Below are 54056 nucleotides of genomic sequence, written 5' to 3'. Positions count from 1 at the left end.
ACCACGACGGCCACCCCGGCCTCGGTGAGCCGGCGCACGCCGTCCGAGAGCTGGCGCACCGACTGCGACGGCGGCGTCACGTGGGTGACGTCGTTGGCGCCGACGAGGATCATCGCCACGTCGGGCTCGAAGGGCAGGGCGCGGTCGATCTGGCCGTCGAGGTCGGCCGAGACGGCGCCCACCCGGCACAGCGTGCGCAGGTAGACGCGGCGGTCGCCCTGCTCGGCCACGCCGCTGGCCAGCAGCGCGCCCGGGGTCTGCTCGACGCGGTCGACGCCGTAGCCGACCGCGCTGGAGTCGCCGAGCAGCGCGATCTTCACCGCCGGGCCGCCGCGACCGCGGCCGTACCAGCCCGACGGGTCGGGCACGGGGTCGGGCGAGGTCTCGCCGATGACCCGGCGGGCGAGCCTGGCCTCGGCGGTCAGGACGCCGTAGAGACCGGCGCCCAGCACCGACAGCCCGGCGCCGCCGTAGGCCGCCGCCGAGGCGACGCGGCGCGCCACGGCCGTCCCGCGCGACTCAGCCATCCCACCCGTTCACGGCCACGATCCTACGAATGCGAGGTGGTGGCCGGCGCGTTGGGCCCACGGCGGTCCTCGGTCGTAGGTTGAGCCGGTGGAGTACGTCACCTCGGTCCTCGACCTCATCGGCAACACCCCGCTCGTGCAGCTGCGCCGCACCCTCGACCTGCCGGACGGCGGCCCCCTGGTGCTCGCCAAGGTCGAGTACCTCAACCCCGGCGGGTCGGTGAAGGACCGCATCGCCACCCGCATGATCGACGCCGCGGAGGCCTCGGGCGAGCTGCAGCCCGGCGGCACGATCGTCGAGCCGACGTCCGGCAACACCGGCGTCGGGCTGGCGATGGTGGCCCAGGAGCGCGGCTACTCGTGCGTGTTCGTGTGCCCCGACAAGGTCAGCGAGGACAAGCGCAACGTGCTGCGCGCCTACGGCGCCGAGGTCGTCGTGTGCCCCACCGCCGTCGCGCCGGAGCACCCCGACTCGTACTACAACGTCTCCGACCGGCTGGCCTCCCAGCCGGGCGCCTGGAAGCCCGACCAGTACTCCAACCCGAACAACCCGCGCTCGCACTACGAGGAGACCGGCCCCGAGATGTGGCGCCAGACCGAGGGCCGCATCACCCACTTCGTCACCGGCATGGGCACCGGCGGCACCATCAGCGGCGTCGGGCGCTACCTGAAGGACCAGAACCCCGACATCCAGGTCATCGGCGCCGACCCCGCCGGCTCGGTCTACTCCGGCGGCAGCGGGCGGCCCTACCTCGTCGAGGGCGTCGGCGAGGACTTCTGGCCCGACACCTACGACCGCAGCGTCGCCGACCGTGTCATCGAGGTCTCCGACGCCGACTCCTTCGCCCACACGCGGCGGCTGGCCCGCGAGGAGGCGCTGCTGGTCGGCGGGTCCTGCGGCATGGCCGCCTTCGCCGCCCGGCAGCTGGCCCACGAGCTGGCCGCCACCCCCGAGGGCCGCGACGCCGTCGTCGTGGTGCTGCTGCCCGACTCCGGGCGCGGCTACCTCGGCAAGATCTTCAACGACGACTGGCTCGCCCAGTACGGCTTCTCCTCCGGCGGACCGGTCGCCAGCCGCACCGTCGGCCAGGTGCTGCGCGGCAAGTCGGGCCAGCTGCCCGACCTGGTGCACACCCACCCCAGCGAGACCGTCGCCGAGGCCGTCGCCATCCTGCAGGAGTACGGCGTCTCGCAGATGCCGGTCGTGCGCGCCGAGCCGCCGATCGTGGCGGCCGAGGTGGCCGGCTCGGTCTCCGACCGCGACCTGCTCGACGCCCTGTACGCGGGCAAGGCGCGCCTGACCGACCCCGTCGAGCAGCACATGTCGCAGCCGCTGCCGACCATCGGCGCCACCGAGGACGCCGCCGACGCCGTCGCCCTGCTCGAGACCGCCGACGCGGTGCTGGTGCAGGAGGACGGCAAGCCCGTCGGCGTCCTGACCCGGCAGGACCTGCTGGGCTTCCTCGCCCGTCCCTGACGGGGTCCGTAGCACGCCTGGTGCGGCGCCGAGGCGGCGCCCCGGACCCTCCGCGCGCTCATCCTGAGGGGTGGGCTGGCCTCGTGTGACCTGTGTTGAGGTTGGGGCGCTCGCGCCAGGGCGGGCCGGAAGGCGGGTGCTGGGAACGCGTGTGGGACTTCATCGACGAACGCAAGAGCCAGATCGCCTTCAACACCTACCAGCACGCCAGCCTGGTCATCCAGTCCGTGCTGGTGGCCACGGTCATCGCCGTCGGCATCGCGGTGCTGCTGGTGAGGGCGCCGCGGCTGCAGGGCGTGGCGAACATCGTCAGCGCGATCGGGCTCACGCTCCCGTCGTTCGCGCTGATCGGCATCCTGCTGCCACTCACCTCGATCGGACCGACGACGGCCTTCATCGCCGTCACCTTCTACGCCGTGCTGCCGATCCTGCGCAACGCGGTGGTCGGACTGCGCGGCGTCGACGCGACGCTGCTGGAGTCGGCGCGCGGCATGGGGATGAGCGAGCTCACCTCGCTGTGGCGCGTGCGGCTGCCGCTGGCCTGGCCGGTGATCTTCGCCGGCGTGCGGGTCTCGACCCAGATGGCGATGGGCATCGCGGCCATCGCCGCCTACGTCAAGGGCCCCGGCCTCGGTGAGTACATCTTCACCGGCCTGACCCAGATCGGCGGGGCCAACGCGATCAACTACGCCGTGGTCGGCACCGTCGGCATCATCCTCGTCGCGCTGGTCGCCGACGCGCTGCTGCTGCTGCTCGGCCGCTTCACCATCTCGAAGGGAATCCGTGCCTGACATGACCACCGCACCCGACCTGACCAAGGACGAGCAGGGCGAGCCCTCGAGCACCGGCGGAGGCGAGGTCAGCGGCGCCGAGATCGTGCTGCGCGACGTCGTCAAGCAGTACCCGGGGCAGAAGACCCCGGCCGTGCAGTCGCTGTCGCTGACCATCCCGGCCGGCGAGATCGTGATGTTCGTCGGCCCGTCCGGCTGCGGCAAGACGACGTCGCTGAAGATGATCAACCGGCTCATCGAGCCGACGTCCGGCACCATCCTCATCGACGGCCAGGACGTCAAGCAGCAGAGCCAGACCGAGCTGCGCCGCCGCGTGGGCTACGTCATCCAGGGCGGCAGCCTGTTCCCGCACATGACGGTGACCAAGAACATCGCGATCGTGCCCAAGCTGCTCGGCTGGGACGCCGACCGCATCAGCACCCGCGTCGACGAGCTGCTCGACCTCGTGGGCCTCGACCCCGAGCGCTACCGCGACCGCTACCCGCGCGAGCTCTCCGGCGGCCAGCAGCAGCGCGTCGGCGTCGCCCGCGGCCTGGCCGCCGACCCGCCCGTCATCCTCATGGACGAGCCGTTCGGCGCCGTCGACCCGATCACCCGCCAGCGGCTGCAGGACGAGCTGCTCAGCATCCAGCGCGAGCTGCGCAAGACGATCGTGTGCGTCACCCACGACATCGACGAGGCGATCAAGCTCGGCGACCGCATCCTGATCCTGCAGGAGGGTGCGCAGGTCGCGCAGTACGACACCCCCGAGGTGGTGCTCAGCGCACCCGCCAACGACTTCGTGGCCGACTTCGTGGGCGCCGGCTCCTCGCTCAAGGCGCTCAGCCTGGCCCGGGTCAACGAGGTCGAGCTGCGCCAGGAGGTCACCGCCACCATCGGCGAGTCGACCGCCGAGGTGCGCAAGCGCGTCGAGGACGCCGGCTCGCGCAGCGTCGTGGTGCTCGACGGCCGGGGCCGCCCCCGCGGCTGGCCCTGGCTGCGCCAGCTCAAGGGCGAGACGATCGTCGAGCCGACCGAGGACCTCGTCAACCTCGACCAGCGCGCCACGCTCAACGACGCGCTCGACACCATGCTCTCCAGCAGCCACGGTGGCGCCGTCGTCACCGGCGACCGCGACCAGTACCTCGGCGTCGTCGACTTCGACGCGGTGACCGCCTACATCCGCAACCTCGAGGCCGAGCATGAGTGAGGCCGCCGTCGGCCGGCCGAGCGGCGTCGCCGTCCGCGGGCCCCGCCGCATCGACCGCGAGACGCTGCTCATGCTCGTCGTGCCGCCGGTGCTGGTGCTGCTGGTCTTCGGCGGCTACGTGCTGTGGCGCGAGACCGCCGACCTCGACCCCACCGAGCTGCGGCAGCTGGCGTGGCCGACGATCCTCGACCAGATCTGGGACCACACCAAGCTGACCCTCGTCACCTCGGCGCTGGTCGTGGTCGTCGCCGTGCCGCTCGGCGTGCTGCTGACCCGCGGCCGCGTGGGCCGCGCCGTGGCGCCGGTCGTCGTCGGCATCGCCAACGTGGGCCAGGCGGCGCCGTCCATCGGCTTGCTGGTGCTGCTGGCCATCTGGATCGGCTTCGGCTTCTGGACCGCCGTGCTCGCCCTGACGCTCTACGGCCTGCTGCCGGTGCTGCGCAACACCATCACCGGCCTGCAGGGCGTCGACCCCACGCTGGTCGAGGCCGGACGCGGGCTCGGGATGTCGAGCGGCTCGGTGCTGCTGCGCATCGAGCTGCCGCTCGCCCTGCCGGTGATCATGACCGGCGTCCGCACCGCCCTGGTGCTCGTCGTCGGCACCGCGACCCTCGCCACCTTCATCAACGGCGGCGGGCTCGGGGCCACCATCAACTCCGGCATCACGCTGTTCCGCTTCTCGGTGATGATCGCCGGGGCCGTGCTCGTGGCGCTGCTCGCGCTGACCATCGAGTGGCTCGGGCGACTGCTCGAGCTGGTCGCCAAGCCGAAGGGGATCTGATGACGCGCCGGGGATCGTGGAGGTCCGTGCGGACCTGGGTGGCCGGGCTGGCCGCCGCCGCCGTGCTGACGCCGGCCCTCACCGGGTGCGGCCTGGCCACCGCCGGCGGCAACGTGCCGTCGGGCACGCTGGCCGGCCCGCTCGCCGACGCCCCGAGCCTCGACGGCGTCGAGATCGCCGTGGGGTCGAAGAACTTCTCCGAGAACATCCTGCTCGGCAAGATCGCGCTGATCCTGCTCAAGTCGGCCGGGGCCGACGTCACCGACCTCACCAACATCCCCGGCAGCGCCTCGGCGCGGCAGGCGCAGATCTCCGGCGACATCAACGCCATGTGGGAGTACACCGGCACCGGCTGGCTGGTCTACCTGCAGGAGCCCAAGCCGATCCCCGACGAGGAGAAGCAGTACGAGGCGGTGCGCGACGCCGACCTCGAGAAGAACGACCTGGTGTGGCTGCCGCCGGCGCCGATGAACAACACCTACGCCTTCGCCATCACCCAGGAGAGCCAGCAGAAGTACGGCATCACGAAGTCCTCGGAGATCAAGAAGGTGCCGGTCGCCGAGCGCACGTTCTGCGTCGAGTCGGAGTTCCAGAACCGCGCCGACGGCCTCGAGGGCTTCCTGAAGGCCTACGACGTCCCGCTCGGCGGGTCGAACGGCGTCCCCGGCGGCAACATCCAGACCTACCAGACCGGCGCCATCTACGACGCGACCGCGAAGGGGGAGTGCACCTTCGGCGAGGTCTTCACCACCGACGGCCGCATCCTCGCGCTCGACCTCGCCGTGCTCGAGGACGACCGCAAGTACTTCCCCAACTACAACGTCTCGCTCGTGCTGCGCGACGAGCTCTACGAGGCCCACCCCGAGATCGAGGAGCTCATGGCCCCGGTCACCGAGAAGCTGACCAGCGAGGTGCTGCTCGAGCTCAACGCCCGCATCGACGTCGACGGCGACGAGCCCACCAACGTCGCCCTCGAGTGGCTGGAGTCGGAGGGGTTCTTGGAGTCCTGAGGGCGCCGGACCACGACGCAACGCAGCGATCAGGGGGTCGGGACCACACGGACGACGACGCAACGGAGCGTCCACGGGGTCGGGATCACACGGACCCTGAGCTTGTCGAAGGGCTACTCCAGGTCAACCGGGCGACCCGACCACCCAGCCGCCACTCCGCACCTGATCGAGCGCCAGCGCGTTCGACCGCAGCGGAGCAGCGCCAGCCCGCGTGAGAGCGGGACGTCCCGAGCGGGGCTGGTGGCGGTGCTGGGCATCAAGGCAGCGGAGAACACGCGCCAAAGCGACGAAGGAGCGGAGGCGCGATCAAACACAGCGGTCGATATCTGCCACCACGCCGGCCCCGTTGACCGTCAGGTGCCCTTCGACAAGCTCAGGGTCCGTGTGGTGCCGACCCCGAGAGTGCTCTGTTGCGTGACCGCCCGTGTGGTCCCGACCCCGTGGACCCTGCGCGGTCTCGAGGCTCGTCGCCAGGGCTCCTCGCACCTCGACCATCGTGTGGGCGCCCGGCACCTAGACCACGGGTCGGGGCATGAGGGCGAAGACGCCCCAGCCGAGATGGGTGCGCTGGTAGGTGGCGTGGTCGACGGGGGCGGTGTCGAGCTCGGTGCGCATCTCGGCCCACAGCTCGTGGGGCGGGTCGTCGTCGGCGTGGGCGTCGAGCCAGCGGCGGGTGCTCAGCCACTGGGCGGCGACGTAGACGTCCCAGTCGTCGCGGTCGGCCAGCACCATCTGGACGACGTCCAGGCCGTGCTCGGCGAACGCGGCGAGCAGGCCCGACAGGGTCTGCCACGTCGTGCGGTCCTCGGCGTGGCAGCGGCGCGCGACGTCGTCGGTCTCGGGCACCCGCTCCCAGAACGGATGGCCCACGAGCAGCAGCCCGCCCGGGCGCAGCACGCTCGCGAGCAGGTCGACGGTGCCGAACAGGTCGCCGCCGATCCAGGTGGCGCCGAGGCAGGCGACGACGTCGAACGGCTCGCCGCCCGCCGCGAGGCGGGCCGCCACCCACGCCGCGCCCTCGGCGTGCTCGAAGCGGACGGCGTCGCTGACGCCCACCTCGAGCGAGCGGGACACGGCCGCCTCGGTGAACGCGCTGCTGAGGTCGACCCCGACACCGCGGACGCCGTGGTCGCGCGCCCACGTGCAGAGCATCTCGCCCGACCCGGAGCCGAGGTCGAGCACCGTCGCCCCGGGCGGTAGCCGCAGCGCCTCACCGAGCCGGCCCAGCTTGGCCGCCGAGAGCGGGTCATGGATGCGGTGGTCGGACTCGCGGACGACGTACTGCGGCGGGATGTCGGACGGCACACCCCGACCCCACCCCACCCGGCCACCGGCCGTCACCTGGATTACGGTCGCCCCGTGACGCCGTCGTCCCGGGTGCTCGACCTGTTCGCCGTGCCCGACGCGGTCGAGCCGCTGCCGGGCGGGCAGGGCCGGTCGGTGCGCGCCGGCGACCTCGTGCTCTCACCCGGCCGCGACGCCGACGTCGCCGGATGGCTGAACCCGGTGCTGGCCCGGCTCGCCGTCGCGCTCGACGAGGCCCCGGCACGCCGGGCCCTCGACCTGCGGGTGGCGATGCCGGTGCCGGCCCGCGACGGCTCCTGGGTCGTCGACGGCTGGGGCGCCTCGCGCTACGAGCCCGGCACCGTCGCCTGCCGCGACCTCGACGTCACGCTCGCCGCCGGGCGAGTGCTGCACGCGCGGTTGGCCGTCGCCGTCCGCGAGCGGCCGGCAGGGCTCGACGCGCGCGCCGACCGCTGGGCGGTCGCCGAGCGGCTGGCGTTCGCGCCGGCGTCGGCGCTGGCGCGCAGCGACGTGAAGGCCGCCCAGCGGGTGGCCGGCCTGCTGGAGGAGACCTCGCTGGGCGAGGAGCAGCTGGTGCACGCCGACCTCGCGGGCAACGTGCTGCTCGACGCGGCCGGCGCGGCGGTGGTCATCGACGTCGCGCCGTCGTGGCGGCCGGTCCTGTGGGCCGAGGCGGTGTGCGTCGTCGACTCGGTGATGTGGCTCGACGCCCCCGGGTCGGCCCTGGCGGCGTGGACGACGGGCGCCCGCCGCCAGGCCGCCCTGCGGGCGATCGCCTTCCGCGCGCTGGCCGACGAGCCCGGCCACGAGGCCGACTACGACGACGTGATCGCGTCGGTCGCCTCGAGGTAGAACCACCGACCGGCCCGTCGCGCGAAGCGGCTGCGCTCGTGCAGTCGGCCCTCGGTGTGGGTGGCGGTGAACTCCACCTCGTCGCCGACCGCCTCGTGCACGACCAGGCCGAACCAGTGCAGCGACGGGCCGCGCACCTCGAGCGGCCGGGTGCGCGGGTGCCAGGTGCGCCAGACGTAGTCGTGCTCGCCGAGCGCGTAGGCGGCGTAGCGCGAGCGCATCAGCCGCTCGGGGGTCTCGGCCTGCGCCGACCCGCGGTGCAGCCGCCCGCAGCACGCGTCGTAGGCGACGCCCGTGCCACACGGACAGGGCGAGGACGCCGTGCCGGGGCGGCCGAGGCCGCCGAGTCCGCCGACGCCGCTCACCGGGCCTGCACCTGCCAGACCCGGTGGCTGCCCGGCAGGCCCTTCAGCTCGACCTCGCCGGCCTCGACCAGCGCGACGGCGGCGTCGTCGTCGAGCGCGTCGTGCACGGCGTCGCTGGTGAGCACCTGGCCGCCCGCCGCCAGCGCACCCAGCCGCGCCGCGACCACCACGTTGCGGCCGAAGAAGTCGCCGTCGCGGCTGACGACCGCGCCGGTGTGCACGCCGATGCGCACCCGCACCGCGGCGGTGCGCGGACGACGTCGCAGCTCGCGGTGCACGCCGAGCGCGGCCCGGCAGGCCGCCTCGACGTCGCGGAAGGCCACCATGAACCCGTCGCCCGCGGTCTTGACCACCTGACCCCGGTAGCGCTCGACCTGCCCGCGGACGACGGCGTCGTGGGCGGCGAGCAACCGCACCCAGCGGCGGTCGCCCAGCTCGTGGTTGAGCACGGTGGAGTCCTCGATGTCGCTGAACAGGAGCGTGACCCGGCCCTCGGCGTCGGCGACGTTCACGATCTCCTGGCGCCGGGTGTCGGCCCAGGCCTGCAGCTCGTCGATGGAGGTCTGCACCAGGCCCGCGAGCCCGCGCTCACGCACCGTGCCGGCCGTGCGGCTGGCGGTGCGGACGACGCGGGCCACCGCCTTCTCGGCCGGGGTGGCGGCGGGCCGGGGCTTGAGCGCGGCGGTGAGGTCGGCCTCCAGCTCGTCGACCCGGGCCCGGGTGCGGGCCAGCTCGGCGCGCTGCGCGGACAGGGCCCGCAGCGCGACCGCGAGCGCGACGAGGGCGGCCAGGGCCACCACCCCGGCCGCCAGCGCCGCCACCGTCGCCACGCCCGTGCCGCTCACGGCGACGAGCGTAGTGACGTGGCGGCGTCCGGCGTCGGGATCAGCCGATGGTGGAGGCGTCGATGACCGCGCGGTAGCGCACGTCGCCGTCGACGACCTTGTCGTAGTAGTCGTCGACCTGGCCGGCCTCGATGACCTCGACGGTGGCGGTGATGCCGTGCTCGGCGCAGAAGTCGAGCATCTCCTGGGTCTCGGGCAGGCCGCCGACCATCGAGCCGGCGAGCGCGCGGCGCATCGTGAGCAGCGAGAAGGCCGCGATGTCGAGGGAGTCGCTGGGGGCGCCCAGGTTGACCATGGTGCCGCCGCGGCCGAGCGTGGCGGCGAACGCGTCGAGGTCGATGCCGTCGCCGACGGTGTTGAGCAGCAGGTCGAAGCGGCCCTGCAGGTCGTCGAGGACGCCGTCCTCGCCGGTGGCGTAGTAGGCGGTGGCGCCGAACGCCTGGCCGTCGTCGGCCTTGGCGTCGGTGCGGCTGAGCACGCTGACCTCGGCGCCCATCGCGGCGGCGATCTTGACCGCCACGTGGCCGAGGCCGCCGAGGCCGATGACGCCGACCTTGGTGCCCTCGCCGGCGCCGTAGCGCTTGAGCGGGCTGTAGGTGGTGATGCCGGCGCACAGCAGCGGCGCGACGCCCGGCAGGTCGTCCTCGGAGAAGGCGTCGGGGACCTTCACGACGAAGTGGTCGCGCACGACGACCTCGCGGCTGTAGCCGCCGTAGGTGACCTCGCCGTGGTAGTCCTCCGCCGAGTAGGTCTGCACGACGCCCTTCTGGCAGAACATCTCCTCGCCGTCGCGGCAGGCGTCGCACTCCAGGCAGGAGTCGACGAAGCAACCGACGCCGACGAGGTCGCCGACCTGGTGCGTGGTCACCTCGGAGCCGAGCTCGGCGACGGTGCCGAGGATCTCGTGGCCGGGGGTCATCGGGTAGATGCCGCCGCCCCACTCGTCGCGGGCCTGGTGGATGTCGGAGTGGCAGATGCCGGCCCAGCGGATCTCGATGCGGACGTCGTCGGGGCGCAGGTCGCGGCGCTCGATCTCGACGGTCTCGAAGGACGCCTTGGCCTCGGGCACGGACAGGGCGTGAACGGAGGTGGTCATGTCTTCAACCAAACCCGACGGGAGTCCGCGATCCGCTCACCCCTCGGGAGAGCGGCCGGGTGGCATTGCGCACGTCGGGCCGGCTCGCGTCACCGCCGTCCGCTTGGTGTGCGTGGTTGTCTGGACCGTGTGAGTGCTGCCCCCTCCATCGCCACCGTCGGCCAGCTGCGCGAGTCGGGCCATGTCGCCCGGCCGCTGCGTGTCGAGCTGCGCGAGAACCTGCTGGCCCGCCTGGCGTCGGGCGAGGACCCGTGGCCGGGTCTCCACGGCTTCGAGAACACCGTCATCCCCCAGCTCGAGCGCGCCCTGATCGCCGGGCACGACGTCGTCCTGCTCGGCGAGCGCGGGCAGGGCAAGACCCGCCTGCTGCGCACCCTGGTGGGCCTGCTCGACGAGTGGTCGCCGGTGATCGCGGGGTCCGAGCTCGGCGAGCACCCCTACGAGCCCATCACCCACGAGTCGCGCCGTCGCGCGCTCGAGGACGGCGACCGCCTCGCCGTCGAGTGGCGCCACCGCGACGAGCGCTACGCCGAGAAGCTCGCCACGCCCGACACCTCGGTGGCCGACCTGATCGGCGACGTCGACCCGATGAAGGTGGCCGAGGGTCGCTCGCTCGGCGACCCCGAGACCATCCACTTCGGCCTCATCCCGCGCAGCCACCGCGGCATCGTGGCCATCAACGAGCTGCCCGACCTCGCCGAGCGCATCCAGGTCGCGATGCTCAACGTGATGGAGGAGCGCGACATCCAGATCCGCGGCTACGTGCTGCGGCTGCCGCTCGACGTCCTCGTGGTCGCCTCGGCCAACCCCGAGGACTACACCAACCGCGGGCGCATCATCACCCCGCTCAAGGACCGCTTCGGCGCCGAGATCCGCACGCACTACCCGACCGACCTCGCCTCGGAGGTGGCCGTCATCCGGCAGGAGGCCGACCTCGTCGCCGACGTGCCCGACCACCTCGTCGAGATCCTGGCCCGCTTCACCCGCCACCTGCGCGAGTCGTCGTCGGTCGACCAGCGCTCCGGCGTCTCGGCGCGGTTCGCGATCGCCGGGGCCGAGACGATCGCCGCGGCCGCGCTGCACCGCGCCACCGTGCAGGGCGAGGACGAGGCCGTCGCCCGCGTCGTCGACCTCGAGACCGCCGTCGACGTGCTCGGCGGCAAGATCGAGTTCGAGAGCGGTGAGGAGGGGCGCGAGGAGGAGGTGCTGACCCACCTGCTGCGCACCGCCACCGCCGAGGCCGTGCGCACCCACCTGCGCGGCGTCGACCTCGGGCTGCTCGTCGAGGCCATCGAGTCGGGCGCCATGGTCACCACCGGCGAGCAGGTCGGGGCGCGCGACTTCCTCACCGGCTTGCCGGTGCTCGGCGAGTCAGACCTCTACGACCAGGTCTGCGACCGGCTCGGCGCCACCAACGACGGGCAGCGCGCCGGCGCGATCGAGCTGGCCCTCGAGGGTCTCTACCTGGCCCGCCGCGTCGGCAAGGACACCGACGGGGCCGAGACGGTCTACGGGTCGTGACGTCGTGACCGCCGGTGCGACGGTGCGCGAGGCGACGGCGGACGACGTCGCCGGCGTCGTCGCGCTCGGCGAGGCGGTCGTGCCGCCGACCTACGGGCCGATCAGCGACGAGCTGGCCGCGAGCCAGCTGAGCCGCTGGTGGTCGCCCGAGGCGGTCGCCGACTCGATGGGCCGGCTGCCCCACTGGGTGGCCGTCGACGCTGACGACGCGACCGTCGTGGGCGTGGCGAACCTGGGCGAGAGCGACGGCGTCCCCACGATGTGGAAGCTCTACGTGCACCCCGAGTGCCACGGCACCGGCCTCGGCTCGGCGCTGCTCGACCGCGTGGTCGACGCCGCACGCGGGCGGGGCGCCGACGTCCTGCAGCTGGAGCACGTCGCCGGCAACGACCCGGCTGCCCGCTTCTACGCCCGCCGCGGCTTCGTCGAGACCGGCCGCACCCCGCTTGCCGGGGTGCCCGGCGTCCCCGGCCTCGAGCAGGTCTGGATGACGCTCGACCTCACCGGGAGCCCGTCGTGACCCGCGCGCCCCGTCCCACCGACCTTCTCGGCCTTTCCCTGACCTTCTCGGCCGGTGCAACGCCCGAGAACGTCAGGAACACCCGGTCCACCGGGTATCCCTGCCACCGGAGCGAAACCACATGAGCAACGACAGCACCACCCGCCACACACGGTTCAAGCGCTACGACGGCGGCGACCCGCTGGCGCCGCCGGTCGACCTCGGCGAGGCGCTCGACGCCATCGGCGAGGACGTGATGGCCGGCTACAGCCCCGAGCGGGCCATGCGGGAGTACCTGCGGCGCGGCAGCCGCGACCAGGCGGGCCTCGACGAGCTGGCCCGGCGCGTGGCCGAGCGGCGCCGCGAGCTGACCCGCGAGCACCACCTCGACGGCACCCTCGAGCAGGTGCGCGAGCTGCTCGACCGCGCCGTCCTCGAGGAGCGCAAGCAGCTCGCCCGCGACATAGCGATGGACGACGGCGACCGCGCCCTGCGCGAGATGCAGCTGGAGAACCTCTCGCCCAACACCGCCGCCGCGGTGAGCGAGCTGTCGGCCTACGACTGGAAGAGCCGCGAGGCCCGCGAGGCCTACGACGAGATCAAGGACCTGCTCGGGCGCGAGCTGCTCGACCAGCGCTTCGCCGGCATGAAGGACGCGCTCGAGAACGCCACCGACGCCGACCGCGCCGCCGTCGCCGAGATGCTCGGCGACCTCAACGAGCTGCTCGACAAGCACGGCAGCGGCGAGGACGTCGACGACGACTTCCGCGCCTTCATGGACAAGCACGGCCAGTTCTTCCCCGAGGACCCGCAGAACATCGACGAGCTGCTCGACGCCCTCGCCCAGCGTGCCGCGGCCGCCCAGCGGATGCTCAACTCGATGAGCGCCGAGCAGCGCCAGCAGCTGATGGAGCTCTCGGCGCAGGCCTTCGGCTCGCCCGAGCTGATGGAGCAGCTGGCCCAGCTCGACGCCAACCTGCAGGCCCTGCGGCCCGGCGAGGACTGGGGCGGCTCGGAGGGCTTCGAGGGCGAGCAGGGGCTCGGGCTCGGCGACGGCACCGGCGTCCTGCAGGACCTCGCCGAGCTCGACGAGCTGGCCGACCAGCTCGCCCAGAGCCACCCGGGCGCCCGCATGGACGACGTCGACCTCGACGCCCTGGCCCGCCAGCTCGGCGACGAGGCCGCCGTCGACGCCCGCACGCTGCAGCGGCTCGAGCAGGCGCTGCGCGACGGCGGCACCCTGCGCCGCGGCTCCGACGGCACCCTGCAGCTGACCCCGAAGGCGATGCGTCAGCTCGGCAAGGCGCTGCTGCGCGACGTCGCCCAGCGGATGTCGGGCCGCCAGGGGGCCCGCGAGATGCACAAGGCCGGGGCGGCGGGGGAGCGGTCGGGCGCCACCCGGCCCTGGGCCTTCGGCGACACCGAGCCGTGGGACGTGCCCCGCACCGTGCTCAACGGCATCGTGCGCCGCGCCGGCGACGCGCCCGGCGTCACCGGGCCGTTCCTGACCATCGACGACGTCGAGGTGCAGGAGACCGAGGCCCGCACCCAGGCCGCGGTCGCGCTCTGCGTCGACACCTCGTTCTCCATGGCGATGGACGGCCGCTGGGTGCCGATGAAGCGCACCGCGCTGGCGCTGCACACGCTGATCCGCAGCCGCTTCCGCGGCGACGCGCTGCAGCTGATCACCTTCGGCCGCCACGCCGAGGTGATGGACATCGAGCAGCTCACCGCGCTCGACGCGCGCTGGGACAAGGGCACCAACCTGCACCACGCGCTGCTGCTCGCCAACCGTCACTTCCGGCGTCATCCCACGGCGCAGCCGGTGCTGCTGGTGGTCACCGACGGCGAGCCGACCTCGCACCTGGAGTCGAGCGGCGAGGTCTACTTCAGCTACCCGCCGCACCCGGCGACCATCGCGCACGCCGTCCGCGAGCTCGACAACTCGCGCCGCCTGGGCGCGCAGACGACGTTCTTCCGCCTCGGCGACGACCCGGGCCTGGCCCGCTTCATCGACCAGATGGCCCACCGGGTCGACGGGCGCACCGTCAGCCCCGAGCTCGACGACCTCGGCGCCGCCGTGGTCGGGTCCTACCTCGGCTCGCGGGACGCCGGCCGGCCCGGCGGGCCGGGCGGGCTCGGCGGCATGACCGGGTGGCGCAGCGGCTACGGCGACTGGTTCGGCGAGCGGGGCTTCTGGGCCGACCGCTGAGGCTCAGCCGCGACGACCGCCGGTCTTCTTCGCGGTCGACTTCCTCGCGGTCGTCTTCCTCGCCTCGGCCTCGGCCGGCTTCGGCTCGAGGCGCACCCGGGTCACGTTGCCGCCCGACTGCTCGACGTCGAGGTAGTCCTGCGCGCGGGCGAGCGCGATGAGCTTGCCGAAGCCGTAGTTGCGGGGATCGAAGGAGGCGTCACGCTTCTGCAGGTGGTTGCCGACCGCACCGAGGTGCGCCCAGCCGTCCTCGAGCGAGGCGGCGTCGACCGCCGCGGTGAGGATCGTGCGCAGGTCGGGCAGCGGCGTCACCTCGTCGGCGTCGTCGGGCGCGACGTCGTCGTCCGCGTGCGAGGCCCCGGTGCCACCGGAGGTGAGCACCTCGAGGAAGACGAACCGGTCGCAGGCCGCGATCAGCGCGGCCGGCGTGGTGCGGCGGCCCAGGCCGATCACCTGCTTGCCCGACTCGCGCAGCCGGGTCGCCAGCCGGGTGAAGTCGCTGTCGCTCGAGACCAGCGCGAACGCGTCGAGGTTGCCGGCGTAGAGCAGGTCCATCGCATCGATGATCAGCGCGGAGTCGGTGGAGTTCTTGCCGCGGGTGTTGGCGAACTGCTGCATCGGCTGGATGGCGTGACGCAGCAGCGGGTCCTTCCACCCGTTGAGGTTCGACGTCGTCCAGTCACCGTAGGCGCGCTTGATGGTCGGCGTCCCGAAGGAGGCGAGCTCCTCCAGGATGGCGGCCGCGTGCGCGCCGGAGGTGTTGTCGGCGTCGATGAGCACCGCGAGCCGCGTGTCGGAGGTCGCCACGACCCCAGGGTAGGGCGCTACGACGCGCGTGCCCCGGCATAGCGGCGGGCCCGGTCGAGCAGGGCGACCTGCAGCGCCCGCACCTGGCGCGGCGGGGGAGCGTGGGCGGCGGCCCGGTGGCGCATGACGAGCGTGACGACGGTGGTGTCGCCGGCGATGGGACGGGTGGTGATGACCCCGGCCTTCTCGAGCGGGTCGCCGACCACGCTGTAGTCGGGCAGCAGCGTGACGCCCATGCCCTCGGCCACCAGCGCCTTGCCCATCTCGGCGCCGTCGGTGAGGTGGCACACGGTGGGCATCTCGGCGCCGAAGACGCGGTGGGCGAAGCGGTGCATGAGGTAGCCGGCCCGCATGGCCACGAACGGCTGGGCGCGCAGCTCGTCGACGTCGACGTGGGTGCGGGCGGCCAGCGGGTGGTCGGCGGGCATCACGACGACCGGGCGACCGTGCACGAGGTCGGTGCCGACGAGGTCGGGCGGCGGGTCGTCGCCGGCCAGCAGGTTGACCAGGCCGAGGTCGAGGGTGCCCTCGAGCAGGCCCTGGTCGATCTCGGCCTGCTGCAGGGTGAGCAGCTCGATGTCGGCCTCGGGCTGCTCGCGCTGCACCTGCGCCACGGCCGGCACCAGCAGCGTGGTGGTGGCGGCGTTCACCGTGCCCACCCGCACCCGGCGCACGTCGGCGCGGTGGTCGCCGGCCGCGGCCCGCAGCCGGTCGACCGCCTCGAGGACGGCGACCATGTGCTGCAGCAGGTCGCGCCCCTCCCGCGAGATGCGCGCCCCCGAGCGCCGGCGGTCGAGCAGCTGGACGCCGAGCTCGCGCTCGAGCTTGCTCACCGCCTCGCTGAGGGCCGGCTGGGAGATGTGGAGCCGCTCGCTGGCGCGGCGCAGCGAGCCGTGCTGCGTGACGGCCGCGAGGTACTCCAGCTGCTCGATGCGCACGGGGTCGCTCCTCGGTTCTCTGCCGGGTCTCGCCGGGTGGTTCCCGGCGGGTGGTTCCCGGTGGTGCCAGGCAGGGCCTTGCACCCTCCCGCCGGTTCCGAGCGGCCCGTGATGCGCGTTGCCTTGCATCCGTTCGGTAACTGGATAAAGTCACTATACATAAGTCCCTGACCCCGTGTCGCGCAGGAGTGATCGCATGTCCGTCCCGACCCACGAGCCGCTGAAGTTCGCCTACTGGGTGCCCAACGTCAGCGGCGGCCTGGTCGTCAGCACCATCGAGCAGCGCACCGACTGGACCCTCGACTACAACCTCGAGCTGGCCCGTCTCGCCGAGGCCAACGGCTTCGACTACGCCCTCTCCCAGGTGCGCTACATGGCCGGCTACGGCGCCGCCTACCAGCACGAGTCGACCTCGATCAGCCTCGCCATCGCGCTGGCGACCGAGCGGCTCAAGGTGATCGCCGCCGTCCACCCCGGACTGTGGCAGCCCGGGGTCCTCGCCAAGCTCGTCGCCAGCTCCGACCAGTACACCAAGGGCCGCTTCTGCGTGAACGTGGTCAGCGGCTGGTTCAAGGACGAGTTCACCAAGCTCGGCGAGCCGTGGCTCGAGCACGGCGAGCGCTACCGCCGCTCCGAGGAGTTCATCCGCTACCTGCGCGAGATCTGGACCAGCGACCACGCCGAGCTGCAGGGCGACTTCTACCGGCTGCACGACTTCGACCTCAAGCCCAAGCCGTACGACGTGCCGGGCCGCCCGCACCCCGAGATCTTCATGGGCGGCAACTCCACCGACGCCCGCGGCATGGGCGGCCGCGTCACCGACTGGTACTTCATGAACGGCAACAGCCCCGAGGGCATCGCCGAGCAGGTGCGCGACGTCAGCGACGTCGCCAAAGTGCACGGCCGCGAGGGCCACGTGCGCTTCGGCGTCAACGGCTTCGTCATCGGCCGCGAGACCCAGGCGCAGGCCCACGCCGTCCTCGACGAGATCGTCGCCAAGGCCGACGTCGAGGCCGTCGAGGGCTTCGGCTCCGCCGTGACCCAGGCCGGCCGGTCGACCGGCGACAAGAAGGGCATGTGGCAGGACTCCGACTTCAAGGACCTCGTGCAGTACAACGACGGCTTCCGCACCGGCCTGATCGGCACGCCCGAGCAGATCGCGCACCGGATGCTCGAGTACAAGCGGCAGGGCGTGCACCTGTTCCTGCTCGGCTTCCTGCACTTCCAGGAGGACGTGCAGTACTTCGGCCGCGAGGTGCTGCCGATCGTGCGCGAGCTCGAGGCCGCCGAGCTGGCCCGGGCATGACCGGCCGGGTGCCGGTGCTCGCGCCCGGCGAGGCCGTCGCCGTCGCGGCCGACCTCGCCGAGCGCTTTGCCAAGGGCGCCGCCGACCGCGACGCCGAGCGGGTGCTGCCGCGCGCCGAGCTCGACGCGCTGTCCGACTCCGGCCTGCTCGCGCTCACCGTGCCCGCCGCCCACGGCGGCGCCGGCGCCTCGGTCGCCACCCTCACCGAGGTCGTGCGGCTGCTCGCCGCCGGCGACCCCAACGTCGCGCAGGTGCCGCACAGCCACTTCGTCTACGTCAACGCGCTGCGCCACCACGGCACGCCCGCCCAGCAGTCCAGGCTGTTCGGCGAGGTGCTCGACGGACGCCGCTTCGGCAACGCCCAGTCCGAGCTCGGCACCAAGCACGTGCGCGACTTCCGCACCACGCTCCGCCCGCGCACGGCGTCCGAGGGCGGCGGCTGGCTGCTCGACGGCGAGAAGGCGTACTGCACCGGAGCGCTCTTCGCCGACTGGATCCCGGTGCTGGCCCACCACGGGACCACACCCGCCGGCGAACCCGGCCCCATGGTCGTGGCCTGGGTCGAGCGGCACGCCGAGGGCGTCACCGTCGTCGACGACTGGGACGGCCTCGGCCAGCGGACGACGGCCAGCGGCCGCGTCACGCTCCAGGGCGTCGTCGTCCTTGACGAGCTCGTCACGCCCTGGCACCTGACCTTCGCGGGTCCGCAGACCTACGGCGCCTTCGCCCAGGTGCTGCACGCCGCCATCGACGCCGGCATCGCCCGCGCCGCCCTCACCGAGGCCGCCGCGTTCGTCACCACCAAGAGCCGGCCCTACCCCGACGCCATCGCCACCTACGGCACCGAGCGCCACGCCGACGACCCGCTCGTCGTCCAGGCCTTCGGCGAGATGGAGCTCGCCGTGCGCGGCACCGAGGCGCTGCTCGCCGAGGCCGCCCGCACCGTCGACGCCGCCGACGCCGACCTCACCGCCGAGACCGCCGGCACCGCCAGCCTCGCCGTCGCCGCCGCCCGCGCCAGCACCGCCCAGGTCTCGGTCGAGGTCACCAGCCGGCTCTTCGAGGTGGCCGGCACCCGCTCCGCGCTCGCCTCGCTCAACCTCGACCGGCACTGGCGCAACGCCCGCACCCACACCCTCCACGACCCCGCCGCCTGGAAGGTGCACCACTTGGGCCGCTGGGCACTCGACGGCACCGCTCCGCCGAACCACGGGCAGCTCTGAATGGTCACCCGCTGCGCGGGCCGGGCGGGGATGCTCGCCAGGGCTCGCATGCCCGCCCGGACCGAGCTCGCTCCGCTCGCGCTCATCGATGTTCCGCCGAACCGGGCTCGCTCCGCTCGCGGTTCGGCGGGCTCGCTGCGCAAGCTCGCCTGCACTCACCCCCGTTCCCCTCTCTCCCCGGAGGTTCTTCATGACTGACCAGTCCCAGCTCCGTTTCCACTGGTTCCTGCCGACCAACGGCGGTGACGGCCGGCAGGTGGTCGGTGGGGGCCACGGCGTGGCCGCCGGGTCGTCCGGGCGGCCGGCGTCGGTGTCGTACCTCGGGCAGGTCGCCCGGGCCGCCGAGGACGTCGGGTTCGACGCCGCGCTGACGCCCACCGGCGCGTGGTGCGAGGATGCCTGGCTCTCCACCGCCATGCTCAGCCAGGTCTCGGAGCGGCTGCGGTTCCTGGTCGCGTTCCGGCCCGGCATCGTCTCGCCGTTCCTGGCCGCGCAGATGGCCGCGACGTTCCAGAACATGAGCGGCGGCCGGCTGCTGCTCAACGTCGTCACCGGCGGCGAGAGCCACGAGCAGCGCATGTTCGGCGACTTCCTCGACAAGGACGAGCGCTACGCCCGTTGCGACGAGTTCCTCGAGATCGTGCGCCGGCTGTGGGCCGGCGAGACCGTGACCATGGACGGCGAGCACCTCCGCCTCGAGGACGCCACCCTGCAGCAGCGCCCCGACCCGCTGCCCGAGATCTACTTCGGCGGGTCCTCGCCGGCCGCGGGCACCGTCGCCGCCCGGCACGCCGACGTCTACCTGACGTGGGGCGAGCCGCCGTCCGCGGTGGCCGAGAAGATCGAGTGGATCCGCAAGCTCGCCGCGGAGGAGGGCCGCGAGGTCGACCGCCCGATCCGCTTCGGCATCCGCATGCACACCATCACCCGCGACACCAGCGAGGAGGCGTGGGCCGAGGCACGGCGGCTGCTCGACGGCATCGACCCCGCCACCATCGAGCGGGTGCAGGCGGGCCTGCGCGGCAGCGAGTCCGAGGGCCAGCGCCGCATGCTCGAGCTCAACGGCGGCAGCAAGGACGACCTCGAGATCCACCCCAACGTCTGGGCCGGCGTCGGCCTGGTGCGCGGCGGGGCCGGCACGGCGCTCGTCGGCAGCCACACCGAGGTCGCCGACCGCATCGAGGAGTACGCCGACCTCGGCATCGAGGAGTTCGTGCTCTCGGCCTACCCGCACCTCGAGGGCGCCTACTGGTTCGGCGAGGGCGTGCTGCCGATCCTCGCCGAGCGCGGCCGGTGGACCCACCCGCACCCGCCGCGGCAGCAGGCCGCCTCGGTGCCGTTCGCCGGAGGTGGCCGGTGACCGCCCGCACGGCCGTCGTCGTCGGCAACCCCAAGCCGGCCTCGCGCACGCTCGTGGCCGCCGTCCACGTGGCGCGCGAGCTGACCGGCGCCGAGCCCGACCTCGTCGTCGACCTCGCCACCGTCGGCCCCGGCCTGCTGGTGCAGGACGACGCCGCCGTGCGCGAGCTGGTCGCCCAGGTGGCGGCGGCCGACCTCGTCGTCGCCGCCTCGCCCACCTACAAGGCCACGTACACCGGCCTGCTGAAGCTCTTCCTCGACCGGTTCGCCCCCGACTACGGCACCGGGCTGACCGGGCTCGCCGTCCCGCTCATGCTGGGCGCCGGGCCGGGCCACGCGCTGGCCCCCGAGCTGACCCTGCGGCCCGTGCTCACCGAGATCGGCGCGACCGTGCCGGTGCCCGGCCTGTTCGTGCTCGACGCCGCCCACGACGACCCCACCGCCTACGACGCCTGGCTCGCCCGTGCCCGCCCGGTCGTCTCCGCCCTGCTCGACGCCCGTCGGGCCACCCTCACCGGAGGTGCCGCGTGACCGTCTTCTCGCCCTTCCCCACCAACCAGGACCTCGACCCGGCCCGGCTTCGCGAGGCGTTCGGGGTCTTCCCGAGCGGCGTCGTCGCCGTCGCCGCCGAGGTCGACGGACGCCAGGTCGGCCTCGCCGCGTCGTCGTTCACCTCGGTGAGCCTCGACCCGCCGCTGGTCTCGTTCTCGGTGGCCAACTCGTCCAAGACCTGGCCCGACCTGCGCCGGGCCCGCCACCTCGGCGTCACGATCCTCGCCGACCACCACGGCGCGGTCTGCCGCCAGCTCGCCGGGCCGGTCGACGACCGCTTCACCGGCGTGGCCACCTCGGTCACCGCCGACGGGGCCGTCACCCTCGACGAGGGCCTCGCGCGCTTCGACTGCTCGATCCACCGCGAGCTCGAGGCCGGCGACCACACCATCGTGCTGCTGCTGCTGCACGCCGTCGACCACGCCGACCAGCGCACCGCCGGCCAGCCCCTGGTCTTCCACCGCAGTGGGTTCGGGAGCGTGGCCGTCTGAGAGCCTGGACGGCGTGCGTGCGGTCGTCGTCGGCGGGGGAGTGGCGGGGCTCGTCGCCGCCCGCGACCTGACCGCCGCCGGCCACGAGGTCGTCGTCCTCGAGGCCACCGACCGCGCCGGCGGCAAGATCCGCCGCGCCCAGGTCGGCGGCGCCACCGTCGACGTCGGCGCCGAGGCGATGGTCAACCGTCGTGCCGACGGGGTCGGCCTGGCCCGCGAGCTCGGGCTCGACGTCGTCCACCCGGTCGTCGCGTCGTCGCGGGTCTGGACCCGCGGCGCGCTACGACCCCTGCCGCGCACCCTGCTCGGCTGGCCGCTCGACCTCGACGGGCTCGCCGCCTCGGGCGTGCTGTCCGACGAGGGCCGCGAGCGCGCCCTCGCCCCGCGCGACGTGCCGGCCGGTGACGAGATCGACGACGACGTCGCCGTCGGCGACCTCGTCGCCGCCCGCTTCGGAGACGAGGTGGTCGAGCGGCTCACCGAGCCGCTGCTCGGCGGCGTCTACGCCGGCCGTGCCCGCGGCATCTCCACCCGGGCCGCAGCACCGGTGCTGCTCGACCTCGCCCGCGGCGCCGACCTGCCCGTCGGCGACCCGACCGTGCCCGTCTTCGCCGCCACCCGCGGCGGCATGGGCGCCCTGGTCGAGCGGCTGGCCGACGGCCTCGACGTGCGCACCGGCGTCACCGTCCGCTCGCTCCGGCGCACCGCCGCCGGGTTCGAGGTGGCCGGCGAGCGGGCGGACGCCGTGGTGCTCGCCGTCCCGGCCGCCCCCGCCGCCCGGCTGCTCGCCGACCTCGCCCCGGGCGCGTCGGCCGAGCTGGCCGCCGTCGAGTACGCCTCGGTCGCCGTCGTCACCCTGGCGTTCGCGGCCGCCGACGTGCCCGACGCGGTGCGCGAGGCCTCCGGCTTCCTGGTGCCGCCGGTCGACGGCCGCCGCATCAAGGCCTCCACCTTCACCAGCAGCAAGTGGGGCGCGGCCCACGTGGGCGCCGGCGACGACGTCGTCCTGCTGCGCACCTCGGTCGGCCGGCTGGGGGAGGAGCGGCTGCTGCAGCGCCCGGACGACGACCTCGTCGCCGCCTCGCTCGCCGACCTGCACGAGGCCGTCGGCCTCGCGGCCACGCCCGTCGACGCGCTCGTGCAGCGCTGGGGCGGGGGGTTGCCGCAGTACCCCGTCGGGCACCTCGGGCGGGTCGCGCGGGTGCGCGCCGACGTCGCCCGCACGCCCGGCCTCGCCGTCTGCGGCGCCGCCTACGACGGGGTCGGGGTCGCCGCCTGCATCGCCTCGGGCCGGGCCGCCGCCCGGGACGTCGCGCCCTGACCCACCGGCCGCGCCGGGACCCGGCGCGACCCCGGGTCGGTGCGGCCGTCCCTGGGCCGCGGGACGCGCGGCACCGCACCGTCGGGTCATCTCGTCCGACACTCCAGAAAGCGAACCCCCCGAGATGACCACCCAGATCACCACCCACAACCCCGTGCGCAGCGACCTCCCCGCCGGGGAGCTCGACCTGACCCCCGCCGTCCCCCGACCCGGCCGCGGCTGGGCGGTCGCGGGCGTCGCCGCCGCGCTCAGCGCCGTCGCCGGCACCGTCTGCTCCTTCTCGATCCTCTCGGTCTACGACGACGACCTCGCCGGCGACGCCGAGGCCATCGCCGCCGACCTCGGCGACAAGGTCGTGTTCATGGTGGGCTTCCACGTCTTCCAGACCCTGGCCGCCGTGCTCATGGCCGTCTTCGCCCTCGGCCTGTTCCGCCGTCTGCGCGCCGCCCTCCCGGCCGACTCGCTGCTGCCCGCGCTGGCCGCCTTCGGCCTGCTCGGCACCTCGGTCGTCGTCGTGCTCGGCGCGGGACTGGACACCGAGTTCGCCTTCGCCGCCGCCGACGAGGGCACCGTCGTCCCCGAGGCGCTGGTGGTCTACAACCATTGGATCGGCACCATCCCCGCGGTGTGGGTGCTCACCGGCCTCACCGGCCTCGCACTGTTCGGCGCGGCCCGCCAGGGCGCCCTCGCCCGCTGGGTCGGCCTCGTCGGCCTCGTGCTCGGCGGGCTGTCGCTGGTCACCGGCGTCTCGCCGCTGCAGTACATGGCCGGCCTGACCGGCACGCTGATGCTGCTCGTCGTGGCCGCCGCCCTCGCCCTCGGCGACCGGGCCCACCGCGCGTAGGGCCCCGCGCACACCATCCGCTGTCCCGCCGGTCGTTCCTCCGTGTCCCTGCCCGGAGGGACACGCGCGCGGGCAGGATGTGCGCGTGTCGGTGCGCCCGCGTCTCCTCGCGCTGCCGGCGGCCGGGCTCGTCGTCCTCGTCGTCGCGGTCGTCTCCGACCTCGGCCACCCGGCCGACAGCCTCGTCGGGCGGCTGGTGCCCGACCCCTCGTGGGGCTACGCGGCCACCGGGCTGGTGCACCTCGCCGTCGCGGCCGCCGTGCTCGGCCTCGGCGCCCGCCGACGCCTCGGGCTGGTCGTCGCCGTCGTCGGCGCCACCTGGTGCCTCGCGGGGCTGGTGCGCGCCGTCGTCCGCAGCGCCCCGGTCGCCGGGGCCCCGACCGACGGCGGGCTCGGCGCCGTCCGGACGACGCTGCTCTGGCTCGTCGACGCCACCACCGGCCCCCTGGCGGTCGGGCTCGGGGTGCTGCTGCTCGTCTTCCCGACCGGCTCGCTGCTCGCGGGCCGGTGGGGCCGGGTCGGCCGGGTCTCGGTGGCGGTGGCCGCCGTCCCGCTCGTGCTGCTGGTGCTCGCGCCGGTGCCGCTGACCATCTCGCCCGACCCCACCGCCTACGACGCCGACCTCGCCGCGCTCGACCCCACCGTCGTCCCGGGGCTGGCCGGCTCCGGCCCCGCGCTCGCGGTGCTGCTGAACCTCGGCTACGTCGCCTTCCTGGCCGGCCCCGTCGCCACCGTCGTGGTGCGCTACCGCGCCTCGGCCGGCCTCGAGCGCGACCGGATGCGCTGGCTGGTGTGGGGCGTGCTCGTGGTGACCCTCGGCGTGGTCACCGGTCAGTTCCTCGGCCTCACCGGCACCGGCACCCTGTGGTTCCTGGTGCAGGTGAACGTCGTGGTGGTGTGCCTGGCCGTCGCGGTCGTCTACCCCGGCGTCGTCAGCATCGAGGACCTGCTCGCGCGCACCGTCGTCGTCGGCGGCCTGTCGGTGCTGCTGGTCGCCGTCGACCTCGCCGTCGTCGCGCTGCTGACCCGGCTGCTGGGCGACTCGCTCGCCGAGCGCGACGTGCTGCTGGCCGTGCTGCTGCTCACCGCGGTCGCCTACGCCCCGCTGCGGGTGCGCCTGACGGCGCTCGCGCGTCGCCTGGTGCACGGCGACCGAGACCAGCCGTACGGCGCGGTGGCCGGGCTGGCCGCCGGGCTCGAGTCCGCCGCGGACGCCGACGCCCAGCTCGCCGCGGTCGCGCGCTCGGTGGCCCGGGCCTTCGGCGTCGCCTACGTCAGCGTCGAGGTCGACCGGCCGAGCGGCGAGCGGCTCGTGGTCAGCCTCGGCGCGCGGCCCGACCGCACCCGCACGCTGCCGATCCGCTACCGCGACGAGACGGTGGGCCGCCTGGTGCTGCCCACGCGCGGCCTCCGCACCCGGCTGAGCCGGCGCGACGAGCGGCTGCTCGGCGACCTCGTGCGCCAGGCCGCCACCTTCGCCCGCACGATCCGGCTCGCCGAGGAGCTGCAGCACAACCGCGAACGGTTCGTCGTGGCCCGCGAGGAGGCGCGCCGACGCATCCGCCACGACCTGCACGACGAGCTCGCGCCGACCCTCGGCGGCGTGGTCTTCCAGGTCGAGACCGCCACCGTGCTGCTCGACCGCGACCCGGCCGCGGCCCGGGCGACCATCGCAGCCACGACCACCGACCTCAAGGACGTCGTCGCCCGGGTGCGGCGGCTCGTGCACGACCTGCGGCCACCGGCCCTCGACGACCTCGGCCTCGTCGAGGCGCTGCGCCAGCACGGCCTGACCCGCCCGCTGCCGGTCGGGGTGGCGAGCGACCCCGCCGTCGCGGTGGGCCTGCCCGCCGCCGTCGAGGTGGCGGTCTACCGGATCGCGGTCGAGGCGCTCGACAACGTCGTGCGGCACGCCCGCGCCGGGTCGGCGAGCGTGCTGCTGCTGGGGCCGACGTCCGGGCGCCGGCGCGTCGTCCTCGAGGTGCGCGACGACGGCGTCGGCATCCCGGCGGGCGTCGAGGCCGGCGGCGGCCTGACGACGCTGCGCGAGCGGGCCGCCGAGCTCGGCGGCCGGGTCGAGGTGGTCTGCCCGCCCGAGGGCGGCACCGTGCTGCGGGCCACGATCCCGGTGCGGGCGGCATGAGCGCCGTCCGGCCGGTGCGCCGCGCCGTCGCCTGGGCGCCGCTGGCGGCGTGCGTGCTGGTGCTCGGCGCCATCGCCGTCCTCGAGCTGCGCTTCCCCACGCGGGCCGGGGAGTGGGACTTCTCCAGCGAGTCCGGCGCCTGGACGTCGATGCAGGGGCTCACCCTGTGCACCGCCGGGGCGCTGGTGCTGCGGCGCGGGCAGCGCCGGTTCGGCTGGCTGCTCGCGGTCTTCGGCGGCATGTGGGCCGTCGACGGCCTGCTCGAGAGCTACGTCCGCGTCGGGGTCGGCACCGACGGCGCCTGGCCCGGCTCGAGCCTGGCCATCTGGCTGGTGGCCCGGTTCTTCGCCGTCCTGCTGCCCACGCTGGTGCTGCTGCTGGTGCTCTTCCCCGACGGACGGTTCCCGCGCGGGTGGGCCGGGGTGTTCGCCAAGGTGGCGATGGCCGGGCAGGTCGTCGCCGTCGCGGTCTTCCTGGTGGTGCCCTACTCCCGCTTCGACCGGCCGCTGGACCTGCCCCCCGGGCTCGACCTCGACCTCACGACCGTCGACGCGCTCGCCGGCGTCTCGTCCGCGCTGGTCCCCCTCGCCCGTTCGCTCCTCGCCCTCGGCCTGCTCGTGCCGCTGGTCACCGTCACCGTGCGCTACCGCAGCAGCCGCGGGGTCGAGCGCGACCGCCTGCGCTGGCTGCTGTGGGGCGTGCTGGTGACCGTGGTCGCGGTCACCGCGGTCTCGCTGCTGGGCCTCGACGGCTGGCCGGTGCTGGCCTCGCTCGTCACCGTCCCGTTCGTGGCCATGACGGTGGCGATCCTCGACCCGACGCTGGTGCGCATCGACGAGCTGCTCAGCCGCACCGTCGTCTTCGTCGTCCTGTCGGTCTCGGTGATCGTCGTCGACCTCGCCGCGCTGGCCGCCCTGACCCGGCTGGTCGACGACCGGCCGGGCGACCGGCAGGTCACCGTCGTGGTGCTGCTGCTCTCGGTGCTGGTCTACAACCCGCTGCGCACCGTGCTGCTCGGCTGGGCACGCCGGCTGCTGCTCGGCGAGCGCGGGCAGCCGTACGACGTCGTCGCCGGGCTCGCCGAGACCCTCGAGTCGACCGACGACACCGAGCGGCAGCTCGCCGCGGTGGCCGACGCGGTGGCCCGCGCCTTCGGCGTCGACCACGTGTGCGTCGAGGTCGACCGCGGGGGCGGCGAGCGGGTCGTCGCCGTCGTCGGCGAGCCGCCCGAGCGGGTGCGCAGCCTGCCGATCACCTTCCAGGGCGAGCAGGTCGGCCGGCTCGTGCTGCCCGCCCGCGGCGTCCGTGCCCCGCTCGGCCGCACCGACGAGCGGCTGCTCGGCGACCTCGTGCGGCAGGCCGCGTCGGCCGCCCGCACCACCCGGCTCGCCGCCGAGCTGCAGGAGAACCGCGAGCGGCTCGTCACCGCCCGCGAGGAGGAGCTGCGCCGCATCCGCCGCGACCTGCACGACGGCCTCGGCCCCACGCTCGGCGGCGCCGTCTTCCGGCTCGAGACGGCCAGGCTGCTGGCCGTCACCGACCCCGACGGTGCCCGCAGCCAGCTCACGGCCGCCACGAGCGAGCTGCAGGACGTCGTGGCCGACGTCCGCCGGCTCGTGCACGACCTGCGCCCGCCCGCCCTCGACGACCTCGGCCTGGTCGGCGCGCTGCGGCAGCTGGCTCGGCGCGACGACGGCCTCGAGGTCACCGTCGAGGCCGATGGGCTGCCCGCCTCGGGGGCCTCGGCGCTGCCCGCGGCCGTGGAGGTCGCGGCCTACCGCATCGCCGGGGAGGCGCTGACCAACGTGCGCCGCCACGCCGCCGCCACCCGGTGCCGGGTGCGGCTCGCCGTCGAGGACGACGTCCTCGTGGTCGAGGTGACCGACGACGGCGTCGGCGTCGACCCCGCCCGCCAGGCCGGCGTCGGCCTCCTCGCGCTGCGCGAGCGCGCCGGCGAGCTCGGCGGCACGAGCGAGCTGGTCTGCCCGCCGGGGGGCGGCACCGTCGTCCGCGCCCGGCTGCCGCTGCACACGCCCGCCGGCCCGCCCGCGGACCCTGCCGTCTCCGACGCGCCCGACCCGCCCGGCCCGCCCCACGACCCCGACCGCTCGCTGCCCCGCGAAGGAGCCCTCGCATGACCACGACGACCGCCCCCACCGACATCCGCGTCGTCGTGGTCGACGACCACCAGATCGTGCGCGACGGGCTCGTGGCGCTGCTCGGCGCGCTCGACGGCGTCGAGGTCGTCGGCTCCGCGCACGACGGCCGCGACGCGCTGCACGTCGTCGAGGAGTCCGCGCCCGACGTGGTCGTCATGGACATCCAGATGCCGCACCTGGACGGCATCGAGGCCACCCGCTTCATCACCGGAAAGCACGCCGAGGTCAGGGTCGTGATGCTGACGATGAACGAGGAGGACGACACCATCCTCTCGGCGCTGCGGGCGGGCGCCTCGGGCTACCTGCTCAAGGGCTCGGGCGCCGAGGAGGTGCACAACGCGATCCGCGCGGCCGCGGGCGGCGGCATGGTCTTCGGGGCGTCGCTGGCCGGCAAGGTCGCCTCCTACTTCGCCTCGGCGACCGCCCCGGCGCAGGCGGTCGACGACCCGTTCCCCGAGCTGTCGGAGCGGGAGCGGTCGGTGCTGCACATGCTGGCCGCGGGCAGGTCGAACGACGCCATCGCGGGCGAGCTGTACGTGTCGAACAAGACGGTGCGCAACACGGTCTCGACCATCTACGCCAAGCTGCACGCCGCCGGCCGCGCCGAGGCGATCGTCAAGGCGCGCGAGGCGGGGTACGGCCGCGCCTGAGCGCCTCAGGCGCCGGTCGTGCCCTCGACCAGCTGCCACACCGGCTCGGCGCGGTCGGGGCCGCCGAGGCCGCGGGTCAGGTAGGCCGCGCCGTGGCGCCGGCCGTAGGACCACCACGCGCTGCAGCCGCCCGCCCCGCCCATGCCGAGCTCGTCGTCGTCCACCTGCAGGCCGCACGTCCACGCGACGTGGCGGTCGAGCACGAGGTCGTGGCCGCTGGCCTGCGCCGTGGTGAGCGCGGCGTGGGCGTCGGGGCCCAGACGCGTGGCGACCGGGCCGCCGGGCGTCATCAGGTCGTCGTAGAACCGGGCCAGGCCGCGGGCCGAGGCGTGCAGCGCGATCGCCGGGAAGCTGGTGCCGCGGAACCGGTCACCGTTGAGGACGGCGGGGTCGAGCAGCCCGGCCGGCCGGCCGAGCGCGGGCCCCCAGCGCGGGTCGGCCAGGTAGTCCCCGGCCCAGCCGGGGTCGAGCGCCACCAGGTCGGCGACGCGGTGGCGCTCCGCGGGCGGCACCCGCAGGTGCAGGTCCCACCCGTGCTCGGCGGCCAGGGCGGCGAAGCGGTCGGCGAGGTCGCCGCCGGTCGCCCGGCGCACCAGCTCGTCGCACAGGTGGCCGTAGGTGAGGGCGTGCTCGGCCACCGCCTCGCCCGGCGGGTGCACGGGCTCGGCCGCCTCGAGCAGCGCCACCAGCGCGTCGCGGTCGTCGAAGGGGACGTCGGCCGCCCCGGGCGGGAAGCACGGCAGTCCGGCGGCGTGGCTGAGCACGTGGCGCACGGTGGTGGCCGCCTTCGGCGACCCGGCCCGCGCGTACCCGGGCCACACCTCGACGACACGCTGGTCGAGACCGAGCCCGCCCGCGGCGACGACGTCCAGCACGGTGAGCGCCGCGAAGGGCTTGGCGACCGAGTACGTCATCACCAGCGTCGCGGCGTCCCACGGCAGCGAGCCGGGCCGGTCGCCGCGGGTGCCGACGTGGTGCTCGGCCACGACGTCACCGTCGCGGACGACGCACACCGCGGTGCCGGGGTCGCCGCCGGCCGCGTGCGCGTCGTCGAGGAGGCGGGCAAGGTCGGTCCGGAGGTCCACGGGCACCATCCTCCTCGGCACCGATCTGCACAATGGGAGGCATGAGCGAGGAGCAGACCGACTCCCAGACCAACGCCGCCCGGCTGCGCGAGATCAACGCCACCGTGCGCTACACGATGTGGTCGGTCTTCCGGCTCGAGTCGCCCCTGGGCGACGGCACCGACGGCACCGACGGGGCCGACCGGGCGGCCGAGGCCGCCGAGCTCGAGAAGCTGCTGGCCGAGCTGGCCGAGGGCGACGTCGTCGTCCGCGGCGTCTACGACGTGAGCGGGCTGCGGGCCGACGCCGACGTGATGCTGTGGGTGCACGCGGCGACGTCCGAGCAGCTGCAGGAGGCCTACCACCGGCTGCGCCGCACGGCGTTCGGACGCCGCCTCGCCCCGGTGTGGTCGCAGATGGCGCTGCACCGCCCGGCGGAGTTCAACAAGAGCCACGTGCCGGCGTTCCTCGCCGACGAGGAGCCGCGGGCGCACGTGTGCGTCTACCCGTTCGTGCGCTCCTACGAGTGGTACCTGCTGCCCGACGAGGAGCGGCGCGACATGCTCAAGGAGCACGGCATGCAGGCGCGGCCCTACCCCGACGTCCGCGCCAACACCGTCTCGTCGTTCGGCCTGGGCGACTACGAGTGGATCCTCGCCTTCGAGGCCGACGAGCTGCACCGCATCGTCGACCTGATGCGCGACCTGCGCGCCAGCCGCGCGCGGCGGCACGTGCGGGAGGAGATCCCGTTCTACACCGGCTCGCGGGTCTCGGTGGCCGACCTCGTCGACCGCCTGCCCTGACCCCGGGTGGGCCTCGCCTGATCCCAGCCCGGAACCCCGCACGCAGGTGACCCGTCCCACTCCCATGACCACCGTCCGCACCCGTCCGCGCTCCGCCTCCCGCACGCTCGTCGCGATCGCGGCGAGCGCCGCCCTCCTGCTCGGCGCCACCGCCTGCGGCGACGGCGACGACGGTGAGGCGCAGGCCTCCGACCCCGCCGGCACCGATCCGTCCCAGCCGCAGGACGACGCCTCCGCCGACGTCCCGGCGCCGCCTGAGGTGCCGGCGGCCCCCGGCCCGGTGAGCTCGGACGGGCTGGCGATGGTGATGGACACCGGCGACGGCCCCGAGCTGTGCCTGGGCGCGATCGCCGAGTCCTACCCGCCGCAGTGCAGCGGGCCCGCGATCACCGGCTGGTCGTGGGCCGACCAGCAGGGCGTCTTCGAGAAGCAGGGCGCGACCCGGTGGGGCCAGTTCGCGGTCACCGGCACCTGGGACGGCGAGACGTTCGGCGTCACCGAGGCCACCCCGGCCGCGCTGTACGACCCGATGGGCGCGCCGACCGGCGAGGGGCCCGGCGACCTGCCCGAGCCGGCCGAGCGCCTGTCCGACACCGAGCTGCAGCGCATCGCCGAGGAGGTCGGCGCCGACCTGCCGGGCGCCCAGGGCGCCTACGTCGAGCGCGGCCACGTGCTCGCGACCGTCACCTACGACGACGGCACCCTGCAGGCCTGGGCCGACGAGGCCTACGGGGCCGGCGTCGTCGTGGTGACCGGCGCGCTGCTCGACGCCTGACCGGCCGCTGACAGGCTCAGACCGGGTGGTTCGCCACGACACGGCGGTCGGGGTCGAGGCGGTCGCGGGTGGCGCCGAGCCGGGCCCAGTCCTCACCGTCGTAGCCGCCGGCCACGTCGACGCGACGGTCGGCGAAGTTGAGCACCCGTGAGGCGAGCGACCACGGTGCGAGCGCCCGCACGACCTCGGACGTCGCCGCGAGCCCGGGCGCGACCGCCTCGGGCACCGGGGTGACCGCGAGCGCGAACAGCAGGTAGGCGCCCGGGAGCGACGGCAGCGCGCCGTCCACGGTCGCCGGCCGGGCCAGCGCCCCGCCGAGCTGGCGCAGCTCGGCGAACATCAGCGAGGTCTCGGCGTCGGGGCCGACGAGCGCGAGCAGCGCCTCGATGGCCTCCTCGTCGAGCCCGCCCAGCACGGCGTGGTCGCTGACGGCGGGGGTGGGCGCGGGCGGGTCCATGTGGACGCCGAGCAGCCCGGCGGCCGGCATCCGCGCGAAGGTGTCCATCTCGGGCTCGAGGGCCCGCAGCGGCGCGAGCAGCGCGGCCGCGGCGTCGTCGTCCTCGAGCACGGCGCCGTCGACGACCACGAGGCGTCGTCCGCTCAGGAACGGCGGCAGCTGCGGCAGCGGCGGGAAGCTCATCACCCGCAGCGAGGTGGTCAGCGAGTCGGGAGCGTCGCGGGTGACCTCGGCCCAGGCGCGCAGCACCGCCGGGGCGTGTCCGACCTCCCACAGCAGCATGCCAGCGTAGACGTCGGCGATCGGCAGCAGCTCGATCTCGAGCCCGACGACGACGCCGAGGTTGCCGCCACCGCCGCGCAGCGCCCAGAGCAGCTCGGGCTCGGTGTCGGCGTCGGTGTGCACGAGCGTGCCGTCGGCGGTGACGACGTCGGCGGCGACGAGGCTGCTGCAGGCCAGGCCGTGGCAGCGGCCGTAGAACGACAGCCCGCCGCCGAGCAGGTAGCCGGCGACGGCGACGTCGGGGGCGCTGCCGTGCAGGGCGGTCAGGCCGTGCGGCGCGGCCGCGGCGACGACCTCGGCCCACTGGGTGCCGCCGGCGACGCGGGCGGTGCGATGCTCGGGGTCGACCTCGACGCCGGTCAGCTCGTGCAGGCGCAGCAGGACGACGTCGTCCAGGCCCTGCTCGGCGAGGGCGGCGGCGCCGTGGCCGGTGCTCTGCGGCGCGACGCGCAGCCCGGCGGTCGCGGCGGCGCGCACGACGGCGGCGACCTCCTCGACGGTGCGCGGCACGGCGACGGCCGCGGGGCGTTGGTCCACGGCGACGTTCCAGGGCGTGCGGGCGGCGTCGTAGCCGGGGTCGCCGGGCAGGTGCAGCTCGCAGCGGCCGCGCAGGGCGGCGGCGGGGCGGAGGTCGGTGGCGGTGCTCATGGTGCGTCCTTCGTGGTGTGGGTGGTCTGTTCGGTCTGGGTGGTGTGAGTGGTCCGGGTGGTGGGGACGGGCCGCAGCGCGACGAGCTGGCCGGGCAGCGGGAGGCGCGGCACGCGCTGGAGGTCGACGGTGACGTCGTGGGCGTCGAGCTCGGCCAGGCGCTCGACGACGACGTCGAAGGCCTCGGCGGCCGTGACGACGTCCGCGGCGAGCACGACGAGGCCGGCGAGGTCGGCGACGCCGCGGCCGGCGGCGTCCAGGTCGTCCTCGACGCGACGCAGGCACAGCGCGACCTGGGCCGGCAGGTCGTCGTCGTGGACGAGGCGGCCGAGTGCGTCGACGGGGGCGGTGTCCTGGCGGGCGTCCTGGCGGGCGTCCTGGGCGGTGGTGGTCACGGCGAGGACTCTGCGTGCCGGCGACCCCCGGCGACGATCCCGTGAGGCCGGGGAGATGCGGACGGCGGCCCTGGGTGGTCTAGTCCCCCCAAGGATGTGGGATGTCGCCGGCGGGGCTCGTCGCGCACACTTCCGGGGTGGTGACCGCCCTGACCGCTGCCCGCGTGCGCGGGGACGTCGACGTCCTCTCGCGGGCCGGGCTGCCGCTGCAGGAGTTCCTCGACGAGGCGACCGCCTCGCTCGGGCGGGCGGTGCCGTGGGTCGCGGCGTGCGTCGGCACCCACGACCCCACCACGCGGCTGCTCACCGGCTCGCACAAGTTCGGCGACCTGCACGGCGTGAACGAGCAGGACCTGCTGTTCGGCCAGATCGAGTACGCCTCCGACGAGGACACCTCCTACCGCCACCTGTTCGGCGGCGAGGTCGACGCGGTCGGCATGAGCCTGCGGCACCGCGGCGAGGTCGAGCGCTCGGAGCGGATGAGCCGACTGATGGTGCCGCACTTCGGCTACGCCGACGAGGCGCGACTGGCCTTCCGCGACGGACGCCGCGCCTGGGGTGGCCTCGCGATCTTCCGCGGCGGCGACGACCCGTCCTTCGCCGAGGCCGAGGTCGACTTCCTGGCCTCGTTGTCGACGGCGTTCGCGCGCGGCGTCCGGGGTGGGGTGCTGGCGCGGCTCTCGGCCGCCGGTCACGCCGGGGGCGCCGGCCCGGCCGTGCTGGTGGTCGCCGCCGACGACCGCGTCGTGCAGGCCAGCCCCGGCGCCATGGCGTGCCTCGACGCGCTGCGGGCCGGCGGCGCGGCGGTCGGCGACCCGATGGCGATCGTGGCCAGCCTGGTGGCGACGGCACGGCGGTCGGCGTCCGGCGACGGCTCGGCGCAGCCGCGGGCCCGGGTGCGCCTCGAGGGTCGGTGGATGGTGCTGCACGCCTCGCCGCTCTCGGGTCTCGGCGACCGCGCCGGCGAGGTGGTCGTGACGATCGAGGAGGCCCGGCCGCCGGAGATCGTGGCGCTCGTCGTCGCCGCCTTCGACCTGACCCCGCGCGAGCGCGACGTCACCCAGCTGGTGCTGCAGGGCGTGGACACCAAGGAGATCGCCGCCACGCTGCACCTGTCGACCTACACCGTGCAGGACCACCTGAAGTCGGTCTTCGACAAGGCCGACGTGCGCAGCCGACGTGAGCTGATCGCGCGGATCTACTTCGACCAGTACGTGCCGCGGCTGAACACCGAGCTCGACCCGTCGGGCTGGTTCGCCTCGGTGTGAGTCCGGCGGTCCGGCGTCCTGCGCCGGACAGACTCGACGCACCACCCACCAGGACCACGGCTGTCGCTCGGCAGAGACGGGTTCTCCCGCTCGAGGAGACCCGTGTGACCAGGATCGTGATCGACGACGTCGATGGCCCCGAGGACCTGCTGCGGGCGCTCGCCGCCGTGCAGACGGCCTTCGCCTCGGGGCGGGCCGACTACGCCGCCCGGCAGGAGTACTTCTCGCGGCCGTCCGACGGGCCGGGCGGTCCGGGCGGGCGGGACGGGCCGGTACCGCCGTTGTCGCGACTGCGGCCGGGCGAGGTGCGGGCGATCGTGCCCGACCTGCCGTCGCCGGCGCGGTTCGCGCCGTGCCCGCGGCGGGGCGCGCACGTGCGGCTCGAGGACTGCTGGTCCTGCTGGAGCGACGTGCGGCGCGGTGCCTGCGCGGCGGTCGACGTCCTCGCGCCCGAGGCGTGGGACGTCGCGCTGCGGGCGCTCACGTCGTCCGGCGACAGCCCGCTCGAGGGGTCGGACGGACTCGACAGTCCCGACGGCCCCGACGGCCCGCCGGGCTCGTGACGGTCAGGCGCGGGCGTCGTCCGACGGCGTCTGCGCCGGCTCGCCCGTCCCCTGGCCGACCGGCTCGAGGGTCAGCGAGATGCTGTTGATGCAGTAGCGGTCGCCGGTGGGCGTGCCGTAGCCGTCGGGGAAGACGTGGCCGAGGTGCGAGCCACAGCTGGCGCAGCGCACCTCGACCCGCTTCATGCCGAGGGTGGTGTCCTCGAGGTACTCGATCGTGTCGCTGATCGGCTGGTAGAAGCTCGGCCAGCCGCACCCGGAGTGGAACTTGGTGTCGGACTCGAACAGCTTCGCCTGGCACGCCTTGCAGCGGTAGACGCCGGTGGTCTCGGTGTCGGTGTACTCGCCGGTGAAGGCGCGCTCGGTGCCGGCCTGGCGGAGCACCTGGTACTCCTCGGGGCTGAGCTCCTCGCGCCACTGCTCGTCGGTCTTCTCCACCTCGTACGCCATGCCCTCCAGCCTACGGGTGGCCGCCCACCGGTCGGGGCGGCGACGGCGACGGAACCAGCTCATGCCGCCAGCCTAGGTCGGCGTCCGGCGGGGGAGGGTCGCACGGCGGTCCGGCGGTCCCTAGGCTCGGCGCATGCCCAAGGCGCCGGCGGTCGAGGTCGAGGCGGGAGGTCGCGCGGTCCGCGTCTCCAGCCCCGACCGGGTCATCTACGAGGCGACAGAGCGCACGCCCGAGGTGACCAAGCTCATGGTCGCGCAGTACTTCGCGAGCGTGGACGACGGCCTGATGCGCGCCCTCCGCGACCGCCCGACGGCGCTCGAGCGGTGGACGTCGGGGGTGCGGCCGGGCATGAAGCTGGCCACCGGCCCGCAGGACCGTGACGCCGACGCGTTCTACCAGAAGCGGGTGCCCAAGGGGGCGCCCGACTACCTGGAGTCCGTCGAGATCACCTTCCCCAGCGGCCGTACGGCGGAGGAGATCTGCCCGACCGAGATCGCGGTGCCGGTCTGGTGCGCGCACATGGGCACGCTGACCTTCCACCCGTGGCCGGTCCGGCGGTCGGACGTCGACCGCCCCGACGAGCTGCGCATCGACCTCGACCCGCAGCCCGGCACCGGGTTCGCGGACGCCGTGCGCGTTGCGGGCCTCGTCCGCGAGCTGCTCGACGAGCTCGGCCTGGTCGGCTACGCCAAGACCAGCGGCAACCGCGGCGTCCACGTCTACGTGCGCATCGAGCCGCGGTGGGACTTCACCGACGTGCGGCACGCGGCGATCGGGCTCGGCCGCGAGCTCGCGCGCCGCGACGACGGTGTGACGGTGGAGTGGTGGAAGGAGGAGCGGGGCGAGCGGATCTTCGTCGACTACAACCAGAACAACCGCGACCGCACCATCGCCTCGGCCTACTCGCTGCGCCCGATCCCCGGCGCGCCGGTCTCCACCCCGGTCACGTGGGACGAGCTCGCCGCCCTCACCGACCCGGCCGAGCTCAACCTGTTCACCGTGCCGGAGCGGCTCGCCGACGGTGACCCGTGGGCCGGCATCGACAACGAGTCGTACTCGATCCAGCCGCTGCTCGACCTGTGGGAGGGCCAGGGCGCGGTCGAACTCAGCTTCCCGCCGGACTACCCGAAGATGCCGGGCGAGCCGCCCAGGGTCCAACCATCGCGAAAAGTGGCCGCACACTGGGACAACGCCGGAAATCGAGTGCTCTAGCCAGGTGGCTACAACGCTCACTCCACGGATAACCTAGGGTCCGTGCGAGATGAAGGCAAGGACCACATCCTCATGACCCGCGACGACCTGCGAGAGGTCGTCAGGGAGGCCAGCCGCCCCAGTGGGTCGATGCCGCTGTACCTGACGCTGGTGGGATCGGCGTGGGCATCAGCCGCGCTCAGTGTGCTGATCGCGGACTCAGCCGAGGGGACCCTGTGGGCCTCATTCGTCGGCGGGATCGTCGCCATCATTGTCGGCATCGCCTGGGGTATCGCCCCGAAGCGCGACCGATAGTGCCTGAGCGCCTGCAGGACCTCGCGGCGAGTTTTGCCCGCCATCTCAGAGCCGAGCGGAAGGCTGCGAGGACCGTCGTCATCTACGGCCAGTCGGTGCGCTTCTTTTCCGACTGGCTCGAGGCGCAGGGTCGGCCGGCCACCCTCGACGAGCTGACCCGCTCGGCGCTGCGCGAGTGGCTAGCCCAGCTCAACGAGGTCAACTCCGCCGCCACGGTCAAGACCCGCTACCGGGGGATGTACCGGTTCTGCGGCTGGCTCATCGACGAGGACGAAATCACCACCAACCCGCTCGACGGGATCAATCTCGATCCGCCACCGATGAAGCCCGTGCCGGTCCTCTCCGACGACGAGCTGACCGCCATCCTCAAAGCCTGCACCGGCAAGACCTTCAACGACCGTCGTGACGAGGCCATCGTCCGGCTCCTGCTCGACTGCGGCCTGCGCGTCTCCGAGCTCTGCGGGCTCTCGGTCGACGTCGACCTCAACGGCGGCACCGCCATGGTGCTCGGCAAGGGCGACAAGCCCCGGGCCATCTACTTCGGTGCCCGCACCACCGTCGCGCTCGACCGGTACCTCCGTCAGCGCCGCTCCCACCGCTGGGCACACCTCCCACAGCTGTTCCTGACCCAGCGCGGCGCCCTGAGCCCCGACGGCGCCCGCGACCGCATCAAGCTCCGCGGCAATCAGGCCGGCATTCCCGACCTGCACCCGCACCGGTTCCGCCACACCTGGGCTCACGACTTCCTCGTCAGCGGCGGCCAGGAGCGCGACCTCAAGCGCCTCGCTGGCTGGTCCTCCGACGCCATGCTCGAGCGCTACGGCAACTCCGCGGCCGACGCCCGTGCCAAGGCCGCAGCCCGGCGGATGAGTCGGGGCGACCGGGTCTGAACCGCGTCACGGTGGAGGAACGTTTGCCAGTTCTGCAAAGCCACCGGTGGAAAACCTGTGGGTCGCGGAGTTCTTCCACGCGCGTTACCGAATCGTTATATCCCCAGCCTGAGGTGTCCACTTGTGCGGCGTCTGACGGCGTCTGACGGCGTGCGTGGGCGTGTGACGACGTGTGGCGTGTGTCCACACCGAGGCTGTGAATGCCACGGGTGTCGTTCTGTCCCCAAATCCGCGTGGATGGGACTGCGCGTTGTCGAGGTGGACGTCTAGCGTCATGTCTCGACAGCAGCACAGAGCCCCCAACGATCAACTTTGGCGAGATGGCGTCGGGGGCTCTGCCAGACCTCACAAGGAGGCGTGCCCCAGCATGGCACTTCGACGACTCATCAGTCGCACCAACGCGGCTCGGATGCTCGACGAGAGCACCCGCACCATCGACCGCCGCATCGAGCGCGGCGAACTCACCGCCTACCGCACCGGCACTCGCAGCGTCCGCCTGGACGCCGCCGAGGTCGAGGCCCTGGCCGTCCCCATGGAGCGGGAGGCCGTGTGATGACCAACGACCCCCACACCGACCCGATCGTGCGCAAGAAGGCCATCCTCAGCATGGCCGGCCGCAAGGGCGCCCACGCCTCGTGGGCCCGCACCCTGAACCGCTCGGCACGCACCTCAGCGGCCAGAGCCGCGCTCGACGCCAAGTTCCTTGCAGAAGCCGATGGAGATCCCAAACGCGCCGAGAGCCTGCGCCGCGCCTACTTCGCTGACCTGGCACTTCGTAGCGCCCAGGCCCGCCGCAACCGCAAGGGGGCGGCATGAGCAAGCGCTTCAACCAGTCCGACCCGACCGCCAATCAGGCCGTCGCCAACGTCATGCGTGAGCGCGACCGCGCGCCACGCAGGAAGCTCCTCGCCGAGTTCCCCGACGTCTTCGGCGACCTCATGCCGCACGAGGCCAAGAAGGTCGCGCTCGCCGCCTTCGTGGCGGCCGACAACGACCTGCTGGCCATCACCCGCGAGCACCTCGAGGCCGCCAAGCGGGAGGTGCGCGGATGACTCGGCACCTGCGCATCAAGATCGAGTCCGCCAGCTGCGCGCTCGCCACCGGATACGGAGCCAGGGACCTCATCGAGGAGGTCTGCAAGAAGGCGCCCGTGCGCGCGGTGCTCTCCAAGGGTTGGGTCGTCCACCCGCGCCGCATCCCCGACCTCGTCGCTGTCGCCGAACAGCGCAACTGGGACATCACCGTGACCGGCGAGACGCCGGCCGTGACTTGGCCTGCCGTAGGCCAAGAAGGTCGTCCTCATCAAGATGGAGGTCTTCCTGAACCCCGAGCGCGAGATCGTCAACTTCGCGCAGGTTCGAGCCTGGACACGCTGCTGTGGTGAGCGCGTCGCTCGAGGTGGACATTAGTAGCCCGCCGAGCGACATCGGTGTCGACGACGGATACGACCGCCGCCTGCTGTTCCCGCTCATCGACCACGCCCCCGACGGCGTCCACATCGTCGTCAGGGTCGGCGAGCGCACCTACGTGGCGCCCGACACCGCCCGCCTGCTGCACGAGCTCGACGGGCGATGCAACGTCCGCATCGTCGGCACTGACCAGCGCGCCGTCGATCGGTACTTCAAGGCCACCGAGACAGGGGAGACGCCCTGGTGAGCGACCAGCGGCTCTGGGCTCGGCACTTCCTCGACGAGTGGCTCGCGCGCTCCGGTGACCCGCGGATGCCGTACTGGCTGCGGGTCACTGCCCTGGCCTACGGCAGCCACGCCAACAACGGCCACGCCCGCTTCAAACGCGGCGAGATCGCCCTGGTGCTTGGCGGGGTCGACGAGCACGGTCGGGTCAGGCCACACGCCAACGTCGGCCGCGAGATCGACCGTGCCGTCGAGTACGGGTGGCTCGAGCTCGGCTCCTACTGGGGCTGTCTGATCGTGCCCGCCCACTCGGTACGTAAGGGCGAGATGTTCGCCAAGCCCGCGCCCTGCCCGCTGGCTGAGAAGCACAAGCGCGAACGCGCGAACAGCTCAGTGAGTGAACGGTTACGGGTCGTTTCTTCAACCTCAGGTGAGCGGTTCGCGCACGAAAGAGCTCACTCAGTGAGCGGTTCGGAGCGTGCGGGCCTCTCCTCTGATCTGTCCCCCACCCGGCAACCGGAGGCGTCATGATCACCCGACTGAGTGCCGACGTCGATGTCCGGGCCGAATGGGAACAGCAGGCGCGGAACGACCTGCTGCCGCACTGGGTACGCGTCGTCGCGTACACCTGGGCGCGAGCAGATCGTGGCGGCCACGCCAGGCTCACCCCCGGCCAGCTCGGGCTCGTGCTGGGCCTCGGGCACAACGCCACCAGCGAGGCCATCCGCACCGCCCGCGACCGCGGCATCCTTGACGAGACCAGCAGCGCACGCTGCCTCGTTCTCGCTGGCCATCGACTCAACCCGTGCGAGGCGAGACACCGTGGTCTCTAACAACTGGTCCGGTCGGCGCGTCACCCGCGCGCGAGACATCGTCCGCACCTGGCTGCCGGCGCCTTGCGGTCAGTGCGGCGAGACTGTCAGCGACGAGGACGTGTGGGTCGTCGGGCACAAGGTCGCCCGGGCCATCGACCCGTCGCTGACGTGGGTCGTCTCGAACTGGCAGCCCGAGCACGACGCGTGCTCGCGACGGTCTGCCCAATCGGTGGTGATCGAGAAGGCCAAAGCCGAGGTCACCGGGTTTTTTCCTGATCGAGGTGAGTCAGGGAGTCCCCGAACCTTCCCTTCTCTCCCTCCATCGGCCCGGCGTCGCCAAGAAGTGCCGCTGGAGCCCCGCGAGGGCCTGGAATGGGCTCCTGCGGCCTGGGAGCACCTGCCGTGGTTGGCGGCGTTCGCCACGGTCCCCCCAGACGCGAGCCCGCCGCTGCACATGAGCCCACCGCACCCCGAAGCGGTCGACTCCTACGGCGCCTCGGCGGTCGAGTGGATCGAGCGGACCCAGGGCATCGAGTTCCGGTGGTGGCAGCGGCTCGCGATCGTTCGGCAGCTCGAGCACCGCGACGACGGGTCGCTGTGCTGGTCGACGATCCTCGAGTCGGCGCCTCGTCGCGCCGGCAAGTCGGTGCGCATCCGTGGCGTCGCGCTCTGGCGGATGGCGCTCGGCCCCACGCTGTTCGGCGAGCGACAGGAGATCGTGCACACCGGGTCCGACATCGCCGTCTGCCGCAAGGTGCAGAAGGCTGCCTGGCAGTGGTGCTGGTCGCAGGAGTGGACCGTCACGAAGGCCAACGGCAAGGAGGCGATCGAGTCCACCACGGGCGACGTCTGGTACGTCCGGGCGCAGGACGCGACCTACGGGTGGGACACGACGCTCGCCCTGGTCGACGAGGCGTGGGACGTCAAGCCGGACACGGTCGACGAGGGCCTCGAGCCGTCGCTGCTCGAGCGCCAGTCGCCACAGCTGCATATGACCTCGACGGCTCACCGCCGCGCCCGGTCGACCATGCGCACCCGGCTCGCCGACGCCATCACCCGCGACGACGGCGAGACGCTGTTGCTGCTGTGGGGCATCCCGGCCGGTGCTGACATCGGCGACCCCGACGCCTGGCGAGCAGCGTCGCCGTACTGGACCGAGAGCCGGCGCCGGATGATCGCCGCGAAGTACCAGAAAGCGATGGCGGGCGAGTCCGACCCCGAGGCCGACGACCCCGACCCCGTGGCCGGCTTCGAGGCGCAATATCTCAACCGTTGGCGGCTGAGCGAGCGCCGGCAGGCCGCCGGCACGGAGGTCATCGACGCCGATGTCTGGGGCTCGCTCGTCGTCCTTCCGGACGATGACGCCAAGCCGGTCGGTGCAGCGATCGAAGCGTGGTTCGACGCCGGGCTCTCGCTAGCCCTGGCCTACCGGGAGGGCGACCGCGTTGTCGTGGTCGTTGTCGACTACCCCGACATCCACAGTGCAGTGACTGCACTGAAGGCGTCCGGCTTCCGCGGTCGCGTCGCCGTCGGTGCGTCACTGAAGGACGACCCTGCGCTGGCCAATGTCGCCCGGACGCCGATGGGGGAGCGGCTGACCGCGAGCGTCGTCGACCTCGCCCGCCTGGTCGCCGAGCGCGGCCTCCATCACGACGGCGGCGACCACCTCACCGAGCAGGTGATCGCGCTCCGCACCGTGCCGGCGCCGGACGGTGCTCGAGTGGTCAGCAAGCACCGCGCCGACGCCGTCAAGGCCGCCGTGTGGGCCGTCGAGGTGGCACGCAAGCGGACGTCGGGTCCGGTGCGCATCGGCCTGCCCACCAGCGTCCGAGCGTCCTAGTACGGCTCTCACCCGTAGTCACTCCGGACGTGGGCCGGAGTGGGCCAGGTGGAAACCCGTTTCCACCTCACTCTCGCCTCGTGGGCCTACTTCGTGCGCTGGTGTCGGGTCGACCCGACCCTGTCCTCGAAGCGGCCGCGGTCCCGGTCGACGAATCGTTCGCGGTTGGCGCCGAATCGGTCCCGCCGCAGGTCTTCGGGCTCGCCAGCTACCTCAGCCCGACCGTGCCGGTCGCGCGGGTCTCGCGCCGGGAGGCGATCCAAGTCGCAGCGGTCAAGCGGGCGCGCGACCTCGTCGCCGGGTCGCTCGGCACGCTGCCGTTGATCACGGTCAAGCCCGACCTGAGCATCGACCGCACCTCGTGGCTCGCGCAGCCCGAGGCCGACGTGCCGCCGTCGGTGACGATGACCCGCACCATCGAAGACCTCCTGTACGAGGGCATTGCCTGGTGGTTCATCACCGGATTCGCTTGGGACAACTACCCGGCCCGCGTCGTGCGCCTCGATCCCCGGTCGGTCGACGTGCAGAAGGACGGCCGGGTCCGCGTCACCCTCGACGGCAACCGCGGCCACGCCGACGAGTGGCCTCAGGACTCGCAGCTGATCCGCTTCGACAGCCCGAACGACCCGCTGCTGGTCGCCGGCGCCCGCGCCATCCGCCAGTGCCTCCTGCTCGACGCCGCGGCCCTGCGCCACGCCTCCGGCAGCCCGCCGCTGGACTACTTCACGCCCACCGACGGCGTCGACCCCGACAGCCTCGACTTCCTCGACGACTGGCAGGCCGCCCGCCAGACCCGCTCGACCGGCTACGTGCCCGCCGCGGTGACCTACAACGTCGCCGGCTGGAACCCCGAGCAGCTGCAGATGGCCGAGGCCCGCAACCACGCCGTCCTCGAGATCGCCCGCGTCGCCGGCGTCGACCCCGAGGAGCTCGGCGTCTCGACCACCTCGCGCACCTACGCCAACCAGTTCGACCGCCGCAAGGCGTTCCTTGACTTCACGCTCGGCGGTTACCGCGCCGCCATCGAGGGCCGACTGTCCATGGGCGACGTCACCCCGCGCGGCACCAAGGTCCGCTTCGACCTCGACGACTTCCTCCGCTCCGACGCCAAGAGCCGCTACGAGGCGTACAAGGTCGGGCTCGAGGTCGGCGCGGTCACTCCCGACCGCATCGCCGAGGCCGAGGGCGTGCCCGCGAAGGTCATGACACCCGGCACCCCCGCCGCGCCCGCGCTCCGCTCCGTTCCCGAGCCCGTTGAGGTGCCCGCATGAGCGAGACCATGGACGTGACCGCGATCCCCGGCGGCGCCGTCTTCTCAGTCGACGTCGCCAAGCGCGAGATCCGCGGCCGAGCCGTCCCTTACGGCGTCGTCGGCGTCAAGGGCGGCAAGCGCTTCCAGTTCGCCCGCAACACCGTCCACCCCCGCGAGGGGATGCGCGTGAAGCTCTGGGCGCTGCACGACCAGGCCCACGCTGCCGGCGTCGTCAGCGAGTGGGACGACACCGACGAGGGCCTCGACGTCGCGTTCACCGTCGCCAAGACCCCCGAGGGCGACCGAGCCCTCGCCCAGGCCGACAGCGGCGTCTGGGACGGGCTCTCCATCGGCCCCAGCGAAGGCGCGAAGTACGTCCTCCGCGACGGCGTCTACCACTCGGTCGACGTCCCGGTTCACGAGATCAGCCTCACCCCGGCGCCCGTCTTCGGCGGCGCCCGCGTCCAGAGCGTCACCTTCGACCTCACCCAGGAGACAGGAATGCCCGACACCGGCACCAGCACCGTGACCGACCCGACCACCGAGGCGGCCCCGGCTGTCGACTTCTCCTCGCTGTCGCAGGCGCTCGAGAGCGGCATCAAGGCCGGCTTCGAGGGCCTCGCCGCCCCGCAGCGCGAGACCGTCAGCCCCGCCCGCCCCGTCGAGGTCACCGAGGAGCTGCCGTACCGCTTCGACGGCATCCCCGGCAAGCACAGCCTCGTCGAGGACATGCGCGCCGCGCAGAACGGCGACAGCGTCGCCAAGCAGCGCTTCGAGGAGTTCGTCGAGGAGGCATTCGCGGTCACCACCACGAACACCGGCTCGCTGAACCCGACGCAGAACCGGCCCGAGCTGTACGTGCCGAACCTGACCTACTCCACCCCGCTGTGGGACTCCGTCAGCACCGGCACCATCACCGACCGCACGCCGTTCACGGTGCCGAAGTTCTCCTCCGCCTCCGGCCTGGTCGGCGCCCACACCGAGGGCGTCGAGCCCACCCCGGGCGCCTTCGCCGCGACGTCGCAGACGGTCACCCCGACCGCACTGTCGGGCAAGATCGAGATCAACCGCGAGGTGCTCGACCAGGGCGGATCCCCGCAGGCCGACGGGATCATCTGGGGCGAGATGCTCAACGGCTGGTTCGAGGCCCGCGAGGCCCGCATCGCCACCCTGCTGGCCACCACCGGCACGACCGAGCTGAACCTCGCTAGCGCCACCGACAGCACGCTCGTCAACGCGCTGACTGACTACTTCGCCAGCCTCCAGTTCGTCCGCGGCGGCAATCGCTTCACCCGCTTCGTCGCCGACGGGATGCTGTTCCCCAAGCTGGTCAGCGCCGCCGACTCCACCGGCCGCAAGCTGCTCCCAGTCCTCGGCCCCACCAACGCCCAGGGCACCACCGGTAGCGGCTTCGACAGCGTCCAGCTCGGCAACCAGACCGTCCGAGCCGCTTGGGCGCTCGGCACCGGCAACGCCGCCCGCTCCTACTCCTTCGTGCCCACCAGCGTGTGGGCCTGGGCCTCCGCCCCGCGGAAGTTCACCTTCGAGTACCAGGTCAAGAGCGTCGACATGGCCATCTGGGGCTACGCCGCCGGCGCCATCCTCCGCGACTCCGACGTCAAGCCCATCGACTACACGACCGCGGACTCCTGATGAGCGCCGAGTACGCCGACGTGCCCGACCACACCGACGAGCACCCTGGCGAGGACATCGCGCGGCTGGGCAAGCGCGGCCACGACGAGACCGGCAGCGTCCGACCCGCCGACGGGCGCTACGGCCTCCATGACCCTGGCGAGGAGTCGCTCTACTGCGGCCCCGAGGCGCCCGCCGTCACCACTGAGGACGCACCCCGCACTCGCAAGGCGGGGAAGCGATGACCGCCAAGCCCGACAAGCCCACCAAGCACGCCGTCGGCGACGCCGTCCTGGTCAAGGAGGGCGGCACCGTCGTGCGCCCCGACGGCACCGAGCACGTCGTCAGCGGCGGCACCTACGTGCTCGACATCGTCGGCACCTACGTCGTCGAGGGCAGCGAGGTCACCGCCAGGTGAACACCTACGGCAGCCAGGTCCCGCCCAGCGTCGCCAGCGTCGCGACCCAGCTGGGCAAGACGGCCGATGAGATCCGAGGCGCCTACCACGCCGAAGTCGCCAGCCAGCGCCGTCGCTGCGACATCGAGGGCTACGGCTACGACCAGGATCTCAACGCCGCGCTGGTGCGCCGCGTCCGCCGTCACCTCGCCATGGATCCGCTGCCGCTCGGAGTACTGGTGGACGAGGTCGGCGGAACCCGCGTCGGGTCCACCGACCCCGAGGTGCGCCGGCTTGAGGCGCCCTACCGACGGGTGGTCGTCGGATGAGCACCCGCACCGAGCTCGCCACAGCGGCCAACGGGGTCGAGGGACTGACCGCGACCCCGTACTTCACCAGCGGCACTCGTGCCGGCACGGTCTGGATCCGTCTGGACCGCATCGAGTTCCCCGACCGCTTCGGCGGCATCGCGCACTGGAACGTCGTCCTCGTCCTCCCGCAGGACCAGGCCGAGTCAGAGCGCTACTTCGAGGCCACGACCCCCGCCCTGCGCGAGGCCCTGGCCGACCACCTCGTGGTCACGTCCGTGACCCCTCAGCGACTCCAGCTCGACGGCGTCGGCCCGTTGTCCGTCGCCTTCATCAACGGCCACAGAGAGGCAGACTGACATGGCCACTGCAGGAACCCGACTGCTCACCATCAGCGTCGGCGGAACCGAGTACGCCGCCCAGGTCAAGAAGTCCGTGGTGACTTCCCAGGCTGCCGACGGCGACAGCCCGACGTTCGGCGAAGCCTCCACCGGCGGCGCTCGCGAGTACCGGCTGGCGCTGACCATCCTTCAGGATCACGCGACCACGACCCTGTGGGACAAGATCTGGTCGTCGTCCGGGACGACCGCGGCGGTGATCGTGCGGCCCTACGGCAACACGACCCCGACGACCTCGCAGCCGCACTACACCGGCAATGTGGTCATCTCGGAGCCCGACGGTGACTTCATCGGCGGTGAGGCCGACTCCGCTGTGGCGACCCGCTGGGTGACCGAGGTCGAGTGGGTCTTCACGGCCAAGCCCACCAAGATCACCGCTTGAGCCGATGGCCGAGCTGACCGGAGTTCGCGTCGAGGGCCTCTCGGCCGCCGTGCGCGCCCTGAAGCAGCTCGGCCTCGAGGTCGAGGACCTCAAGGGCGCGTTCAGCACGATCGCCAGCGAGGCCGCAGGCGCCATCCGTGCCGAGACCCCGCGTCGCTCCGGTCGCCTTGCCGGGACCGTGCGCGGCAACCGTGCTCAGTCCAAGGCCGTCGTCACCGTCGGCCGCTCCACCGTGCCCTACGCCGGCGTCATCCGCTACGGCTGGCCGGCTCGGCACATCCCGCCCAACGACTACGCCGGCCGCGGCGAGCAGAAGTACACGCCCACGGCCATCCACCGGCTCGAGCAAGAGATCGAGGCGGCCATCCGACGAAAGGGACTGCACCGACGATGAGCACCAGCGGAACGACCTTCGAGGAGATGTCCGAGTCGATCACCGGCTTCGACGAGATCGCCGTGCAGAAGCACTTCGACTTCAACCTGTGGACCCAGGGCGAGTCCAACCCGGTGCTGCTGCTGCGCGCCATGGTCTTCGTCCACCTCCGCCGCCCCGCAGGCGGCTCGCTGACCGACATCGAGGCCAGGCAGCGCGTCCTCGACATGCCCGCTGGCGAGGTGCAGCGCTACTTCGAGGAGAGCCACGAGAGCGGCGTCGACGAGCCCGACACCGAGTCGGGAAAAGACGTCTCCTCGCCCGGCAGCGATCCCGGGCACGGGCTGAGTTCTGCGTCCTGACCGGCGTTCAGCCGGACCAGTACGACGCCCTGACCGTGCTCGACCGAGCCGAGTTCCAGCAAGCAGCCAAGCGATTCAGGAGGTGACCGATGGCCGGCCCCATCATCATCTCCATCCTGACCAACGCCCGTCAGGCGAACCGGGACCTCAACGCGACGGCCTCCACGGCACAGAAGATCGGCGACGGGTTCCGCCGAGCGGCTGCCCCGGCTGCCGCGGGACTCGCCGGCATCGCAGCTGCGGCCAAGCAGACCATCGACGCCGCCTCCGACGTCGCCGAGGCGCTCAGCAAGAACGACGTCATCTTCGGCAACCAGGCCGCCGATATCGAGGCGTTCGCCGACCGAGCCGCATCAGCGCTCGGTCAGTCCAAGGTGCAGGCGCTGGACGCGACCTCGACGTTCGGCTCCATCGCGCAGTCGGCGGGCCTGACCGGTGACAAGGCAGCCGAGTTCGCCAAGCAGTTCACCTCGCTCTCGAGCGACCTGGCCTCCTTCGGCAACACCGACGTCCAGACCGCCATCGACGCCATCGGATCGGCGATGCGCGGTGAGGCCGAGCCCATCCGCAAGTACAACGTCCTGCTCGACGACGCCCGACTCCGGGCGGAAGCGATGCGGCTCGGCCTGGTCAAGACCACCAAGGAAGCGCTGACCCCGCAGCAGAAGGCGCTCGCCGCCGCGCAGGTCATCCTGAGCCAGACCACCCAGGCGCAGGGCGACTTCGCGAAGACTTCGGACGGCGCGGCCAACAAGACGCGCATCCTGGCGGCCCAGCAGGCAGACCTGAAGGCGAAGCTCGGCGAGCAGCTGCTGCCGATATACGAGAAGTTCCTGGGCATCCTGCAGAAGGTGCTCGGCTGGATCGAGAAGCACCAGACCGAGACCAAGATCATCGTCGGCCTCGTCGCCGGGCTCGCGGGCGTCATCCTCGCCGTCAATGGCGCGATGTCGGCCTACCGAGCTGTGACGGCGATCGCCACGGGCGTCACCAGGGCATTCAGCTTCGCCCTGGCCACCTCGCCGATCGGGCTGTTCGTGCTGGCCATCGCCGGCCTCGTGACCGCCCTCGTGATCCTCTACAACAAGTCCGAGAAGGTTCGGAACATCATCGACTCGGTCGGTCGATTCATCAAGAAGATCCCGGAGTACGTCAGCGCCGCGGCAGACGCGATGGGGAGCATCCTCAGCGGTCTCTACGACTCGGTGACCGGGGCGCTGAGCGACGCCGGGACGTGGCTGCTCGACGCCGGCAAGCAGGTCATCCAGGGCCTCATTGACGGCATCACCAGTCGGATCGGCGACGTCGTCAGCACCATGGGCGGCATTGTCAACTCGATCGTCGGCTTCGTCGAGAGCCCGCTGGGGTTCGACATCAACTCGCCGTCCAAGGTCTTCAAGCGCATCGGCGGCGAGGTCATGGAGGGCCTTGCTGCGGGCATCCTCGGTGGCTCGGCCAGGGCGCAGAAGGTCATCGCCCGCATCACGAGCAAGCTCTCCAAGAGCGCGGCCCGCGAGCTCAAGTCACAGTTCGACCAGTACCGCGACCTCGCTCGTCAGCAGGACCGGCTGACCGCCTCTCTCGGGAGGGCGCAGGACAAGCTCAAGGGTCTGCGTGACACCGCGCGGGACTACGCCACGTCGCTCAAGGAGTCGATCGTCGACTTCGGCAGCATCACCGGCCTCGGCGACGATGGCGGTTTCGGCTCGTTCTCCCAGCTTGTCGACAAGCTCCGTGGCCGCGCTGCTGACGCCGACAGGTTCGCCAAGGTCATCGAGCAACTTCGGAAGCAGGGCCTGAATCAGACGACCCTGGATCAGCTTCTCGCTGCCGGCCCGGACTCAATCGGGACCGCTCAGACCATCCTCGGTGGCGGAGCCGCGGGCATCGCTCAGATCAACCGACTCACCAAGCGCTTGGAGCGCACAGGCCAGGCCATGGGTAACGCTGCGGCCGACTCGCTCTACGGCGCCGGTCTGCGTGCCGCGCAGGGCGTGGTGGACGGCTTCAAGCGGGACCAGCGTGAGCTCGACCGCCTGGCAACGCGCTTTGCACGGATCCTGCGCCAGGGCGTCCTCGAGGGCCTTGAGGCCACCGCGGCACAGAAGGCCGCCCGGGAGGCTCGAGAGCGCGAGCGCAAGGCGCGTCAGGAGCTTCGCGAGGCTCGGGCCGAGGCCGGAGCCGACGGCAAGATCACCGACCGCGAGCGCCAGCACATCCGCGAACTGCTCAAGGAGCTCGAGCGGTCGCGGGGCACCACCAGGATCCAGTTCTCCTCCGAGCAGGTCGACCAGATGACCCGCGGCCGGCGAATTAACGCCGACCTGAACGCCTGGCTGAGCGCCGGCGGGAGGCAGGGCTCGCGATGACGACCGCCACGATCGGCAACACCGCCACCCTCGCGCACGGCATCACCATGGCCGAGGTCGAGATCCTCACCAGAGCGGCCGTGAAGCGCTTCCCCCGCAGCACCGACAGCATCGACCCCACCGACCGTTGGGACGCGGCCTGGTTCGCCATCATCGAGCTGATCTACACCACGACCGAGAAGCCGACCGGGTTCTCGCTCATCTGTGCCGGCATGGACGCGATCTCCAACGAGGTCACCAAGCGCCGCTCGATGATGGGCTACTCCCGCAAGTACGGTGAAGCGGCCAGCGGTCCGAACTTCGTGACCTACTGGATGCCGCACCCAGCTGCCGGGGACGGGTTCAGCGACCGTCTGATCGAGCGATTGGCGCTCCCCAAGGTGATGGCCGAACTGACGGCCGAGGAGTACGAGGTCATCGCCGCACTCGCCATCTTCGGCACGCAGATCGCCGCCGCCGAAGCACTAGGGCTGAAGTACGGCACCTTCACCAACCGCCTCCATAAGGCTCGCGCCCGTGCACAGCAGCTCTGGTTCGAGCACGAGACGCCGCGCACCTCATCCAAAGTCGACCTCGCGGTTACCTGCAAGGTCGGGCACGCCCGAGACGAGCACACCGTCACCCGACCCACGGGCGAGCGATACTGCGGGGCGTGCGCGAAGGCAGCAGAGCGCCGGCGAAGTGCCCGCAAGCGCTAGACGATAATTCGAGCCCTGCGGGAGCGCTCGGGCGTGGTGCGCTTGACCGTGCACCAGAAGCCAGGTGACCACCTAGTCTCCTCGTCGCCCTCGGTCGTGCGCAGGACGCCGTTCTCGGCGATCGAGTACTTCGCCTCGTCGTCGAACTGCTGCGAGCCGAAGCCGTCTTCGTCGCGGAAGGTCACTATGAATGCCATGCGCGGGAGTGTGGCAGCGACCACCGACAGTTAGTTCGACCTCAGCGGCCAAACTTGCCTGTCGTGCGCTTCGACTCCCACCGGGCGAGCTGACGCATGTCGTCGCGGTCGTAGCCGATCGCCTGCATCGCTTGCTGCAACTCCTCCAGCGTGCGCCCCTCTTCGGCCCAGTCCTTCAGCAGGCCGGGCATCAGCGCGTCGGACTGACTGTTGCGAGCCCAGCCGTTGTTGCCGATGAAGTCGAAGAAGTCGAGCATCTTGATCTGCTCGTCGGTGAAGCCGAGCCACTGGAAGTTCGAGGGCTTACGCGCCATCGGGGGAGTGTTGCACTGGGTCAGCCATGTCGAGGGCAAGGCTCATGCCTGACCCACGCGTCAAGGCAGTCGACATGGATCGCCCAACGGCCCCTCGGCACCGGCTGGTGGCCGTGCAGCTCGCCGGCCTCAAGTGCTTTCAGCAGGGTCGTTGGGTGCTTGCCGACGAACTTGCTGGCCTGCGCGGTGTTCATCCAGATGAGGCCATTACTAGGCCGAGGCTCAGGTCGACCGCTCGACTCGATCGCTGCTAGCCGACGCTCGACGTCAATGAGCCGAGCGTCGATCGCTATCAGAGCGGCGGTCGCCGCATCTCGAAGAGCACGTAATTCGGGCACAGTCAGGTTGAAGTCGTCGTGGCGGGCCATGGGCGTCGGTCTACCGTCCGCAGATGAAACTCCCTCAGGACGGCGCCCTCGCGTACTCAGTAGACCAAGCGGCTCACTTGTGCGGCCTGTCGTCCAAGTCGATCCAGCGAGCCATTAAGTCGGGTGAGTTGCGCGCTAAGCGCACCAACCGAAGCGCGCACGGCGAGCCACCGTCCGGCCGGATCCTGATCCTCCGTTCGGACCTCGAGACGTGGCTCGAAAACCTCGATGACGACTGGTGGGGACTTAGGTACTAGCAGCCGCGGCGAGGTCGAGAGGAGGCTTACCATGCCCCGCATGACCTACATCGTGAATGAGACTACTGATGACACGACTGCCATGCTGCCCGGCCAGAACATCACTGTTGAGGCTGTTGACTACATCGAGGCGGGGTCGTTCGTGAAGTTCTACGACGCCAACGGTGACGAGGTTTACGCGATCAAGACCGACAGCGTTCGGAACATCCGAACCCGGTGAGATCTGCCGTGGTCGCGCTCTTTCTCCTAGCGGCCGTAAGTGCCTGCGGGGGCGAGGCCGAGGGCGGGGGAGGGGTCGAGCAGAGCGGTCGCGCAGACGTCCCCTGGGGCAGTTACGCCGACGGCCTTCAGGGGCGCATCGACCAGCTCGAAGCCAACGGCCGATGTAACGCGTTGCAGCGCGAGTTCGACGTCGCGGACCGCAACAACAAGGCCACGCTGGATCGGACGGGCGAGCACAACAACGCCGAGCTCCTCAAGTACATCGATGAGGCGCTCGGCGCTGCTGGGTGTTACGACTGAAACCGTTACTGCCCCTACGCCTCCAACTCGGCCAGGTCGGCGAGGTGGACCAGCTGCCGCGCAAGGCTGCGGGCGTCGCCGGGCCATAGGCGCATCGTGTGGTTCAGGTCGCCCTCGACGTTGCGGACCTCGAGCTCGATGAACGGCGGACCGTGGAACACGCAGTCCGGGCCGGGGTCGGCGTACAGCCACATGTGCCAACGGTGGTGCTCTCGGTCGCCCTCGCCGGGCAGCCGGTCGCTGTGCCCGATCAGGTCGCCGCGGTGGTGAACCCGTGCGATCTCGGGTCGGCAACCCTCGGCCAACGCCGCCTCGTGCTCGCCGCTGCACCAGCTCGGGCAGGAGGCAGGGAGCCTGACCCCGTCGACTTCCGCGGCGGTCACTGCTGCACCTCTCGGCGAGCAGCGCCGGCAGCCTGCATCAGCATGATGGCGAGGTCGAGAGCCGCGTCGATGAAGAGCACGTCTAGGTCGACGCCCTCCTCGACGCACACCGCGATCGCCGCCCGACCATCCTGCGTGCCATTGGTCAGGATCACCTCGCCGACCAGCGGTGAGTTGAACTCGGCGTTGCACCAGCCGAAGACCCCGTCCGTGTCGAAGATGTGGTTCTTGCACCAGGGCGCGTGCATTGCGGCGCTCACTCGGCCTCCTCCAACAGCCTTTCGTTGGCCTCCCACTTGTTGAGGTAGTTGGCCGAGAGCGCCGCAGCACACGGCGGGCACGTCTCGACCGTGAGCACCGGGAAGAGGTTGCCGACGACCGGGACGCTGGGGCCGGGCCCGTTACGGGTCGTGGTCTCTCCACAGAGGCTCACGGCAGCCATCCCGAGCTCCTTGGCGAGCTCCATGTGTGACGTCCAGAACAGGTGGCGCACCTTGATCTCAGACTCGGTCGTTGCGCTGTCAGGCGCAGGGGTAGTACGTTCCGTCTTAGACATTGCTCCTCATTCGAGGTGAGGCCCCGGCCGGTGCTGCGAACACCGACGGGGCTGCTTCGTTTTTCGGGCGCTGCGAACGCCCGGAGAACGTGGGGTCGAGGGCTGTCAAGACAACTGACAGCTGCGGTCGACCGGGCCGCTGGCGGGCTACTCGATAGGGCCTCCATCTCGCCCGATAACTGAGGCCACAGCGCTCTCATATCCACCGCCTGACACGCTGCGGGCCACAGCGCTTATGCGGTCGGCACCCCGAAGATGCCGGGCGAGCCGCCGCGGGTGCAGCCGAGCCGCAAGGTCGCCTCGCACTGGGACGACGAGGGCAACCGCGTCGACTAGCGCGCGACCGGCGTGGTGCCACCGGACCGGCGGGGCACCACTGGACCGCCGAGACCGTGGGCGGCGCCGACCGGCCGACCAGCCGACCCGCTGCGGCTCCGGTCGGTTGCGGTCGGCGTCCGGTCAGGCGACCTCGTCCTCGCCCCACCCCGGAGCGGGCGGAGCGAAGGACAGGTAGACGTGCCCCGTCGGCGTCGTGATCTCGGTGACGTGGCCGGGCCCGGGCCGCGGCAGGGTGGCCCAGCCGATGGCGTCCTTGGCGTAGTTGCACGCCTCGCACAGCCCCTGCAGCCCGGAGGCGACGGTGGTGCCGCTGTCGCGGAACGCCTCGACGTGGTCGACGTGCCGCACCGGTGCCCCGCACCACGGGGTCCGGCACACCTGGTCGCGGTCGCGGACGAAGGCCGCGAGCCCGGCCGGCGCGAGCCGCGACCTCGACTCCATCGCCATCAGCTGGCCGGCCGTCGGGGCCACGAACAGCCTCCGCACGGCGACCTGGGCGTCGGTGAGGGCCCGCTGGACGACATCGCGGGCCGCGTCGGCGGGCACGAGCCCGTAGCCGGGCAGGACGGCAGGCTCGTCGTCGCTGGCGAGCAGAGCGCGGTCGGTCATCACCAGGTGTAGGTCGACCGGTGGCGGGACGTCGGTGCGGCGTCCGGTCACCAGCTCGACGAGCGTGTCGGCCATGACCTGGCCGCGGGTGCGCTCGTCGCCGGTGGCGCGGGCCTGGCGGGCGACGCGGTCGAGCGCGGCGTACATCGCGACGCCCTGCACGACCGGCAGCAGCGCGGTCACGTAGGTCATCGTGTCGGGCGCGGGGCGCACGGTGACGCGACGCTCCTCCTCGGCGAGCCGGCGGCGCGCCGCGACCCCGGCCGAGTCGAGCCGGGCGGCCAGCCGGGCCGCCTTCGCCGCGAGCTGCTTGGTGCCGAGCGCGCCGACGTCGTCCGCGCCGCCGACCTTCTCGTCGATGGTGGCGCGGTGCTCGCGCGCCAGGCAGGCGGTCTCGCGCACCAGCACGGTGGCGCGCCAGGAGTCGATCTCGCCGCGGCTCAGCGCCGCGAGCGTGTGCGGCATCTCGGTGCACAGCACCTGGGCGGTGGCCAGCAGGCGGGTGGCCCGGGCCGGGCTCTGGCGCACGGCCAGCCCGACCTGCGCCGCGACACCCTGGCCGACGCGGTGCGCCGGCACGCCGGCCTTGCGCTGCTCGTCCCGCTGCGACTGGGCGAACCGGTGCGCGGTGCGGGCCTGCGCGGCGCTGGCGGCGCCCTTCAGCTCCTGCAGCGCCCGCAGCAGCT

The 54056-nt window shown here is 72.8% G+C and carries 65 protein-coding genes (2 of these 65 cut by a window edge); 47 read left to right on the top strand and 18 right to left on the bottom strand.

What is annotated here, in order from left to right; genetic code table 11:
* Positions 1-527 carry the 5' portion of an SGNH/GDSL hydrolase family protein gene (locus tag ABEA04_RS18440; RefSeq protein ID WP_345462142.1) on the bottom strand. 523 nt of this gene lie to the left of the window's left edge, so 527 of the gene's 1050 nt are visible here — the first part of the coding sequence; the start codon lies at positions 525-527; its stop codon lies off the left edge, out of view.
* 88 nt (positions 528-615) lie between these two features.
* Between ABEA04_RS18440 and ABEA04_RS18435 the strand changes: the two genes are divergently transcribed.
* The 5 genes from ABEA04_RS18435 (at position 616) to ABEA04_RS18415 (ending at position 5775) form a co-directional block, all read left to right on the top strand.
* Complete coding sequence (locus ABEA04_RS18435; RefSeq protein WP_345462139.1) at positions 616-2004, top strand: cystathionine beta-synthase; 1389 nt, start codon at positions 616-618, stop codon at positions 2002-2004.
* Positions 2005-2153: 149 nt separating this feature from the next.
* On the top strand, positions 2154-2795 hold the full coding sequence (locus ABEA04_RS18430; protein WP_345462136.1) for an ABC transporter permease: 642 nt from the start codon (positions 2154-2156) through the stop codon (positions 2793-2795).
* A gap of 1 nt (position 2796) precedes the next feature.
* A complete protein-coding gene (locus ABEA04_RS18425) occupies positions 2797-3984 on the top strand; it encodes an ABC transporter ATP-binding protein (protein ID WP_345462132.1) in 1188 nt (395 codons plus the stop codon).
* Positions 3977-4765: an ABC transporter permease gene (locus ABEA04_RS18420; RefSeq protein ID WP_345462129.1), complete on the top strand. Its 789-nt coding sequence runs from the start codon at positions 3977-3979 to the stop codon at positions 4763-4765. The genes ABEA04_RS18425 and ABEA04_RS18420 overlap by 8 nt, the downstream gene beginning before the upstream one ends.
* 26 nt (positions 4766-4791) lie before the next feature.
* Positions 4792-5775 carry a glycine betaine ABC transporter substrate-binding protein gene (locus ABEA04_RS18415; RefSeq protein WP_345462126.1) on the top strand — a complete coding sequence of 328 codons (984 nt, stop codon included), beginning with the start codon at positions 4792-4794 and terminating at the stop codon, positions 5773-5775.
* Positions 5776-6288: 513 nt separating this feature from the next.
* Here the strand turns inward: ABEA04_RS18415 and ABEA04_RS18410 are convergent.
* Positions 6289-7080, bottom strand: coding sequence for an SAM-dependent methyltransferase (locus ABEA04_RS18410; RefSeq protein WP_345462123.1), 792 nt, complete (start codon positions 7078-7080; stop codon positions 6289-6291).
* 54 nt (positions 7081-7134) lie between these two features.
* Between ABEA04_RS18410 and ABEA04_RS18405 the strand changes: the two genes are divergently transcribed.
* A complete protein-coding gene (locus ABEA04_RS18405) occupies positions 7135-7932 on the top strand; it encodes a hypothetical protein (RefSeq protein ID WP_345462120.1) in 798 nt (265 codons plus the stop codon).
* Here the strand turns inward: ABEA04_RS18405 and ABEA04_RS18400 are convergent.
* Genes ABEA04_RS18400 through ABEA04_RS18390 form a run of 3 tightly spaced genes read right to left on the bottom strand, consistent with a single transcriptional unit; the run spans position 7896 to position 10238 of the window.
* Positions 7896-8297: a YchJ family protein gene (locus tag ABEA04_RS18400; protein ID WP_345462117.1), complete on the bottom strand. Its 402-nt coding sequence runs from the start codon at positions 8295-8297 to the stop codon at positions 7896-7898. The genes ABEA04_RS18405 and ABEA04_RS18400 overlap by 37 nt on opposite strands.
* Entirely contained in the window at positions 8294-9142 is an 849-nt protein-coding gene (locus tag ABEA04_RS18395) for an adenylate/guanylate cyclase domain-containing protein (protein WP_345462114.1), read from the bottom strand. Before ABEA04_RS18395 ends, ABEA04_RS18400 begins: the two co-directional genes overlap by 4 nt.
* A 40-nt stretch (positions 9143-9182) precedes the next feature.
* A complete protein-coding gene (locus tag ABEA04_RS18390; protein WP_345462111.1) occupies positions 9183-10238 on the bottom strand; it encodes an NAD(P)-dependent alcohol dehydrogenase in 1056 nt (351 codons plus the stop codon).
* A gap of 129 nt (positions 10239-10367) precedes the next feature.
* On the opposite strand from ABEA04_RS18390, the gene ABEA04_RS18385 reads away from it, so the two are divergent.
* The 3 genes from ABEA04_RS18385 to ABEA04_RS18375 all read left to right on the top strand — a co-directional run bounded on the left by ABEA04_RS18385 (position 10368) and on the right by ABEA04_RS18375 (position 14470).
* Positions 10368-11759 (top strand): magnesium chelatase ATPase subunit I, encoded by a 1392-nt coding sequence (locus tag ABEA04_RS18385; RefSeq protein ID WP_345462108.1) that lies wholly within the window; start codon positions 10368-10370, stop codon positions 11757-11759.
* Between the two features lie 4 nt (positions 11760-11763).
* A complete protein-coding gene (locus ABEA04_RS18380) occupies positions 11764-12279 on the top strand; it encodes a GNAT family N-acetyltransferase (protein WP_345462105.1) in 516 nt (171 codons plus the stop codon).
* 121 nt (positions 12280-12400) lie between these two features.
* Positions 12401-14470: a VWA domain-containing protein gene (locus ABEA04_RS18375; RefSeq protein ID WP_345462102.1), complete on the top strand. Its 2070-nt coding sequence runs from the start codon at positions 12401-12403 to the stop codon at positions 14468-14470.
* A gap of 3 nt (positions 14471-14473) precedes the next feature.
* On the opposite strand, the gene ABEA04_RS18370 is transcribed toward ABEA04_RS18375, so the two are convergent.
* Together ABEA04_RS18370 and ABEA04_RS18365 are read right to left on the bottom strand one after the other, a co-directional pair.
* Positions 14474-15277, bottom strand: a complete 804-nt coding sequence (locus ABEA04_RS18370) for an NYN domain-containing protein (protein ID WP_345462099.1) — start codon at positions 15275-15277, stop codon at positions 14474-14476.
* 17 nt (positions 15278-15294) lie between these two features.
* Positions 15295-16215 (bottom strand): LysR family transcriptional regulator, encoded by a 921-nt coding sequence (locus ABEA04_RS18365; protein ID WP_345462096.1) that lies wholly within the window; start codon positions 16213-16215, stop codon positions 15295-15297.
* Positions 16216-16411: 196 nt separating this feature from the next.
* On the opposite strand from ABEA04_RS18365, the gene sfnG reads away from it, so the two are divergent.
* The 10 genes from sfnG (at position 16412) to ABEA04_RS18315 (ending at position 28263) form a co-directional block, all read left to right on the top strand.
* Positions 16412-17521 carry a dimethylsulfone monooxygenase SfnG gene (gene sfnG, locus ABEA04_RS18360; RefSeq protein WP_345462093.1) on the top strand — a complete coding sequence of 370 codons (1110 nt, stop codon included), beginning with the start codon at positions 16412-16414 and terminating at the stop codon, positions 17519-17521.
* Complete coding sequence (locus ABEA04_RS18355; protein WP_345462090.1) at positions 17518-18744, top strand: SfnB family sulfur acquisition oxidoreductase; 1227 nt, start codon at positions 17518-17520, stop codon at positions 18742-18744. Before sfnG ends, ABEA04_RS18355 begins: the two co-directional genes overlap by 4 nt.
* A 190-nt stretch (positions 18745-18934) precedes the next feature.
* The gene (locus tag ABEA04_RS18350; protein WP_345462087.1) at positions 18935-20104 is read left to right on the top strand and encodes an LLM class flavin-dependent oxidoreductase; all 1170 of its coding nucleotides are present in this window, start codon (positions 18935-18937) and stop codon (positions 20102-20104) included.
* Positions 20101-20634, top strand: a complete 534-nt coding sequence (locus ABEA04_RS18345; protein WP_345462084.1) for an NAD(P)H-dependent oxidoreductase — start codon at positions 20101-20103, stop codon at positions 20632-20634. Before ABEA04_RS18350 ends, ABEA04_RS18345 begins: the two co-directional genes overlap by 4 nt.
* Positions 20631-21146: a flavin reductase family protein gene (locus ABEA04_RS18340; RefSeq protein WP_345462081.1), complete on the top strand. Its 516-nt coding sequence runs from the start codon at positions 20631-20633 to the stop codon at positions 21144-21146. The genes ABEA04_RS18345 and ABEA04_RS18340 overlap by 4 nt, the downstream gene beginning before the upstream one ends.
* Positions 21147-21159: 13 nt before the next feature.
* A complete protein-coding gene (locus ABEA04_RS18335) occupies positions 21160-22467 on the top strand; it encodes an FAD-dependent oxidoreductase (RefSeq protein ID WP_345462078.1) in 1308 nt (435 codons plus the stop codon).
* Between the two features lie 124 nt (positions 22468-22591).
* Positions 22592-23311, top strand: a complete 720-nt coding sequence (locus ABEA04_RS18330; RefSeq protein ID WP_345462075.1) for a hypothetical protein — start codon at positions 22592-22594, stop codon at positions 23309-23311.
* Between the two features lie 85 nt (positions 23312-23396).
* Complete coding sequence (locus tag ABEA04_RS18325; protein ID WP_345462072.1) at positions 23397-25454, top strand: histidine kinase; 2058 nt, start codon at positions 23397-23399, stop codon at positions 25452-25454.
* A complete protein-coding gene (locus tag ABEA04_RS18320) occupies positions 25451-27592 on the top strand; it encodes a sensor histidine kinase (protein WP_345462069.1) in 2142 nt (713 codons plus the stop codon). The genes ABEA04_RS18325 and ABEA04_RS18320 overlap by 4 nt, the downstream gene beginning before the upstream one ends.
* A complete protein-coding gene (locus ABEA04_RS18315; protein ID WP_345462066.1) occupies positions 27589-28263 on the top strand; it encodes a response regulator transcription factor in 675 nt (224 codons plus the stop codon). Before ABEA04_RS18320 ends, ABEA04_RS18315 begins: the two co-directional genes overlap by 4 nt.
* 5 nt (positions 28264-28268) lie before the next feature.
* Here ABEA04_RS18315 and ABEA04_RS18310 read toward each other — a convergent pair whose 3' ends face one another.
* Positions 28269-29348: a serine hydrolase domain-containing protein gene (locus ABEA04_RS18310; protein ID WP_345462063.1), complete on the bottom strand. Its 1080-nt coding sequence runs from the start codon at positions 29346-29348 to the stop codon at positions 28269-28271.
* 41 nt (positions 29349-29389) lie between these two features.
* Here ABEA04_RS18310 and hemQ point away from each other — a divergent pair, with 41 nt between their 5' ends.
* Complete coding sequence (gene hemQ / locus ABEA04_RS18305; RefSeq protein WP_345462059.1) at positions 29390-30130, top strand: hydrogen peroxide-dependent heme synthase; 741 nt, start codon at positions 29390-29392, stop codon at positions 30128-30130.
* A 64-nt stretch (positions 30131-30194) separates the two neighbouring features.
* Positions 30195-30905: a hypothetical protein gene (locus ABEA04_RS18300; RefSeq protein ID WP_345462056.1), complete on the top strand. Its 711-nt coding sequence runs from the start codon at positions 30195-30197 to the stop codon at positions 30903-30905.
* A 16-nt stretch (positions 30906-30921) separates the two neighbouring features.
* On the opposite strand, the gene ABEA04_RS18295 is transcribed toward ABEA04_RS18300, so the two are convergent.
* Positions 30922-32292 carry an FAD-binding oxidoreductase gene (locus ABEA04_RS18295; RefSeq protein ID WP_345462053.1) on the bottom strand — a complete coding sequence of 457 codons (1371 nt, stop codon included), beginning with the start codon at positions 32290-32292 and terminating at the stop codon, positions 30922-30924.
* Entirely contained in the window at positions 32289-32687 is a 399-nt protein-coding gene (locus ABEA04_RS18290; RefSeq protein WP_345462050.1) for a hypothetical protein, read from the bottom strand. The genes ABEA04_RS18295 and ABEA04_RS18290 overlap by 4 nt, the downstream gene beginning before the upstream one ends.
* Before the next feature lie 137 nt (positions 32688-32824).
* Here ABEA04_RS18290 and ABEA04_RS18285 point away from each other — a divergent pair, with 137 nt between their 5' ends.
* Together ABEA04_RS18285 and ABEA04_RS18280 are read left to right on the top strand one after the other, a co-directional pair.
* The gene (locus tag ABEA04_RS18285) at positions 32825-33955 is read left to right on the top strand and encodes a helix-turn-helix transcriptional regulator (RefSeq protein WP_345462047.1); all 1131 of its coding nucleotides are present in this window, start codon (positions 32825-32827) and stop codon (positions 33953-33955) included.
* 104 nt (positions 33956-34059) lie between these two features.
* Positions 34060-34518: a hypothetical protein gene (locus ABEA04_RS18280; RefSeq protein WP_345462044.1), complete on the top strand. Its 459-nt coding sequence runs from the start codon at positions 34060-34062 to the stop codon at positions 34516-34518.
* 3 nt (positions 34519-34521) lie between these two features.
* Here ABEA04_RS18280 and msrB read toward each other — a convergent pair whose 3' ends face one another.
* Positions 34522-34968 (bottom strand): peptide-methionine (R)-S-oxide reductase MsrB, encoded by a 447-nt coding sequence (gene msrB, locus ABEA04_RS18275; RefSeq protein WP_345462041.1) that lies wholly within the window; start codon positions 34966-34968, stop codon positions 34522-34524.
* Positions 34969-35101: 133 nt separating this feature from the next.
* Here msrB and ABEA04_RS18270 point away from each other — a divergent pair, with 133 nt between their 5' ends.
* The 21 genes from ABEA04_RS18270 to ABEA04_RS18170 all read left to right on the top strand — a co-directional run bounded on the left by ABEA04_RS18270 (position 35102) and on the right by ABEA04_RS18170 (position 49825).
* On the top strand, positions 35102-36181 hold the full coding sequence (locus tag ABEA04_RS18270; RefSeq protein WP_345462039.1) for a DNA polymerase domain-containing protein: 1080 nt from the start codon (positions 35102-35104) through the stop codon (positions 36179-36181).
* Positions 36182-36223: 42 nt separating this feature from the next.
* On the top strand, positions 36224-36475 hold the full coding sequence (locus tag ABEA04_RS18265; protein ID WP_345462037.1) for a hypothetical protein: 252 nt from the start codon (positions 36224-36226) through the stop codon (positions 36473-36475).
* Positions 36397-37365 (top strand): tyrosine-type recombinase/integrase, encoded by a 969-nt coding sequence (locus ABEA04_RS18260; protein ID WP_345462034.1) that lies wholly within the window; start codon positions 36397-36399, stop codon positions 37363-37365. Before ABEA04_RS18265 ends, ABEA04_RS18260 begins: the two co-directional genes overlap by 79 nt.
* Before the next feature lie 367 nt (positions 37366-37732).
* Positions 37733-37918, top strand: a complete 186-nt coding sequence (locus ABEA04_RS18255; RefSeq protein WP_345462031.1) for an excisionase family DNA-binding protein — start codon at positions 37733-37735, stop codon at positions 37916-37918.
* A complete protein-coding gene (locus ABEA04_RS18250; protein ID WP_345462028.1) occupies positions 37918-38181 on the top strand; it encodes a hypothetical protein in 264 nt (87 codons plus the stop codon). The genes ABEA04_RS18255 and ABEA04_RS18250 overlap by 1 nt, the downstream gene beginning before the upstream one ends.
* The gene (locus ABEA04_RS18245) at positions 38178-38417 is read left to right on the top strand and encodes a hypothetical protein (protein ID WP_345462025.1); all 240 of its coding nucleotides are present in this window, start codon (positions 38178-38180) and stop codon (positions 38415-38417) included. The genes ABEA04_RS18250 and ABEA04_RS18245 overlap by 4 nt, the downstream gene beginning before the upstream one ends.
* A complete protein-coding gene (locus tag ABEA04_RS18240; RefSeq protein ID WP_345462022.1) occupies positions 38414-38749 on the top strand; it encodes a hypothetical protein in 336 nt (111 codons plus the stop codon). The genes ABEA04_RS18245 and ABEA04_RS18240 overlap by 4 nt, the downstream gene beginning before the upstream one ends.
* Positions 38746-39021: a hypothetical protein gene (locus ABEA04_RS18235; protein WP_345462018.1), complete on the top strand. Its 276-nt coding sequence runs from the start codon at positions 38746-38748 to the stop codon at positions 39019-39021. The genes ABEA04_RS18240 and ABEA04_RS18235 overlap by 4 nt, the downstream gene beginning before the upstream one ends.
* Positions 39018-39530, top strand: coding sequence for a hypothetical protein (locus ABEA04_RS18230; RefSeq protein ID WP_345462015.1), 513 nt, complete (start codon positions 39018-39020; stop codon positions 39528-39530). The genes ABEA04_RS18235 and ABEA04_RS18230 overlap by 4 nt, the downstream gene beginning before the upstream one ends.
* Before the next feature lie 12 nt (positions 39531-39542).
* On the top strand, positions 39543-41654 hold the full coding sequence (locus ABEA04_RS18225) for a hypothetical protein (protein WP_345462012.1): 2112 nt from the start codon (positions 39543-39545) through the stop codon (positions 41652-41654).
* A gap of 224 nt (positions 41655-41878) precedes the next feature.
* On the top strand, positions 41879-42925 hold the full coding sequence (locus ABEA04_RS18220; RefSeq protein WP_345462009.1) for a phage portal protein: 1047 nt from the start codon (positions 41879-41881) through the stop codon (positions 42923-42925).
* Positions 42922-44559, top strand: coding sequence for an HK97 family phage prohead protease (locus ABEA04_RS18215; RefSeq protein WP_345462006.1), 1638 nt, complete (start codon positions 42922-42924; stop codon positions 44557-44559). Before ABEA04_RS18220 ends, ABEA04_RS18215 begins: the two co-directional genes overlap by 4 nt.
* Positions 44559-44783, top strand: a complete 225-nt coding sequence (locus ABEA04_RS18210) for a hypothetical protein (protein WP_345462003.1) — start codon at positions 44559-44561, stop codon at positions 44781-44783. Before ABEA04_RS18215 ends, ABEA04_RS18210 begins: the two co-directional genes overlap by 1 nt.
* On the top strand, positions 44780-44956 hold the full coding sequence (locus ABEA04_RS18205) for a hypothetical protein (protein ID WP_345462000.1): 177 nt from the start codon (positions 44780-44782) through the stop codon (positions 44954-44956). The genes ABEA04_RS18210 and ABEA04_RS18205 overlap by 4 nt, the downstream gene beginning before the upstream one ends.
* Positions 44953-45264, top strand: a complete 312-nt coding sequence (locus ABEA04_RS18200; protein ID WP_345461997.1) for a hypothetical protein — start codon at positions 44953-44955, stop codon at positions 45262-45264. The genes ABEA04_RS18205 and ABEA04_RS18200 overlap by 4 nt, the downstream gene beginning before the upstream one ends.
* On the top strand, positions 45261-45602 hold the full coding sequence (locus tag ABEA04_RS18195) for a hypothetical protein (RefSeq protein ID WP_345461994.1): 342 nt from the start codon (positions 45261-45263) through the stop codon (positions 45600-45602). The genes ABEA04_RS18200 and ABEA04_RS18195 overlap by 4 nt, the downstream gene beginning before the upstream one ends.
* 1 nt (position 45603) lies before the next feature.
* The gene (locus tag ABEA04_RS18190) at positions 45604-46023 is read left to right on the top strand and encodes a hypothetical protein (RefSeq protein ID WP_345461991.1); all 420 of its coding nucleotides are present in this window, start codon (positions 45604-45606) and stop codon (positions 46021-46023) included.
* Between the two features lie 4 nt (positions 46024-46027).
* Positions 46028-46417, top strand: coding sequence for a hypothetical protein (locus tag ABEA04_RS18185; protein ID WP_345461988.1), 390 nt, complete (start codon positions 46028-46030; stop codon positions 46415-46417).
* The gene (locus ABEA04_RS18180) at positions 46414-46758 is read left to right on the top strand and encodes a hypothetical protein (RefSeq protein WP_345461985.1); all 345 of its coding nucleotides are present in this window, start codon (positions 46414-46416) and stop codon (positions 46756-46758) included. Before ABEA04_RS18185 ends, ABEA04_RS18180 begins: the two co-directional genes overlap by 4 nt.
* An 89-nt stretch (positions 46759-46847) precedes the next feature.
* Positions 46848-49127 (top strand): phage tail tape measure protein, encoded by a 2280-nt coding sequence (locus ABEA04_RS18175; RefSeq protein WP_345461982.1) that lies wholly within the window; start codon positions 46848-46850, stop codon positions 49125-49127.
* On the top strand, positions 49124-49825 hold the full coding sequence (locus ABEA04_RS18170) for a sigma-70 RNA polymerase sigma factor region 4 domain-containing protein (protein WP_345461979.1): 702 nt from the start codon (positions 49124-49126) through the stop codon (positions 49823-49825). Before ABEA04_RS18175 ends, ABEA04_RS18170 begins: the two co-directional genes overlap by 4 nt.
* Here ABEA04_RS18170 and ABEA04_RS18165 read toward each other — a convergent pair.
* The 3 genes from ABEA04_RS18165 to ABEA04_RS18155 are packed head-to-tail and all read right to left on the bottom strand — an operon-like array spanning position 49822 to position 50704.
* On the bottom strand, positions 49822-50022 hold the full coding sequence (locus tag ABEA04_RS18165; protein ID WP_345461976.1) for a hypothetical protein: 201 nt from the start codon (positions 50020-50022) through the stop codon (positions 49822-49824). The two genes, ABEA04_RS18170 and ABEA04_RS18165, sit on opposite strands and share 4 nt — an antisense overlap.
* Positions 50023-50063: 41 nt before the next feature.
* Entirely contained in the window at positions 50064-50336 is a 273-nt protein-coding gene (locus tag ABEA04_RS18160) for a hypothetical protein (protein WP_345461973.1), read from the bottom strand.
* A gap of 20 nt (positions 50337-50356) precedes the next feature.
* On the bottom strand, positions 50357-50704 hold the full coding sequence (locus tag ABEA04_RS18155; protein ID WP_345461970.1) for a helix-turn-helix domain-containing protein: 348 nt from the start codon (positions 50702-50704) through the stop codon (positions 50357-50359).
* A gap of 23 nt (positions 50705-50727) precedes the next feature.
* Between ABEA04_RS18155 and ABEA04_RS23040 the strand changes: the two genes are divergently transcribed.
* Genes ABEA04_RS23040 through ABEA04_RS18145 form a run of 3 tightly spaced genes read left to right on the top strand, consistent with a single transcriptional unit; the run spans position 50728 to position 51483 of the window.
* Complete coding sequence (locus tag ABEA04_RS23040; protein ID WP_425577055.1) at positions 50728-50961, top strand: helix-turn-helix domain-containing protein; 234 nt, start codon at positions 50728-50730, stop codon at positions 50959-50961.
* 40 nt (positions 50962-51001) lie between these two features.
* Positions 51002-51181 carry a hypothetical protein gene (locus ABEA04_RS18150; RefSeq protein WP_345461967.1) on the top strand — a complete coding sequence of 60 codons (180 nt, stop codon included), beginning with the start codon at positions 51002-51004 and terminating at the stop codon, positions 51179-51181.
* Positions 51178-51483: a hypothetical protein gene (locus tag ABEA04_RS18145; protein ID WP_345461964.1), complete on the top strand. Its 306-nt coding sequence runs from the start codon at positions 51178-51180 to the stop codon at positions 51481-51483. The genes ABEA04_RS18150 and ABEA04_RS18145 overlap by 4 nt, the downstream gene beginning before the upstream one ends.
* A gap of 14 nt (positions 51484-51497) precedes the next feature.
* Here ABEA04_RS18145 and ABEA04_RS23035 read toward each other — a convergent pair whose 3' ends face one another.
* From ABEA04_RS23035 to ABEA04_RS18125, 4 genes are all read right to left on the bottom strand, one after another.
* On the bottom strand, positions 51498-51866 hold the full coding sequence (locus tag ABEA04_RS23035) for a DUF6907 domain-containing protein (RefSeq protein WP_425577054.1): 369 nt from the start codon (positions 51864-51866) through the stop codon (positions 51498-51500).
* On the bottom strand, positions 51863-52126 hold the full coding sequence (locus ABEA04_RS18135; RefSeq protein ID WP_345461957.1) for a hypothetical protein: 264 nt from the start codon (positions 52124-52126) through the stop codon (positions 51863-51865). Before ABEA04_RS18135 ends, ABEA04_RS23035 begins: the two co-directional genes overlap by 4 nt.
* Entirely contained in the window at positions 52123-52308 is a 186-nt protein-coding gene (locus ABEA04_RS18130) for a hypothetical protein (RefSeq protein ID WP_345461955.1), read from the bottom strand. The genes ABEA04_RS18135 and ABEA04_RS18130 overlap by 4 nt, the downstream gene beginning before the upstream one ends.
* Positions 52309-52881: 573 nt before the next feature.
* On the bottom strand, positions 52882-54056 hold the 3' portion of the coding sequence (locus tag ABEA04_RS18125) for an HNH endonuclease (RefSeq protein ID WP_345461952.1). Its footprint extends 94 nt past the window's final position; the window shows 1175 of its 1269 coding nt (coding positions 95-1269); the start codon falls outside the window, past its right edge — the gene reads right to left on this strand; its stop codon occupies positions 52882-52884.

The sequence above is a fragment of the Nocardioides marinquilinus genome, assembly GCF_039543705.1.
GTDB classification, from domain to species: domain Bacteria; phylum Actinomycetota; class Actinomycetes; order Propionibacteriales; family Nocardioidaceae; genus Nocardioides; species Nocardioides marinquilinus.
Note: the sequence above shows the minus strand (reverse complement) of the source record. Positions and strands in the feature narration are given on the sequence as shown.

Excerpts from the sequence above, each read along its gene's own strand:
- ABEA04_RS18195 (WP_345461994.1), top strand. The coding sequence starts at position 45,261 with ATGAGCACCCGCACCGAGCTCGCCACAGCGGCCAACGGGGTCGAGGGA.
- ABEA04_RS18320 (WP_345462069.1), top strand. The coding sequence starts at position 25,451 with ATGAGCGCCGTCCGGCCGGTGCGCCGCGCCGTCGCCTGGGCGCCGCTG.
- ABEA04_RS18315 (WP_345462066.1), top strand. The coding sequence starts at position 27,589 with ATGACCACGACGACCGCCCCCACCGACATCCGCGTCGTCGTGGTCGAC.
- ABEA04_RS18215 (WP_345462006.1), top strand. The coding sequence starts at position 42,922 with ATGAGCGAGACCATGGACGTGACCGCGATCCCCGGCGGCGCCGTCTTC.
- ABEA04_RS18130 (WP_345461955.1), bottom strand. The coding sequence starts at position 52,308 with ATGGCTGCCGTGAGCCTCTGTGGAGAGACCACGACCCGTAACGGGCCC.
- ABEA04_RS18205 (WP_345462000.1), top strand. The coding sequence starts at position 44,780 with ATGACCGCCAAGCCCGACAAGCCCACCAAGCACGCCGTCGGCGACGCC.
- ABEA04_RS18375 (WP_345462102.1), top strand. The coding sequence starts at position 12,401 with ATGAGCAACGACAGCACCACCCGCCACACACGGTTCAAGCGCTACGAC.
- ABEA04_RS18420 (WP_345462129.1), top strand. The coding sequence starts at position 3,977 with ATGAGTGAGGCCGCCGTCGGCCGGCCGAGCGGCGTCGCCGTCCGCGGG.
- ABEA04_RS18330 (WP_345462075.1), top strand. The coding sequence starts at position 22,592 with ATGACCACCCAGATCACCACCCACAACCCCGTGCGCAGCGACCTCCCC.
- ABEA04_RS18390 (WP_345462111.1), bottom strand. The coding sequence starts at position 10,238 with ATGACCACCTCCGTTCACGCCCTGTCCGTGCCCGAGGCCAAGGCGTCC.
- ABEA04_RS18155 (WP_345461970.1), bottom strand. The coding sequence starts at position 50,704 with ATGGCCCGCCACGACGACTTCAACCTGACTGTGCCCGAATTACGTGCT.
- ABEA04_RS18270 (WP_345462039.1), top strand. The coding sequence starts at position 35,102 with ATGCCCAAGGCGCCGGCGGTCGAGGTCGAGGCGGGAGGTCGCGCGGTC.
- ABEA04_RS18255 (WP_345462031.1), top strand. The coding sequence starts at position 37,733 with ATGGCACTTCGACGACTCATCAGTCGCACCAACGCGGCTCGGATGCTC.
- ABEA04_RS23040 (WP_425577055.1), top strand. The coding sequence starts at position 50,728 with ATGAAACTCCCTCAGGACGGCGCCCTCGCGTACTCAGTAGACCAAGCG.
- hemQ (WP_345462059.1), top strand. The coding sequence starts at position 29,390 with ATGAGCGAGGAGCAGACCGACTCCCAGACCAACGCCGCCCGGCTGCGC.
- ABEA04_RS18250 (WP_345462028.1), top strand. The coding sequence starts at position 37,918 with ATGACCAACGACCCCCACACCGACCCGATCGTGCGCAAGAAGGCCATC.
- msrB (WP_345462041.1), bottom strand. The coding sequence starts at position 34,968 with ATGGCGTACGAGGTGGAGAAGACCGACGAGCAGTGGCGCGAGGAGCTC.
- ABEA04_RS18245 (WP_345462025.1), top strand. The coding sequence starts at position 38,178 with ATGAGCAAGCGCTTCAACCAGTCCGACCCGACCGCCAATCAGGCCGTC.
- ABEA04_RS18170 (WP_345461979.1), top strand. The coding sequence starts at position 49,124 with ATGACGACCGCCACGATCGGCAACACCGCCACCCTCGCGCACGGCATC.
- ABEA04_RS18350 (WP_345462087.1), top strand. The coding sequence starts at position 18,935 with ATGACTGACCAGTCCCAGCTCCGTTTCCACTGGTTCCTGCCGACCAAC.
- ABEA04_RS18150 (WP_345461967.1), top strand. The coding sequence starts at position 51,002 with ATGACCTACATCGTGAATGAGACTACTGATGACACGACTGCCATGCTG.
- ABEA04_RS18185 (WP_345461988.1), top strand. The coding sequence starts at position 46,028 with ATGGCCGAGCTGACCGGAGTTCGCGTCGAGGGCCTCTCGGCCGCCGTG.
- sfnG (WP_345462093.1), top strand. The coding sequence starts at position 16,412 with ATGTCCGTCCCGACCCACGAGCCGCTGAAGTTCGCCTACTGGGTGCCC.
- ABEA04_RS18190 (WP_345461991.1), top strand. The coding sequence starts at position 45,604 with ATGGCCACTGCAGGAACCCGACTGCTCACCATCAGCGTCGGCGGAACC.
- ABEA04_RS18165 (WP_345461976.1), bottom strand. The coding sequence starts at position 50,022 with ATGGCATTCATAGTGACCTTCCGCGACGAAGACGGCTTCGGCTCGCAG.
- ABEA04_RS18240 (WP_345462022.1), top strand. The coding sequence starts at position 38,414 with ATGACTCGGCACCTGCGCATCAAGATCGAGTCCGCCAGCTGCGCGCTC.
- ABEA04_RS18160 (WP_345461973.1), bottom strand. The coding sequence starts at position 50,336 with ATGGCGCGTAAGCCCTCGAACTTCCAGTGGCTCGGCTTCACCGACGAG.
- ABEA04_RS18300 (WP_345462056.1), top strand. The coding sequence starts at position 30,195 with ATGACCACCGTCCGCACCCGTCCGCGCTCCGCCTCCCGCACGCTCGTC.
- ABEA04_RS18210 (WP_345462003.1), top strand. The coding sequence starts at position 44,559 with ATGAGCGCCGAGTACGCCGACGTGCCCGACCACACCGACGAGCACCCT.
- ABEA04_RS18175 (WP_345461982.1), top strand. The coding sequence starts at position 46,848 with ATGGCCGGCCCCATCATCATCTCCATCCTGACCAACGCCCGTCAGGCG.
- ABEA04_RS18355 (WP_345462090.1), top strand. The coding sequence starts at position 17,518 with ATGACCGGCCGGGTGCCGGTGCTCGCGCCCGGCGAGGCCGTCGCCGTC.
- ABEA04_RS18180 (WP_345461985.1), top strand. The coding sequence starts at position 46,414 with ATGAGCACCAGCGGAACGACCTTCGAGGAGATGTCCGAGTCGATCACC.
- ABEA04_RS18425 (WP_345462132.1), top strand. The coding sequence starts at position 2,797 with ATGACCACCGCACCCGACCTGACCAAGGACGAGCAGGGCGAGCCCTCG.
- ABEA04_RS18295 (WP_345462053.1), bottom strand. The coding sequence starts at position 32,292 with ATGAGCACCGCCACCGACCTCCGCCCCGCCGCCGCCCTGCGCGGCCGC.